Consider the following 57,671-nt stretch of genomic DNA (forward strand, 5'->3'; position numbering starts at 1 on the left):
CCAGCGGGGTGGAGCGGTGGATGAGGGTGCCGCTGTACCAGTCGAGTTTGCACTCGTCGGCGAGGAGGCCGACCACCGCGATACGAGTGTCGGAGGCCAGCGGCAGCACGCCGCCCTCGTTCTTCAGCAGCACGATCGCCTGCTCGGCGGCCTCCTGTGCGAGGGCGCGGTGGACCGGGGTGTCGAAGTCCGAGGCAGCGGCGTACGGGTCGGCCCGGGGGTCGAACTCGCCGAGACGGAAGCGGACCGAGAGCTGGCGGCGGACCGCCGTGTCGATGTCGTCCTCGGTCAGCAGGCCCTGGTCCAGGGCGCCCCGGATTCGTCCGATCATCGTCGCGCTGTCGGTGCCGTGGTCGGTGAAGCTGTCGACGCCGGCCCTGAGCGAGGCGGCGGTCGCCTCCTCGTGGGTGTCGAAGTAGTGCTCGGAGTCGACCAGGTTCGACGGCGCGCCCGCGTCCGAGCAGACGAGGAGGTCTTCGGACGTCCAGGTGCGCAGGTGCTGGGCCAGGTAGGGCGAGACGTGGTTGGGGCGGCCGTTGACCAGGTTGTACGCGGGCATCACCCCGGCCACCGCGCCCGCCTCGACCGTCTCGCGGAAGGCGCGCAGATCGTACTCGTGCAGGACGCGGGGGCGGACGGAGGAGGACGAGATGTCGCGGCCCGTCTCGTTGTTGTGCGCCAGCCAGTGCTTGAGGACGGGGGCCGTGCGCCAGTACGTGGGATGGTCGCCGCGCAGGCCGCGGGTGTACGCGGTCGCGATCGCCGAGGTCAGCCGGGGGTCCTCGGAGTAGCCCTCCTCGTTACGGCCCCACAGGGGGTGGCGCAGCAGGTTGACCGTGGGGGACCAGACGTTGAGGCCGACGCGGTCGTCGCGGGCGCGCATCGCGCGGACCTCGGTGGAGACCGCCTCGCCGACCCGGCGGACCAGGTCCTCGTTCCAGGTCGCACCCAGACCCACGGCCTGCGGGAACACCGTCGCCGGGCCCATCCAGGCCACACCGTGCAGGGCCTCCTGGCCGGTGCGGAAGGCGGCGACGCCGAGCCGTTCGACGGCGGGCGCGAACTGGTGCAGGAAGGCGACCTTCTCATCCGGGGTGAGCCGCTGCAGCAGATCGTCGATGCGCTTCGCGAGCGGCAGCTGCGGATCGCGGAAAGGCGGCGTGGGCGGCGTCTGTGCGGTCACGTGGTGATCCCTTTGCGGTGGAGCGGCGGGGCGCTTTCGAAGCGCTTCGATGCTGATTCGACCCGGGGGTGGGTGTCAAGAGACCAAGGTGCAACGAATCCGTTTCCTCACCGTCATATTGACCGCAACTACAGGGGTCGGAGGCGGTCGTCACGGTCCCCGATACCTCCGAGGAATCTTGGAATCGACCCTTGTGTACCCCCGGTCGTTCACTTAACCTCGCAGCAACATCGAAGCGCTTCGACAGCGGAGGGAACGCTTTGCGTGCTCACATCCCTCCGATGTTCATCAGTTCCTTCGGTTCCATCAGCTCCTCCAGCTCCATCAGTTCCATCGCTTCTGCACAGCCAGTCCCACTCAAGACACCGCAGCCGACGGCCACCGCCGGGTGTCCTGGTGTGCGCCATGAAGGGTTGACGCAATGACGCCGAACTCCCCCGCCTCCGCCGCGCCCAGCCGGAGAAGTTTCCTCGCCTCCACGGCGGTCGCCGCCGCCGTGGTCGCGGGTGGTGTGCCGCTGCTGTCCGCCTGCGGCGGCTCGCAGGAGGGACGTAAGGAGGGCACGACGTCGGGGAAGGACGCGGCGAAGATCCTCCCGACGTTCGTCGCGTCGACGGTCGTGGCGCCCGACCTCCCGGCGAAGAACGGCGCCCCGGCCGGCTTCACCCAGGCGATCCCCACGGCGGACCTGAAGACCTCGGTCCCGAAGAAGCTCGGCAGCGGCGGCAAGCTGACGGTCATGTCCCCCTTCTGGGGGACGCCGCCCAAGGGCGACAACCCGTACTACACGGCCATGAACGAGGCCACGGGTGTCCAGGTGACCTGGCAGAACCAGGACGGCGTCACCTACGACCAGAAGCTCGGCGCGGTCCTCGCCTCCAGCGACATCCCCGACGTGGTGGTCGTACCCGGCTGGAACCTGATGGGCAAGATACCCAGCGCCATCAACGCCAAGTTCGCCGACCTCGGCCCCTACCTCTCCGGCGACAAGGTCAAGGAGTACCCGAACCTCGCGGCCGTCCCCAGCGACGCCTGGCAGCGCGGCATCTTCGGCGGCCAGCTGCGCGCGGTCCCGATGCCCGCCCCGTATGTCACGGACATCGCGCCCATGTACCGCAGGGACACCTTCGAGGAGAAGGGCTACTCCGTCCCGACCAGCCCCGACGAGTTCCTGTCCTGGGCGAAGGAGGCCACCGACGCCAAGTCCAGGGTGTGGGCCTGCGACGACATGAAGTGGTCGGCCTGGAACTTCTTCGGCGTCCTCGGGGCCAGCGACAAGGCGCTCTGGTGGAACCTCGTCGACGGCAAGATGATCAACCGCGTCGAGACCGAGGAGTACCTCGAAGCCCTCGAATGGACGCGCAAGCTGTACGCGGCCGGCGTGGTCCACCCGGACGCGGTCTCCGGCAAGGCCGGCGGCGACGCCAGGAACCGGTTCACCGCCGGACAGTCCCTGGTCTTCAACGGGAACATCTCCGCATGGTGGGGCTCGGTCTCCGAACAGGCCACCCAGAACTCCGACTTCGACATGGCCGCGTTCGACATCTTCGGCCCCGACGGCGGCGACCCCACCCTGTGGGCGGTCCAGCCCGCCAACATCTTCACCTTCATCAGCAAGAAGGCGAACGAGCAGCAGATCAAGGACTTCCTCGCCCTCTGCAACTACTGCGCCGCGCCCTACGGCACCAAGGAGTTCATGCTCACCGCCTACGGCGTCGAGGGCACGGACTACGACATGAAGAAGGGCCTGCCGGTCAAGACCACCCAGGGCGTCAACGAGGTCAACGGCGCCTACGACTACACCGGCAACCCCGCCCCGTACACCGCCTACCCCGACTTCCCCGACGTCACCAAGGGCATGGTCGAGTGGATGCAGCGGATGGGCGCCTTCACCAAGAAGAGCTCCTTCTTCGGGCTGACCGTCACCGAACCGAACCGCTGGGCCAACCTCGCCGACAACTTCGAGCAGTTGGAGGACGACGTCGTGCGCGGCCGCAAGAAGATCAGCGACATGCAGCAGGCGGTGTCCGACTGGAAGAGCAAGGGCGGCGACGGGCTGCGCGACTGGTACAAGAAGCTGCTCGACGACACCGGTTCGGCGAACTGATCCGGGGCCGAGGCAAGGAGAAGGCCGTGTCCCACAGCACGGTGCCCCGGTCCAGGGCCGAGGCGAACACCCCCGGGACCGAGAAGAACCCGGAGGCGTCCGGCGACGCCACCGGGCCGCGGGCTCGGGCGGACAAACGCGCGGGCAAGCTGAGCCTCCGTCTCAGACTCCGGCGCGACCGCACCCTGATCCTGATGACGCTGCCGGCGGTCCTGCTGATCCTGGTCTTCAACTACATACCGATCCTCGGCAATGTGGTCGCCTTCCAGGACTACGACCCCTACCTCAGCGAGAACGGCTTCGTCGCCATCTTCCAGAGCCCCTGGGTCGGCTTCGAACAGTTCGAGAGGATCTTCGCGGACTCGGCCTTCTGGCACGCGGTGCAGAACACATTCGTGCTGTTCTTCCTCCAACTCGTGCTGTTCTTCCCCGTCCCGATCCTGCTCGCGCTGCTCATCAACAGCATCATCAGGCCCCGGGTCCGGGCGGTCGCCCAGGCGATCATGTACCTCCCGCACTTCTTCTCCTGGGTCCTCGTCGTCACCGTCTTCATGCAGATCTTCGGCGGGGCCGGCGTCATCGCGCAGACCCTCCGCCAGCACGGCTACGACGGCATCGACCTGATGACCAACCCGGAGATCTTCAAGTACCTCGTCACGGTCGAGATGATCTGGAAGGACGCCGGCTGGGGCATCATCGTCTTCCTCGCCGCCCTCTCCTCCGTCTCCCACGACCTGTACGAGGCCGCCGCGATGGACGGCGCCGGACGCTGGCGGCGCATGTGGCACATCACCCTGCCCGCCCTGCGCCCGGTGATCGCCCTGCTGCTGGTGCTGCGCGTCGGTGACGCCCTCACCGTCGGCTTCGAACAACTGCTCCTCCAACGGCAGGCGGTGGGCGTCGACGCCTCCGACGTCCTCGACACCTATGTGTGGTGGAACGGCATCCGCAACCAGGACTTCAGCTACGCCGCCGCAGCCGGACTCATCAAGGGCGTGGTCGGCCTCGCACTGGTCCTGACCGCCAACAAGGTCGCCCATCTCATGGGCGAGCAGGGGGTGTACAAGAAATGAGCGCACTCGTCGATGAGGCGGACAAGTCGGCCGAGGCGGCCGAGCCGACCGGCGAACGTCCTACGGCGGCGAAGCCGAGCCGCTGGGCCGCGCCGCCCCGCCCGGTCTGGGAGGAGGAACCCGCCAAGGCCGGACTCGCGGGCAAGGGCATCGCCCTGGGCTTCGCCTGCTTCGCGATCCTCTTCCCCCTGTGGATCGTCATCGTCACCAGCCTCCAGACGAAGAAGACCATCGACGAGGCGGGCGGCCTGGTCGTCGTCCCCAAGGGCATCACCTTCATCGCCTACCAGGAACTCCTCAGCGGCGGCCAGGTGCAGAGGGCGGCCCTGGTCAGCGTCGGAGTCACCCTCGTCGGCACCCTGTTCAGCATGACCGTCTCGGTCCTGTGCGCCTACGGCCTCTCCCGTACCGGCTCACTCGGCCACCGATGGATTCTGATGACCCTGCTCGCCACGATGTTCTTCGGCGCCGGCCTCATCCCGACCTACCTGCTGGTCCAGGCCCTCGGCCTCATGGACACCTACCTGGCGCTGATCCTCCCCAGCGCCGTCAGCGTCTTCAACATCCTGGTCCTGCGCTCGTTCTTCATGGGCATCTCACCGGAACTGATCGACAGCGCCCGTATCGACGGCGCCGGCGACTGGCGCATCCTGTGGAAGATCGTGATGCCCCTGTCGAGGGCGGTCCTCGCGGTCATCGCCCTCTTCTACGCGGTCGGTTACTGGAGCGCCTGGTTCAACGCGTCCATCTATCTGACCGACCAGGACATGATGCCGCTGCAGAACGTCATGATCCAGCTGGTCCAGAAACAGGAACGACCGGTGGGCCTCTCCGCCCAGATCAACACCGGCCAACTCTCCCCGCTGGCCATCCAGATGGCGGTCATGGTCATGGCCCTGCTGCCGGTCGCCGTCCTCTCCCCCTTCGTCCAGAAGCATTTCAAGAAGGGGATGCTGACGGGTGCGATCAAGGGCTGACCGGGGCGCCTAGTGGCTCGGGGGTTCCGGTGCGTTCGCGACTGCGGGTGGTTCGTGGTTGCTCGCGCCCACGCGGCGGAGCCGCAAATCGACACAGCCCCGCGCCCCTGAAAAGCAGGGGCTGCGCCCCGTGCTTTTCGGCCCGCAGGGCCATGTCTTTTAGGGGCGCGGGGAACTGCGCGACCAGCCCCCACTCACCCGCAGTCGCGAACGCACCCCGAATTCCCGAGTTCATAGGCGCCCGACACACACTCCCTCCCGCACGTACGAACGAGGTATGTCATGCTCACCCCCAAGCCGACCCGCCGCACCGTACTCGCAGGCACCGCAGCCGCCGCGGCTCTCACCACTCTCCCCGCACTGGGGACCCAGGCCCACGCCACCGGGGTTGAAAGCGGCACAACCGCCGGAGGCTACCGCTGGCGCAACGCGGTGATCGGCGGCACCGGCTTCGTCACCGGCATCCTCTTCCACCCAGCGGCGCGCGGCCGCGCCTACGCCCGCACCGACATCGGCGGCGCCTACCGCTGGGACGACCGCACCGCCCGCTGGACCCCGCTGACCGACCACCTCGGCTGGGACGACTGGAACCTCCTCGGCGTGGAGGCCATCGCCCTCGACCCCGCCCACCCCGACCGCGTCTACCTCGCCCTCGGCACCTACGCCCAGTCCTGGGCCGGCAACGGCGCGATCCTCCGCTCCGACGACCGCGGCACCACCTGGACCCGTACCGACCTCACCGTGAAACTCGGCGCCAACGAGGACGGCCGCGGCATGGGCGAACGCCTCCTCGTCGACCCGCGCGACAGCGACACGCTCTGGCTGGGCACCCGACACGACGGCCTGCTGAAGTCGACGGACCGGGGCGCCACTTGGGCGAAGGCGACCGAGTTCCCGGCGACCCCGAGCGCGACCGGCCAGGGCGTCACCCTCCTGGTGGCCGTCGGCCGCGCCCTCTACGCCGGCTGGGGCGACGGCGACGGCACCTCCGCCACCGCCAACCTGTACCGCACGACCGACGGCACCACCTGGGAGGCCGTCCCCGGACAGCCCACCGGCACCTCCGCCAAGGTCCCGATCCGCGCCGCGTACGACAAGCACACCCGCGAGCTGTACGTGACGTACGCCAACGCGCCCGGCCCCAACGGCCAGTCCGACGGCAGTGTGCACAAGCTGCGCACCACCACCGGCGAGTGGACCGAGGTGACCCCCGTGAAGCCGGGCGGCACCACGGCCGACGGCTCCGCCGACGACTTCGGCTACGGCGGGGTCGCCGTCGACGCCTGCCGGCCGGGCACGGTGATCGCCTCCACCAACAACCGCTGGGCGGACGTGGACACCGTCTTCCGGTCCACCGACGGCGGCCGTACCTGGACGTCCCTCAAGGACTCCGCCGCGTTCGACGTATCCGAGACTCCTTATCTCAAGTGGGGTGCCGACCAGCCGAAGTTCGGCTGGTGGATTCAGGCCCTCGCGCTCGACCCGTACGACTCGAAGCACATCCTGTACGGCACGGGCGCGACCATCTACGGCACCCGGGACCTGAGGAACTGGGCTCCGCAGATCCGGGGCCTGGAAGAGGCGTCCGTGGTGCAGCTGGTGTCGCCCCCGGCCGGGGAGGCGCACCTGCTCAGCGGCTCACGGGACATCGGCACGATGTACCACGAACGCCTCACGGCGTCTCCGTCGCGCGGCATGGCGTCGAACCCCGTGTTCGGGTCGGCGACGGGACTCGCGCAGGCCTCGACGAAGCCGTCGTACGTGGTCCGCACCGGCTGGGGCGACAACGGCAACGGCGCCTACTCGGGCGATGGGGGCCGGACGTGGGCGCCCTTCACCGCCCAGCCCGACATCGCCAAGAGCGCACCGGGGCCGATCGCCACCAACGCCGACGGCAGCGCGCTGCTGTGGTCCTTCGTGCACTGGGACGGCACGAAGTACGCGGCGCATCGCTCCACCGACAACGGTGCGACCTGGTCCGAGATCTCCTCCTTCCCGAAGGGCGCCACGCCGGTCGCCGACCCGGCCGACCCGACGCTCTTCTACGCATTCGACACCGACACAGGAACGCTATACGCCAGCACTGACAGTGGCCGTTCGTTCACGGCCCGTGCGACCGGACTGCCCAAGGGCGACAGCCAGTTCAAGCTGGTCGCGGCGCCGGGACGCACCGGTGACCTGTGGCTCTCCACCAAGTGGAACGGGCTGTACCGGTCAACCGACGGCGGGGCGGGCTTCACGAAGGTCGACAGCTGCTGGGCCTCGTACACCCTCGGCTTCGGCAAGGCCGCCGACGGCGCCGACTACCCGGCGATCTACCAGGTCGGCTCCACGGAGACCATCACCGCCGTCTACCGCTCCGACGACGGCGCGAAGAGCTGGGTGCGCATCAACGACGACGCCCACCAGTGGGGCTGGACCGGCGAGGTCATCATCGGCGACCCGCGCGTCCACGGCCGCGTCTACCTGGCGACGAACGGGCGGGGCATCCAGTACGGGGAGCCGGTCTGATGCCTGTACCCGAGGAGATGCCCGTACCCGAAGGGGCGCCCGAGCCCGCTGAGGCGCCCCGACCCCACGGGGCCGAGCGGCCGTCCCTCTCCGACGCCACCCGGGGCCGCATCCTCTTCGGCGGCGACTACAACCCCGAACAGTGGCCGGAGGAAGTCTGGCAGGACGACGTACGCCTCATGAAGGAGGCCGGCGTCAACTCCGTGACCCTCGGCGTCTTCTCCTGGGCGAAACTCGAACCCCGCCCCGGAGAGCGGGACTTCGGCTGGCTGGACCGGCTGATGGACCTGATGCACGCGGGCGGCATCGGCGTCGTCCTCGCCACCCCCACCTCCTCACCACCCCCCTGGATGGGCCATCTCCACCCCGACACCCTCCCCGTCGACCAGGACGGGCGCACCGAGTGGTGGGGCGGACGCCAGCACTTCTCGCACTCCAGCGCCACATACCGCCGCCACGCCGCCGCCATCACCGAGGACCTGGCCGCCCGTTACGGCACCCACCCGGCCCTCACCATGTGGCACATCAACAACGAGTACTGCACCTTCGACTGGAGCGACGAGGCCGCCGCCCGCTTCCGGGTCTGGCTGCGGGCCCGCTACGGCACCCTCGACGCCCTCAACGAGGCCTGGGGCACCGCCTTCTGGAGCCAGGGCTACGGCGACTGGGCCGAGATCCACACCCCACGCCACCCCCACTATCTGAAGAACCCCAGCCAGGTGCTGGACTTCCACCGCTTCACCTCCGACATGCTGCTGGAGTGCTACCTCGCCGAGCGCGACATCGTGCGCCGGCACACCCCGCACCTCCCGGTGACCACCAACTTCATGCCGGTGTGGGTGGGCCAGGACGCCTGGCGGTGGGCCGAGGAGGAAGACGTCGTCTCGGTCGACATCTACCCCGACCCGCGCGACCCGCTCGGGGCCCAGAGTGGCGCCCTCGTCCACGACATGACCCGCTCCCAGGCGCGCGGCGGCCCCTGGATGGTCATGGAACAGGCCGCAGGACCGGTCAACTGGCGCGGGGTGAACCACCCCAAACCCCCCGGCCTCAACCGCCTCTGGTCCCTCCAGGCCGTCGCCCGGGGCGCCGACGCCATCTGCTACTTCCAGTGGCGGCAGTCCCGGCAGGGCTCGGAGAAGTTCCACTCCGGGATGGTCAGCCACGCGGGCGAGCACGGCCGTACGTTCCAGGAGGTCAAACGGATCGGCGCCGAACTCGCCCTGCTGAGCGCGAAGGTGACGGACCGTCGGGTCGAAGCCGCCGAGGTCGCCGTACTCCTGGACTGGAACGCCTGGTGGGCGAGCCGCCAGGACGGACGGCTCTCCTCCGAGGTCGACCACCCGCAGATCGTCCGCGCCTGGCACCGCGCCCTGTGGGAGGCGAACACCCTCGCCGACTTCGCCCACCCCGAACACGACCTGTCGGCGTACAAGCTGGTCGTCGTACCGCAGCTCTATCTGATGACGGACACCGCCATCGACAACCTCGTCTCCTATGTCGAGGCCGGCGGCACCCTCGTCGCCGGCTTCCAGACGGGTGTCGCCGACGAGGACGACCGGGTGCGCGCCGGGGGTATGGACGCGCGCCTGCGCGCCCTGTTCGGCATCCGCACGCTGCACGAGTGGTGGCCGCTCGACGCGGGCGAGACCGTCGACGTCGAGGGCTTCCACGGCACCCTGTGGTCCGAGGAGATCGAGGCGACGGACGACGTCGACGCGGTCATCCCGTACAAGGGCGGCGAGCTGGACGGACTCCCGGCAGTCCTGCGCAAGGGCCGCGCCCGTTACGTCTCCACCCTCCCCGAGCCGGACGCCCTGCGCGCGCTCCTCGCCGACATCGCCGCCGAGGCGGACGTACGACCGACCCTCGCCGACCTCCCGGCCGGGGTGGAGGCCGTACGCCGGGGCGGACTCCTGTTCCTCCTCAACCACGGCCGCGACGGCGTCACCGTCCCGGTGCCGGGCCGCCACCACGATCTGCTGACCGGCACGGAGGTCGCCGACGGCGTGGAACTGGGGCGGTACGGGGTGGCCGTGCTGGAGGCCCTCTCATGAGCGGCCCGGTGCACGGCACCTGGGAGCCGGCCCCCGCCGCCCGCTGGGAGGACGCCTTCCTGACCGGGAACGGCCGACACGGCGCCATGGTGTTCGGCGATCCGTACGACGAGCGGATCATCGTCAATCACCACACCCTGGTACGCCCCAATGGCGCCGAACACGCCCGTCCGCCCGCCCTCGCCGCCGAACTGGCCCGACTCCAGGACCGGTTGCTGGCCGGGGACGTCACGGCCGCCGAGTCCTTCACCGACGGCCGGGAACTCCAGTGGGTCCAGCCCTTCCACCCCGCCTTCCAGCTACGACTGCGCCGCCGCGCCGGCGCCGGTGGGCCCCCTGACCCGGGCCGGGTCCCCGTCGAGGGCTACCGTCGCGAGGTCGACTTCACCACCGGGGTGGTGAGCGCCGAGTGCGAGGGGTGGCGGAGCGAGGTCTTCGTCTCGCGCGCCGACGACGTCATCGTCCAGTACGTCACCGGGCCGAACCTGACGACCGAGCTGGCCCTGGACCATCAACTGCCGGGTGCCCCAAGAGACTTGGCGGTCGGTCACAGCACCGTTCTCACCGCCGAGGGCGCCGTCCTCACCCTGCGCGCCCGCTACCCCGGAAGCGACAGGGCGTACACCGGCGTCACGCTGGCGGTGGTCACGGGCGGCCGCACACGGACCTCGCTGCCGGGCCTACGGATCGAGGGCGCCGACTCGCTGCTGCTGCTCACGCGGGTCCGGCGGCACACCGGCGAACTGGACACCCGCGCCGAAGCGCGGGCCCTGCGGGCGCTCGCGCCGGAGGAGGAGCCGTACCGCTGGTTGCTCGACCGGCACGTGGGTCCGCATCGGGCGGCATACGAGCGAGTGTCGTTGGAGCTGGGCGGGGGCGAGGGTGGCGAAAACGAAGGTTCGTTCGCGGAGAGTTCGCAAAACGATGCTTCGTTCTCGCGCGCGTTGCAAAACGAATGTTCGTTCGCGGACGACCCAAGCGACCCGCCCCAAAACGAAGGTTCGTTCCGGGACGCGCCGAGCGGCGAGCCCCCCCAAAACGAACGTTCCTTCCCCGGCTCCCACCTCCTCCAACACCCCACCAGCCCCGCCCTCCTCGAACGTCTCTTCGCCGCCGGTCGCTACCACCTCCTCTCCGCCTCCGGCATGTTGCCGCCCCGTCTCACCGGACTGTGGACCGGTGACTGGAACACGGCCTGGTCGGGGGCGTTCACCACCGACGCCAACCTCAATCTCCAGACCGCGTCGGCCGCGGCGGGCGCGCTTCCCGAGGTGGCCGAGGCCCATGCCGCTCTCGTCCACGGCCAGTTGGACCACTGGCGGGAGAACGCCCGTACGATCTTCGGCGCCCGAGGGGTCGTGGCGCCCGCGCACACCGACGGTGAGTCCGGGCTCATCTACCACTTCAGCCGTGAGTACCCCCTGCACCTGTGGACGGCGGGCGCCGACTGGCTGCTGAAGCCGTTGGTGGACCATGACGAGACACGTGGCGAACGTGATCCGCGCACCGCCGCCGCGCTCGCCGAAGTGGCCCGGTTCTACGAGGACTTCCTCGGCCGGACCGATGCCGAGGGCAACCTCGTCGTCGTGCCCTCCTACTCGCCGGAGAACCGTCCGGCGAACGCGAGCTGGGGCACGGTCAACGCGGCCATGGATCTGTCGGCGGCCCGGCACGCGCTGCTCACGGCCGCCGAGTACCACCCCGGCTCCGCCGACGCCGACCGCTGGCGTGCCCTGGCCGACCGGTTGCCGCCGCACCGGGTGAACGAGGACGGCGCCCTCGCCGAATGGGCCTGGCCCGGCCTCAAGGACACCTACGACCACCGCCACCTCAGCCACCTCTACGGCGTATGGCCGCTGGACGAGATCACCCCCTACGACACCCCCGACCTGGCCGCGGCGGCCCATCGCGCCCTGGAACTCAGGGGCGCCGAGAACGACTCGGCGCACGGGCATCTCCACCACGCCCTGATCGCGGCGCGGCTCAGGGACGCCGACCGGGTGGCGCACGCGTTGAGCCAGGTCCTGGAGGGCGGCTTCTTCCACGCCTCCCTGATGACCTCGCACTACCCCCACCTCGACGTCTACAACGCGGACGCCGCGCACACCCTGCCCGCCGTGCTGATCGAGACGCTCGTGCAGTCTGCCCCCGACAGGCTGGTGCTGCTGCCCGCGCTGCCGGACGCGTACCCCAGGGGAGCCCTCAGGGGCGTACGCACCCGCTTCGGCGCGGAACTCGATCTGACCTGGGCGCCCGAGGGCGTCACGGCGGCCCTGAAGCCTTCCCGCACCCTCCGTATCGAACTCCGGACTTCCTCCGGCGCACGGCCGCTCGATCTCGTCGCCGGAGAAGACCACGTCCTCACCCTGGGGGCGTGGTAATCCCCGCACCTCCCCCCACCCATGGAAGGAACCCCATGGCAACAAGCACCCGCACCCGCGCACTGGGCAGGATCGGCAAGGCGCTGCTGGCCCCCGCGCTCGCGCTCGGCGCCACCGTCGGACTCGCCGCCGCCCCCGCCTCGGCCGCCGTCTGGAACTCCTGCGACCAGTGGGGCAACACCAGCCTGAACGGCTACACCCTCTACAACAACATCTGGGGCTCCGGCGCCGGCAGCCAGTGCATCTGGGCCAACTCCGGTACCAACTGGGGTGTCTGGGCCAACCACCCCAACACCGGCGGCATCAAGTCGTACCCCAACTCCAAGAAGGTGGTCAACAAGACGATCGGCTCGCTCGGTTCGCTCACCAGCAGCTACAACGTCACCGTCCCGTCCTCGGGCGCGTACAACACCTCGTACGACATCTGGGACACGGACTACGACTACGAGATCATGCTCTGGGTCAACTACAACGGCGCCGTCGGGCCGCTCGGCACCTCGCAGGGCAATGTGACCCTCGGCGGCCACACCTGGACCGTCTACAAGGGCAACAACGGCGCCAACGAGGTGTTCTCGTTCCTGCGCACCTCGGACTCCAGCTCCGGCAGCGTGGACATCAAGCCGATCCTCAACTGGATAGCCAACACCAAGGGCTGGATGTCCAGCAGCGAGACCATCGGTGACGTCCAGTTCGGCTTCGAGGTCACCTCGTCCTCCGGCGGCCTGGACTTCGTCACCAACAACCTGACCGTCAGCAGCAGCTGACCTCGCGCCCGGGCCGGCGCCGTTCCCCCATGCGGCGCCGGCCCGGGCCGTCCGTCCCCACCAGTGCCGGGACACTCACCCTCCGCGTTCAGGCCACCCTTCGCGCGGTGACGCCCGCCGCGATGCCCGGCAGGGCCGCCGAGGTCAGCGGCCTCTCGCGTGACTCCCGCATCACGGTCTCTTGACGCACCAAGTGTGACCGGTCACAATCCTGGCATGACTGTGACCGGTCACACACGGCGTCCGGCGAGCATCCGGGACGTGGCGACAGCCGCGGGGGTCTCGTACCAGACCGTCTCCCGCGTGATCAACGACCACCCCAGCGTCAAGCAGTCCACCCGGGAGCGGGTGCTGGCCGCCATCGACGAGCTGGGCTTCCGCCGCAACGCCACGGCGCTGGCGCTGGCCAGCGGGCGCAACCGGGTGGTGACGGTACTGACCGCCAACACCACGCACTACGGCTACGCCTCGATCCTCCAGGGCGTGGAGGAGGCGGCGCGGGCGGCGTCGTACGCGGTCGGGATCGGGGTGCTGGAGTCGGCCGAGGAGGCCGCGGTCGCCACCGAGGTGCGCAGGGCGGCGGACGCGGGCGGCGGGCTCGTCGTGATCGCCTACGACCCGGCCGGAGTCGCGGCCCTCGCGGCCGTCCCCGCCGAACTGCCCGTCGTCGGCGTCGTCGAGACCCCGGCCGGCCCGCCCGACGGCGACCGCCCCTGGGTCTGGACCGACGATCGCGAGGCCGCCTACCGGGCCACCCGGCATCTGCTCTCCCTCGGCCACAGGACCGTGCACTATGTCGCCATCCCCTCCAGCACCCGCCGCACCGGCGCCCGCACCACCGGCTGGCGGCAGGCCCTGAAGGAGGCCGGGGCGCCCGAACCCCGCCCGGTACAGGGGAGTTGGGGCCCGGCGGGCGGCCATGCGGCGGGACGGAAGCTGGCGAGGGACCCGTCCGTCACCGCGATCCTGTGCGGCAACGACGATCTGGCGCTCGGTGTGCTGCGCGCCCTGCACGAGAGCGGGCGTTCAGTGCCGGGAGAGGTCAGCGTGGCCGGCTTCGACGACGCCCCGCACTCCGCCTACCTCACCCCGTCCCTGACGACCGTACGCCTGGACTTCACCGGCCTCGGACGGTCCGCCTTCGCCCTGCTGCACCGGGCGTTGGAGGAGTCCGCGCAGATCGCCCCGCACCCGGTGTCCGTACCGCGGCTGGTCGTACGCGAGAGCGTGGGACCGCCCCCGGACCACGGCTGAGACCGACGCCCTTCGCCGCCCCGAGCCGCCCCCACCCGGCAACCCCCTCGCCCACCACCACGCCCTCCTGCCCACCCGTTCGATTCCTGATCCTGCACTGCCCTGAACCTGAACCACCCGTTCACGAAAGGCACGCGCATGCGCAGAAGGACTCGCCCCACCAGCAGAACCCTCCCCGCCCTGGCTCTCATCTGCGCCATCGGCCTCGCCGCCACCGCGTGCAGTGACCCGACCGCCTCCGACTCGGGGACGTCGGACACCAAGAACGAGGCCGTCGACCCCACCGCCCGGCTCGACGGGGTGAAGCTGACCATGTGGACCGCGCAGAACACGGTCGGCGCGCCCAAGCAGGTCATCGAGGCGTTCGAGAAGGCGACCGGCGCCCAGGTGGAGACCCAGGCGGTCCCGGATCTGTACGAGCAGAACGTGCCCACCAAGCTGGCCTCCGGCGAGCGCCCCGATCTGATGTTCTGGCAGCCGTCGATCTCCACGCTCCCCTTCATCCAGCCGGCGCAGAACCTCCTCACCCTCGACGGCGAGCCCTGGGAGTCCAAGCTCGGCGACACCGAGAAGTCCCTCGGCATCATCGACGGCAAGCGCTACGCGGCGATCGTCACCAGCCCCTCCATGCTCGGCGTCTACTACAACAAGGACGTCTTCGAGGCGGCCGGGATCACCGAGGCGGACTTCCCGAAGTCGTACGACGAACTCCTCGCCCTCGGCCACAAGGTCGTCGACGACACCGACGCCGCCGCCTTCTACGAGGCCGGCGGCGACAAGTGGCCCTTGCAGTGGCAGATGCAGGTGCAGCTCACCGATCTGGACAAGCAGTGGTGGGCCGATCTGAACGCGGGCGAGGAGAAGTGGACCGACCCGGTCGTCGTCGGCGCGATCAAGAAGTACAAGGAGAAGCTGCTCGACGCCGGGCTGGCCCAGAAGAACTACCGGACCGGCACCTTCACCGGGCAGGCCGACGCGCTGTGGAAGGGCGAGGTCGGCATGGCCCTCAATGTCACCTCCTTCCAGAGCCAGTTGCAGGCCAAGTACTCCACCGAGGAGATCGACGAGAAGATCGGCTGGTTCCCGATCGCCAACTCCGCCGCCACCGGCATGTACTCGCCCGACCAGACCAACGGCGTGGTCGCGTTCAGGACGGGCGACGACAAGCGGCAGAACGCGTCCCGGCAGTTCCTCGCCTTCTGGCTCGGCCCGGACTACCCCGACTACATCAAGACCATGAAGATCCCGTCCGTCCAGCCCTCCGTGCCCACCCCGGACGGACTCCCGCAGACCGCGAAGGACCAGGTCGCGGCCCTGCCCACGGCCATCGGCGTCTTCCAGGCCAAGGCGATCGTCGCCCCGGACACCCACCTGTACCTCGCCGACATGCTCTACGACAAGAAGAGCCCCGAGCAGGTCGCCCAGGCCATCCAGGACCAGTTCGCGCAGGTGGCCAAGGCCCAGGGCGCGCCCGGTTTCTGAGCCGGGGGAGAGGCGGGGCTTTCGATGGCGGACACGGCGATACGTACACGCAAGCAAAGCGCGGTGCCTCTGGGCACCGGACCCAGACGAGTCGGGCGGGTGTCGCGTGCCGCCGTGCACCACCCTTGGTGGTTCGCGCTCCCCGCGATCGTCGTCTTCGCGGGCTTCTTCCTCGTGCCCAACCTGCTCAACTTCTACTACCCGTTCACCAATTGGTCCTCGTACCACCCGGACATCGCGTTCACCGGCCTCGACAACTTCAGGACCATCGCCGACGACGGATCGCTGCTACGCGCGATTCGCACGACCCTGCTCTACGCCCTGCTCGCGGCCGTCTTCCAGAACGCGTTCGGGCTGGTGCTGGCCCTGCTGCTGGAGGACGACACCCGCTTCAACCGGTTCTTCCGGGCCGTCTTCTTCCTCCCGGTCCTGATCTCGGCGCTCGCCACGGGTTACGTCTTCCAGGCCCTCCTCGACCAGGACGGCGCCGTCAACTCCGTGCTCGGCACCGACATCCCCTGGCTGGGCTCCACGACCTGGACCCTCGTGATCGTCACCCTCATCCACGGCTGGAAGTGGATGGGCCTGTCGATGCTGATCTATCTGGCGGGGCTCAAGGGCATCCCCGGCGACATGCTGGAGGCCGCGCGGATGGACGGGGCCGGGCCCTGGCGGATGTTCTGGTCGGTGCGCCGGCCGATGCTCGCCCCGGCCGTCACGTTCAACGTCACCACGGCGCTCATCGGCTCCATGAACACCTTCGACATCGTGCAGGCCACCACCGGCGGCGGTCCGGCCGCCTCCACCGAGGTCTTCAACATCTATATGTTCCGCGTCTTCGGTCAGGGCCTGTACGCCCAGGCGTCCGCGATGAGCCTCGTCCTCTTCCTGGTGGTGGTCGCGGTCGCGATCCCGCTGGTGGTGGGGCTGCGGCGAAGGGAGCAACTGCTGTGAGCACGACTCTCGCGCGACCGGTCGGGGCGAGCGCAAAGCCCTCGGGTGCACGGCCGTCGGGTACCGGCCCGCGCCTGTGGCGCTACGGCCGCCCCGCCCTCGTCCTCCTCCTCGCCGGACTGGCCGTGGGCGTCCCCCTCTGGCTGGTCCTCGTCACCTCCGCCAAACCCCAGGCCGAGGCCATCAAACCGAACCTGGACCTGCCCCGGCACTGGCAGCCCGGCGCCAACTACCAGGACGCCGTCAGCCAGGGCGAGATGCTGCGCGGCCTCCTCAACTCCCTGCTCGTCGTGGTTCCTTCCGTCGCCCTCGTGCTCCTCCTCGGCGCGGGCGCCGCCTGGGTCTTCGCACGCCGGAAGTCGAAGCTGGTGTCGACGGCGTACGCGCTCTGCATCAGCGGACTGCTGCTGCCGCCCGCCGTCATCACCATCGTGATGGAGCTACGGCAACTGGGCCTCGCGGGCACCCGCCCCGGAATGATCGCCGTCTACACCGGGATGTACCTGTCCACGTCGATCTTCTTCATGACGGGCTTCATCAGGGCCATTCCCATGGAGTTGGAGGAAGCGGCCCGCATCGACGGGGCGACCCCGCTGCGGATCTTCTCCCGGATCGTCCTCCCGCTCCTCCGTCCGGTCATCGCCACCGCGACGATCATGGTGATGCTCTACGCCTGGAGCGACATCTTCTACGCCTTCTTCGTCCTCGGCGGCGGCGACAAGGCCACCCTCCCGCTCAACCTCTACAAGGTCGCGAGCGCCCAGCTCTACCTCAACAACTGGCATCTCGTCTTCGCGTACGTCGTGGTGATGAGTCTGCCGATGGTCGCCGTCTTCCTCGCCGGCCAGCGAAAGATCGTGTCCGGAATCACCAGTGGAGCCGTCAAATGACTGGAGGTCCAACAGCGTGAGCCCCCACACCGGTACGAAAACCCGTACGAGCACCCGTACGAGATCCCTGATGAGAACCCGTACGAGAACCACCCTGGTCACAGCACTACTTGGAGTCACCGCAATGGCAGGCAGCACCCTCTCCGCCACCCAGGCGACCGCGGAATCGGCAGCCGCGGCCGCCGCCGGGCCCCAGCGCCTCACCGTCGACCTCTCCGCCTCCGAGGGCCCGGTGATGCACGGCTCCAACGGCGCGCTGTACGGGCTCAGCGACGACGGCGTACCCAGCGACGCCGCACTCGCCCCGCTGAAGGTCACGAGCATCTCGCAGAAGCCGGAGGGCGGCGCCCAGCACCCCAACGGCGACGCGCTCACCGTATCCAAGTCGTTCTTCCGCAACGGCGGCGGCGACATCAACGTGATGATGCAGGACATCTACGCCAAGTGGCCGTACGAGGACCTCGGCATCGACGACTACCTCCCCAAGGTCGACAAGATCGCCCGCGACATCGCCGCCGACCCCAACAGCGAGCGCTTCGTCTACATCCCGTTCAACGAGCCCGACCAGATCTGGTACAAACTCGGCGTCGCCGACCAGACCGAGTACGAGGCCAACCGCGACCGTTTCTTCCGCGACTGGAAGACGGTCTACCAGCGCATCCGCGCCATCGACCCCGACGCGAGGATCGCCGGCCCGAACGAGGCCGCCTACCACACCCGTCTGCTCACCGACTTCCTCGCCTTCGCCCAGCGCGAGAACGTCCTCCCGCAGATCATGACCTGGCACGAACTGGGCTCCGGCTCCCTGCGCGACTTCCAGGCCCACTACGACAACTACCGCTCGATAGAACGCGCGTTGGGCATCGCCCCGCTCCCCATCAACATCGACGAGTACGCCAACCGCCGCGACCTCTCCGTCCCCGGCCAACTCGTGCAGTGGGTCTCGATGTTCGAGAGGAACAAGGTGTACGCCAACGCGGCGTACTGGGACGCGGCCGGCAACCTCAGCGGCCATGTCGTCCGCTCCAACATCCCCAACGGCGGCTGGTGGTTCTTCCGCTGGTACGCGGGCCTGACCGGCGACACCGTCAAGGTCACCCCGCCGCAGGCCAACACCATCGACACCCTCCAGGGCCTCGCCTCCCTGGACCGCACCCGCCGCCAGGCCCAGATCCTGCTGGGCGGCTCCGCCGGTGACACGGACGTCGTGGTCGAGAACGTCTCCCGCTCCCTCTTCGGGCGCACGGTCACCGCGACCGTCGCCGAGGCCGCCTGGTCCGGCTACGAGGGCCAGCACGCCACACCCCGCGTCCTCACCCGGACGAAGGTGAGGATCGCCGACGACGGCACGGTGACTGTCCCCCTGCGCGGCCTGCACAAGATGTCCGCCTACCGCGTCGTCCTCACCCCCGCCGGCCACGGCACCCCGACCGTCCCCACCGTCCCCTGGACCGCCTCCTACGAGGCCGAGGACGCCGCCATCACCGACGGCAAGGTCTACACCCAGGGCACCGTCGACAACGCCAACGGCTACGCCGCCTCCGGCACCAAGGACGTGGGCTCCCTCAACCAGCACACCAGCAAGGTCGCCTTCACGGTCTCGGTTCCCGAGGACGGCACCTACGACCTGGCGATCCTCTACGGCAACCAGTCCGGCACCCCGGCAACCCAGCAGCTCTCCCTCGACGACGCCGACCCGACCACGGTCACCTACCCCTCCACCGAGAACTGGACCTACCGCGCGAAGAAGGACATCCGCGTGGAACTGGCGGCCGGCACCCATGTGCTGACCCTCGCCAAGGGCGCCGCCGAGGTCACCCTCGACCGTATCGACCTCACCGCCCGCACCGCCGAGCCGTCCGCCTCCTATGAGGCCACACTCGCCGACATCAGCGGCAAACCGTCGTACGACTACACCTCGTCGACCGGTGTCGGCACGGGCTCCCTGGTCCTCCGCCCCGGAGACAAGGCGATCTTCGACGTGTACGCCCCACGCGACGGCTATTACCGTGTGGTCCCCCGCGCCTCCGCCCCGGTGACCCTCGCCCTCCACGGCCAGACGATCGCGGCGGTCCCCGGCCGCCCGCTGAAGCTGTACCTGGTGGCCGGCAACAACCGCGTCGAAGCCACCGCCCGCCACTCCGCCGTACGCTCCCTCGACGTCACCGGCGACGGCTCGACGGCCGGGGTCCTCTCCTACGAGGCGACCGCCGCCACCCTCACCGGCGGCGCCAAACTGGTCGACTCCCCCTACGCCTCCTCCGGCACCTACATCGGCTCGCTCGGCAACAGCCCCGGCAGCACAGCCGAGTTCACCGTGACCGCCCCCACCACCGGCCGCCACATCCTGGTCCTCCACTACGCCCACAACGACCGCCGCGACAACGGCCACGCCTACAACACGGACATCATGTCCCGCACGGCCGACCTCACGATCGGCGACGCCGCCCCGAAGAAGATCACCTTCAAGAACACCTGGAGCTGGGACGACTACTGGACGCTCGCCGTCCCGGTCGACCTGAAGAAGGGCCCCAACAACCTGAAGCTGTCCAACGCCACGGCCTGGGCCCCGAACATCGACCGAATAGAGGCGGCCAGGGTCCTCGGATAGCAGCTACAGCTGCGGGCAGGCGTGCCGCCGGGCGCCTGCCCACCCAGCAGTCGTCGTAGCTGCGGGCAGTCGCAGCCGTCATAGCTGCGGGCAATCGTGCCGCTGGGGCGGCGCCCATCCAGCAGCCGTCGTAGCTGCGGGCAGGCGTGCCGCTAGGGGCGGCACGGGTGGGCGCAGGCGGCACCCTGTAAGCGCCGGCAAGCGCCCCCAACCCCCGCTCAGCCCCGGCCGACCTCAGCTCCCATCGACCTCGGCCCGCAACGCGTTGTACCCCACGAACCGCGCCTCGACCTCGGCCCGCGTCAGCCCGTAGCGGGCCAGGTCGTACCGGTGCGGCCGACTCCCCTTGGGCCGATCGCTGACCCCGGACAGCCGCGCCGCGTCACGTTCGGTCCACCGAGCCCCGATCGCGTCGTACAACTTCGGCGCACCAGCAACCGCGTCGGTCCCGAGCCACGCATAAGGCACATCCACCAGGGCCTCACGAGGAATGGCCCCCCGCGCAGCGAGCGCCCGCTCCACCGAGAGACTCAGAATCTCCAGCCACTGCCCCCCGATCCCCTCCAGATCCACCGTATTGAGCGCCCCGATCCGCCCCTGCTCGACCAGACTGCAGAACGAAGCCAACGCGGTGACCGGATCACGATGGGTCCACACGATCGTGGCGTCGGGAAAGACGGCCCGCAGGGCGTCCAGATTCCCGGTGTGCATGGGCGACTTCAGCATCCACCGCCGACGCGGCCGACCGTACTGCAGCACCTGGAAGACCTGCTTGAGATACCGGTAGTCGGGGACGAAGTCCCGCTCGAAGTGCCAGGCCTGATACTCCGGCAGCCGCGCCTGCGACATCGGCACCAGCGCGTGCGGCAGGACGAACGTGCACTCCTCGGGGCTCTCGGCGGTCATGGGGTGGATGTGCCGGAACTGCGGGGCGAACCAGTTGATGCCGTTCACCCACCACCGCGCGGCCGTGATGGCCTTCCGCTCCCGCTCGGGCGAGGTGTCGATGTCGGGGGCGAGCAGCTCCCACAGGATCGGGCAGCGGTGCTCGTCCGAGAGGGAGAGCACCCCGTGGGTGAGGGTGGTGGCGGTCCGCGGCAGCCCCACCACGAACACCGGCTTCTCGATGGGCTCCTGCTCGATGGCCGGGTTCTCGGCGATCAGCCGCCGTATACGGGCCCGGTTGGTGAGATGTCTGAGGACATGCCCCTGCGCGGACTGCCAGCCGACCGGCGTCAGATCGTCGTCGGCCGCCCACTGCCGCAGCAGGAACCGGAACCCGTCGACGAACTCCTCGTCCCCGTCCGCCTGCCCGGCCTTGGCGAGAATCCGGTCGAAGACCCGATCCGGGTCGCGCCGGGACCCGGCCGTGGGACGCAGTAACAGATTGGCCAGGGTGAGGGAGAACGGCTTGGCGGACATGGGGCGGCTTCCTTCCCGGTACGGCGGCGATCGCCCCCGGTGACGGGGTGATCGGCCCTGCTGCGGCGGTGAGCGGCGCCCTCATGGGTGGTGCGGGCGCCGATGATCATCCTGCCGTCCGGGCCGGCTCGCCCTCCGTGAGGGGTGCCGCTCGACCGGCGGGCCCCCCGTCCCCGTACCGGGACCGCAGTTCCGACAGCACACCGAACGCCGCCGCCGTCAGCGGCACCGACAGCAGCATGCCGAGGATGCCGGCGATGGAGGCGCCCGCGGTGAGCGCCAGCAGGATCGCGGCCGGATGCATCTGCACGGTCCGGCTGTGGATCATCGGCTGCAGCACGTTCCCCTCGATGATCTGCACCAGGAACACGACGCCGACCGCCCACAGCGCGGTCACCAGCCCCCGGTCCGCGAAGGCCACCAGAATGGCGACCGCGCCCGACAGGAACGCGCCGAGATACGGGATGTACGCGCCGACGAACACCAGCGCGCCCAGGCCGATCGCCCCCGGCACCTGGAGGATCAGCAGACCGACGGCGATGAAGACACCGTCGATGAACGCGATGATCGTGGTGCCCCGCATGAACCCCTCGATCGCCTGGAAGGCACGCCGGGCCATCACCTCCAGGGCGTCACCGCTGCCGCGCGGCGCCAGCGAGTGGAGGGACGCGACCGCCTTGTCGGAGTCGCGCAGGAAGAAGAACATCAGCAGCAGCGCGAGGATCGCCGTCGCCACGAACGAGGTGACGGCGCTGACCCCGCTGAGCACACTGGAGGCCGCCGTACCGCCGAACTTGGACAGCAGATCCTTGGCGTTCTTGGCGAGGTCGTCGACCGAGGTGCCCGCGAGCCCGAACTCGTCGCTCAGCGACTTCGCCGCGTCCCGCAGGGAGTCGATGATCTGGTCACCGGTGTCGATGAGCGCCGCCACGACGATGTACCCGGCCCCGCCCATCACGACGACCACGGCGGCACAAGTCAGCCCGGCGGCAAGGGACTTGTTGAATTTCATCGCCACCAGCCGCCGATGGAACGGCCCGAGCAAGGCTGTCCCCAGCAAGGCCAGCAACACCGGGGTGACGGCGGTCTGGAAGGTGATGCACAGCCACACCGCCACCGACACCACCCCGGTGACGAGCAGCGTGAGCGCGCTCCACACCGCGATGTGCCGGGCGGGCCCGGGCAGAAAACCGGGCGGGACGGCGCCCGGTCCCCGGCCCACCACGACGGGCGGCTGCGCCGGTTCGACGACGACCACGGGAGCCTGCGCGACTCCCGCACCGCGTATGGTCGTCCGCGTCCGATGCACCGGCATACGCGCCGGTCGGCCCCGCCGTCCCCCGCGAGGCTGTCTGCGGGGGTCTCCCGTACGGCTGCTCATGGTGCACTCCTGAAGATCACGCTTGGCCGTGGCGGCCATAGCGTAGACCCGACAGGGGTACGCGATAGGGCCCGGGGGCACGGCGACCCCGCAGGAGGCCCTGGTCCCGGTCGGACAGGGACCGCTTGGTCGGACAGCCGGGCCACCACCGCCTGGTCGGACAGCCGGGCCACGACCGCTCAGCCGGACAGCCGGGCCACGACCGCCTCCATCGCCCGTCGCACCGCCTCCCGCGACTGCTCGCCGTGATCGATCCCGTCGAAGCCGTGCCGCCCGTCCGGTACGTCGATCACCTCCACCTCGGCCCCGCACTCCTTCGCGGCGGTCAGGAACTCCTCGACGGTGGCCGCGATCTCGGCGTTCTCCAGTCCCACCCGCGTCAACACCACCGGCAGCCGCCCCGCACCCGCCACCGCCTCGGCCGGCCGGAACCGGGGATCGACGGCACCCCAGGCGGGCAGCGGTGCCAGCACGGGGTACGTCGCGGCGACGCACCGCAGCCACGGCGGGGGATCGGCGAGGGGGTCGGCCATCAGCAGCCCACCGCCGGAGAAATACCAGACGGCGATGCGCTCCGGGTCGACCCGGGGGTCGGCGCGCAGCAGCGCGACCGCCTCGCCCACATCCTCCGAGGCGAGCCCATAGCCGTCGAGCCCGTGCAGCCGATGGTCCACCACGGCCCCGACCACCCCGAGACCCACGGCGAATCGCGCGTATCCGACGAGCACCGGCCAGTCCCGGGGAGTGGGGCGGTACTCCACGGGCAGCGGCCCTCCGTGCACGAACAACACGGCGGGCCGGGGCCGCCCCGCCGAGCCCTCCGGGACGTAGAGGTCCACCCGCCCCACCCGCTCGCGCGGCACCTCCGGAACCTCCGACACGTCCAGCACGAACGGCCGTCGATACGTCGGCACCTCGGCGGCCGCGGTGATCCGCCGTCCCTCGCCCTGCGCGGCGGCCAGCAGCACCGCCGTCAGCTCCTGAGGGCGGGACAGCATCGGCCAGTGCCCGGTGGCGAGTTCGAAGAAGGTCACCTCGGGGCGGGCCAGCACCTGGAACTGGGGCAGCCCGGTGGCGACCATGTCCTCGACCAGGGCGAGGTTCAGCCCGTTCCCGGTGCACAGGACCCCGGTGGTCGGCAGGCCGGCGACGGCACCGGAGAGCCGTAGCGGCTGGGTGAGCGTGCGTACGGGCTGTGGTGCGGCCAGTGAGGAGAGCCGGTCCAGGTCCTCGCCGGTCAGCCCGTCCGTGCTGCCCCAACGCCGCCACGCGCCGGGGGAGTCGGGCGCGGCCAGCGACCAGTCGCCGTCCCCGCCCCGCTCGCCCACCAGCCGATGCGTCTCCTGATCCGGCACCGACTTGAGCGCCGCGTCCCCGTCCTGCGGCATACCCGCGTCCAGATACACGATCCGACCGATGTGCCGCGGGCGGCGGTCGACGGCGCCGAGCACCGGATGGATGCCGTAGCCATGCCCGACGATCACCACCTCCGACGAGACCACACCGTCCAACGCCCCCAGCACATCCCCGATGTGCGTCTCCAGATCCGTACCGGCACCCGCCACAGGCGGATGCCCTTCCCCCGCCCTCAACCCCGTCAGCTCCACCGTATGTACCTCGGCCCCCGCCTCCCTCAGTCCGGCGGCCACCTCGCTCCAGATCCGCGCATCGGTGAAACACTCCGCCACCAGCACGAACGCAGTCATGAACCCCTCCTCGACCCGTTTCCCGTCCACGGCCGGCGGCCCGAACGGCCGCCGGCGGTCGCGGGTACCGTAGGAACTCCCCCTGAGGGAGGTTCAAGTCGTGTCCGCAGACGGGTTGTGGAGCATCGGGGAACTGGCCGAGCACGCGGGTGTCACCGTGAAGACCGTCCGCTTCTACTCCGACCGGGGCCTGCTGCCGGAGGCCGCGCGCAGTGCCGGGGGCCACCGCCGCTACGGCCCCGAGGCCGCCGACCGGCTCCGCCTGATCCGCTCGCTGCGCACCCTGGACCTGCCGGTCGGCGCCATAGAAGGCGTCCTGGGCGAGGAGGCCCCACTCGACGTCTCCCTGGAGGACGCGGTAGCGGGCCAGTTGACGAAACTGGACGCCGAAGTCGCCGCCCTGCGCTGGCGCCGGGCCGCACTCCAACTGCTCCGCGACTGCACCGCCGAGCAACGCGCCGAACGGCTACGGCTGATCGGCGCGGTCCTCGCCGGGGCGGTGCCGCCGGACACCAGCGCCCTCGCCCGTTTCTGGCGCCGTGTACTGCCGCTGAGGGTTCCGGCCCGCCAGGTGACGTGGATCGTCGACGCCGCCGTACCGCAGCCGCCGCCCGACCCCACCCCGGCCCAGGTCCTGGCCTTCGCCCGGCTGCACGCCCTCGTCACCATGCCGTGCCCGCCGGGCCACGACTGGCGCCCACCGCCGCCGGAACGCGACCCCGACTACCGGGCGACCGTCCTGTACGATGGCCTGGGCGAGGCGTACGCGCTGGCCGCGCCGTCCCTGGCGGATGGCAGGGCGCCCCATGCCGGCGAGGCCCTGGACTGCTTCGTCTCGGCGTACGCCCACGCCCACGGGGTCCGGGACACGCCGGGGTTTCGCCGCGGCTTGAGGCTCCGCCTCGACACCTCGACACACCCGGTGATGAACCGGTACTGGCACCTCGCCGGGGGCCTGGCCGACCCCCGGACCCCGACTTTGGGCGCCGCCCAACAATGGCTTCACGAGGCATTGATCGTCCAGATCGCCCAATAGCACGGGGGTACGCGGAGTACGGCGGCCGCAGCCAGTACGTGGCTGATCGCGCAGTTCCCCGCGCCCCTTACGGGGCGCGGCCCTGCTGGCGTAACTGCGGGCAATCGTGCCGCCGAGCGGCTGCCCACCCCGCCCGCCCCACCTGCGGGCAGCCGTGCCGCCGGGCGCCTGCCCACCCCGCCCGCTCCACCTGCGGGCAATCGTGCCGCTGGGGCGGCACCCATCCCAAAGAGAGCGGCTCCTCGTAAGCGCCGAGTTGCGCAACCCACCCCCGCCCAGCCACAGCCCCCGGGCGCCTACTCAGCGATCGGCAACGACACCCCGTCCCGCAGGAACACCGGGATGCGGTCCAGCGGTGCGTCCACAGTCACCGTCGTACCCCCCTCGTACGTCACCCCCGTCCACGCGTCCGTCCAGCTCGCCCCCACCGGCAGATACGTCGTCCACGACGTCACCCCCGCCTCCAACACCGGCGCCACCAACACATCCCGCCCGAACAGATACGCGTCATCAACACCCCACGCCCGCTCGTCCGAGGGGAACTCCAGGAACAGCGGCCGCATCACCGGCAACCCCTCCTCATGGGCCTCCCGCATCACCTCCAGGACGTACGGCTTCAACCGCTCCCGCAGCCGCAGATACCGCTCCAGAACGGCCCCCGCCTCCTCCCCGTACGACCACACCTCGTTCGGCCCCCCGGTCATCTCGGGCCCGAGCGGCATCCCGGGATCACGGAACCCGTGCAACCGCATCAACGGCGAGAACGCCCCGAACTGGAACCACCGCACCATGACCTCCTGGTACGCGGGATCGCTCGGGTCACCTCCGTGGAAGCCGCCGATGTCGGTGTTCCACCAGGGGATGCCGGACAGGGCCGTGTTGAGCCCGGCCGCGATCTGCCGCCGCAGGGTCGGGAAGTCGGTACCGATGTCCCCGGACCACAGCGCGGCCCCGTACCGCTGACTCCCCGCCCACGCCGAACGGTTGAGCGTGACGATCTCGTCCTCACCGGAGGCGCGCAGCCCCTCGTAGAACGTACGGGCGTTCTCGGCGGGATAGATGTTCCCGACCTCCAGACCGGGCCCGGCCCAGTACCGCAGGTTCTCCTGGAACCCCGGCTTCAGCTCCGGCTCGCAGGCGTCCAGCCAGAACGCCTTGATGCCGTACGGCTCCAGGTAGTTGTCCCGCACCCTCGACCACACGAAGTCCCGCGCCTCGGGGTTCGTGGCGTCGTAGAAGGCGACCTGGACGGTGGAGGCGACCCCCTTGTCGGGCCAGTCGGCGTGGGCCATCGGGCCGTACTGGGTGCCGATGAAGTAGCCGCGCTGGTCCATGACCGGGTGGTTCTCGGAGAGCGGCGACACCGAGGGCCACACGGACACGACCAGCTTGATGCCCAGCTCGTCCAACTCCCGGACCATGGCGGCCGGGTCGGGCCACTCGCTGAGGTCGAACTTCCACTCGCCCAGATGCGTCCAGTGGAAGAAGTCGCAGACGATGACGTCGATCGGCAGCCCTCGCCGCTTGTACTCCCGTGCCACGGCGAGCAGTTCGTCCTGGGTGCGATAGCGCAGCTTGCACTGCCAGAACCCCGCCGCCCACTCCGGCAGCATCGGCGTACGCCCCGTCACCGCGCTGTAGCGGCGCTGGGCGTCGGCCGGGTCGCCCGCGGTGATCCAGTAGTCGATCTGCCGGGCCGAGTCGGCCACCCAGCGCGTACCGTTGCCGGCCAGCTCCACCCGGCCGATCGCCGGGTTGTTCCACAGCAGGGTGTAGCCCCGGCTGGAGGTGAGCACCGGGATACCGACCTCGGCGTTGCGCTGGACCAGGTCGAGGACCAGGCCCTTCTGGTCGAACCGCCCGTGCTGGTGCTGCCCGAGCCCGTACAGCTTCTCGTCGTCGTACGCGGCGAAACGCTGCTCCAGCCGGTGGTGGCCGTTGCCGACGGCGGTGTAGAGCCGTGAACCCGGCCACCAGAAGTGGGCGCGGTCCTCGGAGAGCAGTTCGCCGCCGTCGGCGGTGCGGGTATAGCGGATCAGCCCCTCGGCGCCGACCTCGACGGTGAGCGCGCCGACGGTGAGCCGCCCCACCCCGTCCTCGATCTTGACGCTGCTCTCGGTGCTCTCCGGTTCGTCGAGCAGCGCACCCGGCAGCCCATCGAGCACCGGCCCACCGAGCCGGGCGCGCACGCGTACGGCGTCCGGGCCCCAGGGTTCGATCCGCAGGGTCTCCTGGCGTCCGCTCCACTCCAGGGCACCGTCCCGCTCACGGAACGTACCGACGGTGGGCGAGGACTGGGCGAGGCTGACCGCACCCGTCGGGGTCTGGTTCTCGGCATGCTGATTCACGAGACGGCTCCTGGGAGGAAGGAGTGAGGAAGGAGTGACGAGGAGTGGCGACCTACCCGGCGACCGGGCGGGGGAGGAGGTGGAGCGGGGTTGTTCTGCCGGCTCCGTCGGCACGTGGTCGGGCGGCGGCCTCAGTCGGCCGTGGACATCGGCCCCGTACTCGCGCGGACCGTCAACTCGGGGGCGAGCAACACGACTTCCTCGGTGGGCCGCCCCTCCAGCTTGGCGACCAGCTGCTCCACCGCGCGGCGGCCCATCTCCTGGGCGGGGATGGCGACGGACGTCAGCCGCACCGACGCCTGCACGGCGACCTGGTCGGGGCAGACGGCGATGACCGAGACGTCCTCGGGCACCGCCCGGCTCTGCTGGCGCAGCAGGGCGAGCAGCGGCTCGACGGCGGACTCGTTCTGCACCACGAACCCGGTGCTCCCCGGCCGCTCGTCGAAGATCCGCGCCAGTGTCACGGTCATCGCGTCATAGCCGCCCTCACAGGGCCGGTGCAGCACGCGCAGGCCCAACTCCCGGGCCCGCGACCGCAGTCCGTCGAGAGTGCGCTCGGCGAAACCGGTGTGCCGCTCGTACACCGCGGGCGCCTCGCCGATGACGGCGATGTCACGGTGGCCGAGCTTCGCCAGATGCTCCACGCACAGCGCACCGGTCGCCGCGAAGTCCAGGTCGACGCAGGTCAGCCCGCTGGTCTCGGCCGGCAACCCGATCAGTACGGACGGCTGGTCGGTGCCGCGCAGCAACGGCAGCCGCTCATCGGTGAGTTCGACGTCCATCAGGATCATCGCGTCGGCGAGCCCGCTGCCGGTGACGCGGCGCACCGCGTCCGGGCCCTCCTCGCCGGTGAGCAGCAGCACGTCGTAGCCGTGTGTCCGGGCGGTGGTGGCGACCGCGATGGCGATCTCCATCATCACCGGGACGTACATGTCGGTCCGCAGCGGGACCATCAGCGCGATGATGTTCGACTTGCTGCTCGCCAGGGCGCGGGCGCCCGCGTTCGGGTGGTAGCCGAGCTCGCGGATGCTCCGCTCGACCCGCTGCCGGGTGCCCGCGGAGATGGACCGCTTGCCGCTGAGGACATAGCTCACCGTGCTCGCCGAGACTCCGGCGTGCTGGGCGACCTCGGCGAGGGTGACCATCCAGCTCTCCAAGCGTGTTTAAGCGCTTCGACAGCGCGCGTGTTTCCGACCAGAGCGAGTGAGGGTGGCTCGACAGTAGCTTGGTGGGGGGTGGGTGTCCATAGGTTGTCGAAGCGCTTCGACTCCGTCGGTTTGGCCGGGGCGCCTAATGGGGTGGGGGGTGCGGTTTTTTGGCGTGTGCGGGTGGGTGGGGGCTTGTCGCGCCCCGCGGCGGAGCCGCAAATCAACATAGCCCCGCGCCCCTGAAAGAGGCCTGCGGCCCTTTCAGCTCCCAGGACGTCCTCCCCCCAGTAAAAACCCGGCGGCAACCTTCTGTCTCTCCGGTGGCGACCTGGTCGCGTACGTATCGCAGCCGGAAGGAACCACCGATGTCGCACCGTCGTCCCCGCCTGACCCGTAAGGCGAAGATCGGCGCCGCCGCCGTCACCGCCCTCGCCGTCGGTGCCACCGTGACCGTGGCGACGGCCGGTGAGGAGGCCAAGAAGTGCGTGGACTTCGACACGATCACGCTCGGTAAGTACTACGTGAACAACAACGTCTGGAACCGGGAGAAGGCCACCGGGACGCAGTGCGTCTGGGACAACTCCCGGTCCGGTTCGACCATCTCGTGGGGTACGAGCTACAGCCTGGCCAACAGCGCCACGGGCAAGGACCACGACGTGAAGTCGTACGCGAGCAGCGTGCTCGGCTGGCACTGGGGCTGGAAGGTCGACAAGGCGTCCACCCGGCTGCCCATCCGGGTGGGCGACCGCAAGCCGGTGAAGACCAGCTGGGAGTTCACGGTCAGCTCGAACCCGGGCGTCATGAACGTCGCCTACGACCTGTGGCTGCACACCAAGAACACCGCGGACTGGCAGGACCAGCCCACCGACGAGGTCATGATCTGGCTCAACCGCCAGGGCGGCGCGGGCCCGCTCGGCACCAAGTACGGCAGCGTCAGCCTGGGCGGCGCCATGTGGGACATCTACACCGGTGACATCGGCTGGAAGGTGTTCTCCTTCGTCCGCCGCACCAACACCACCAAGGCCACCCTCGACCTTGACGACTTCACCCAGGCCCTGGTCCGCCGCAAGCTGCTGAGCAACGACAAGTACGTCTCCGGCATCGAGGCCGGCACCGAGGTCTTCAAGGGCACCGGACGGCTGGACACCAATGCGTACTCGGTGGACATCGGCTGACCGGCGCGCCGCCGGGGGTTCGGGCGGCCAGGCGGCCGGCCGTCCGGGCGGCCGGGAGCGGGCGCGGAGCGGCGCAAGGCGTACGCGAGGGGTGGCGGGCTCATCCCGGATCGGGTACCAACGATCGAGTAGCACCCATCGGTAACCGATGTCACCGATGCGGTCCATGATCCCGATTCGCGGCGAGGTGAGCCTCATGTCCGCACCACCCCTCAAGAAAACCGTCGTCACCGAGCGTGAGGCCCGTCAGGTGGCGGAGGCCGCCCGGGAGCAGGACTGGCGCAAGCCCAGCTTCGCCAAGGAACTGTTCCTGGGCCGGTTCCGCCTCGACCTCATCCACCCCCACCCGGTCCCCACCGACGAGGCCGTACGGCGCGGCGAGCAGTTCCTGACCAAGCTCCGCGACTTCTGCGAGAGCAAGGTCGACGCCGCCCTCATCGAGCGTGAGGCCCGTATCCCCGACGAGGTCATCGCCGGCCTCAAGGAACTCGGCGCCCTCGGCATGAAGATCGACCCCAAGTACGGGGGCCTCGGCCTCACCCAGGTGTACTACAACAAGGCCCTCGCCCTGGTCGGATCGGCGAGCCCCGCGATCGGCGTGCTGCTCTCCGCCCATCAGTCGATCGGCGTACCGCAGCCGCTGAAGTTGTTCGGCACCGACGAGCAGAAGCAGAAGTTCCTGCCGCGCTGCGCCCGCACCGACATCAGCGCCTTCCTCCTCACCGAGCCGGACGTGGGCTCCGACCCGGCCCGCCTGGCCACGAGCGCGGTACCCGAGGGCGACCACTACGTCCTCGACGGCGTGAAGCTGTGGACCACCAACGGCGTGGTCGCCGACCTCCTCGTGGTCATGGCGAGGGTGCCCAGGTCCGAGGGCCACAAGGGCGGCATCACGGCCTTCGTCGTCGAGGCCGACTCACCGGGCGTCACCGTCGAGAACCGCAACGCCTTCATGGGCCTGCGCGGCATCGAGAACGGCGTCACCCGCTTCCGTCAGGTACGCGTGCCCGCCGCGAACCGCATCGGCGCGGAGGGCCAGGGCCTGAAGATCGCCCTGACGACGCTGAACACGGGCCGGCTCTCGCTCCCCGCCTCCTGTGTGGCCGCCGGCAAGTGGAGTCTGAAGATCGCCCGCGAGTGGTCGGTCGCCCGTGAGCAGTGGGGCAAGCCGATCGCCCACCACGAGGCCGTCGGCGCGAAGATCAGCTTTATCGCGGCCACGACCTTCGCCCTCGAAGCCGTACTGGACCTCTCCTCCCAGATGGCCGACGAGGACCGCAACGACATCCGCATCGAGGGCGCCCTCGCCAAGCTCTTCGCCTCGGAGATGGGCTGGCGCATCGCCGACGAACTGGTCCAGATCCGCGGCGGCCGGGGCTTCGAGACGGCCGAGTCCCTACGGGCCCGCGGCGAACGGGCCGTCCCCGCCGAGCAGATGCTCCGTGACCTGCGCATCAACCGCATCTTCGAGGGCTCCACGGAGATCATGCACCTCCTGATCGCCCGCGAGGCCGTCGACGCCCACCTCTCGGTGGCAGGCGACCTCATCGACCCGGAGAAGTCCCTCGCCGACAAGGCCAGGGCAGGCGCGGGCGCGGGCGTCTTCTACGCCAAGTGGCTCCCGAAACTGGTCGCCGGACCGGGCCAACTCCCCACCTCCTACGGCGAGTTCAAGCAATCCGGCCCGGACCTGTCCCCCCACCTCCGCTACGTCGAACGCAACGCCCGCAAGCTGGCCCGCTCCACCTTCTACGCGATGTCCCGCTGGCAGGGCCGCATGGAGACGAAGCAGGGCTTCCTTGGCCGCGTCGTCGACATCGGCGCCGAACTCTTCGCGATGAGCGCGGCGGTGGTCCGGGCCGAACACCTCCGCACCACCACGCCCCACGGCCGCGAGGCCTATCAACTGGCCGACACCTTCTGCCGCCAGTCCCGCCTACGGGTGGAGGAACTCTTCACCCGCCTGTGGACCAACACGGACGACCTCGACCGCAAGCTGGTCAAGGCTGTCCTGGCGGGTGCCTACGAGTGGCTGGAGGAGGGAGTGGTAGACCCGTCGGGCGAGGGCCCTTGGATCGCCGACACGACTCCGGGCGAGACCGAGAAGGAGAACGTCCACCGCAAGATCGGCTGAGTCCAGCTCCGCTGACTTCCCGACTTCCCCGCGCCCCGGAGTTTTCAGGGGCGCGGGGAACTGCGCGACCAGCCGCGACGGACCCGCAGCCGAACAACGACCCTCTAGGCGCCCGGAATCAGCAGTACTTGTAACCCTTGCCGAGAGAAGACCACGAACAGGTGTCGGCCTTGGTCTTGTCGGCCCGGTACAGCGTGGCCGTGTCACCCGTGTTGTTCCACACGTACCAGGAGCGTCCCCAGTACTTGTCGTACGCGGTGTTGGTCCCCTTGCCGGTGTGCACCTTCTTGGACTTGCCCGCGCCGACCTTCACACTGCCGAAGGTGTACGTGTAGCCGGTCTTGTCCTTGATCTTCCAGCCCTTCAGCGAGACCGCCGTCGACCTGGTGTTCTTGATGATGACCCACTCGGCGTTGAGGCTCTTGTTGGAGCCGCGGTCCGACCCCGGGCTGTCGTAGTACACCTCGTAGATGTACACACGACCGGCAGCCTCGGCGGAGCCGCTGAGCAGTGTGCCGGTCAGAGCCACGGCTCCGGCGAGCGCGGGCAGGGCGGCGCGTATGGATCGACGCATGAGAAAGATCCCCCCAGGGTCCTCTGTTGATCCTGATCCGCCGTTGATCCGACTATCGGATCAACGGGAGGATAGTCATATCACCCCACCCTTCACTCACGCTTCACAAGCGGAGAATTCCGCTCGTCAACCCCGCACGGCCACACACGGCACGAACTGGGTCAACAGGGGGACGCGCGGTCCGGCCGTACGCCGGATGCGGCAACAATGGGGGGATGAGCGACAGTCCAGCCCCTCTCGCCGATCCGCATCTCGTCTTCGACCCCGTCGACGGCGTACGCGACGTGGTGATCCTCGGATCGACCGGCTCGATCGGCACCCAGGCCATCGATCTCGTCCTGCGCAACCCGGACCGCTTCCGGGTCACCGGGCTCTCCGCCGCCGGAGGGAGGGTGGAACTGCTGGCCGAGCAGGCGCACCGCCTGCGGGTCAGGACCGTCGCCGTCGCCAAGGAGGACGCCGTACCGGCCCTGCGCGAGGCCCTGACCACGGCATACGGACCGGGGGAGACCCTCCCCGAGATCCTCGCGGGGCCGGACGCGGCCACCCACCTCGCCGCCTCCGACTGTCACACCGTGCTCAACGGCATCACCGGCTCCATCGGTCTCGCCCCCACCCTCGCCGCCCTGGAGGCGGGCCGCACCCTCGCGCTCGCCAACAAGGAGTCGCTCATCGTCGGCGGCCCCCTGGTGAAGGCCGTGGCGAAGCCGGGCCAGATCATCCCGGTCGACTCCGAGCACGCCGCCCTCTTCCAGGCCCTCGCCTCCGGCACCCGGGCCGAGGTGCGCAAGCTGGTGGTGACCGCCTCCGGGGGCCCGTTCCGGGGCCGTACGAAGGCGGAGCTGGCCGATGTGACCCCGGCCGACGCGCTCGCGCACCCCACCTGGGCGATGGGCCCGGTGATCACGATCAACTCCGCGACCCTCGTCAACAAGGGCCTGGAAGTCATCGAGGCACACCTCCTCTACGACATTCCCTTCGACCGCATTGAGGTCGTCGTGCACCCCCAGTCGTATGTCCACTCGATGGTTGAGTTCACGGACGGATCGACGATGGCGCAGGCGACGCCCCCGGACATGCGCGGGCCCATCGCCATCGGACTGGGCTGGCCGCAGCGCGTCCCCGACGCCGCGCCCACCTTCGACTGGAGCAAGGCGTCGACCTGGGAGTTCTTCCCCCTCGACGAGGAGGCGTTCCCCTCGGTCGGGCTCGCCCGCCATGTGGGGCAGCTCGGCGGCACCGCCCCGGCGGTGTTCAACGCGGCCAACGAGGAGTGCGTGGACGCGTTCCTGCACGGCGGCCTGCGGTTCGACGCGATCATCGACACCGTGACCCGGGTCGTCGAGGAGCACGGCACACCCGGAACGGGAACTTCCCTCACCGTGGCGGACGTCCTCGAAGCGGAGACCTGGGCGCGCGCCCGCGCCCGCGAGCTGACCACCACACCCGGCGAGTCGACCACCTCACCGGTGACCACCTCATCCGGCAAACCCACCGAGCGGACGACCGCGGAGGCCCGTGCATGACCACCCTGATGTTCATCCTCGGCATAGTGGTCTTCGTGTTGGGCCTGGCGTTCTCGATCGCCTGGCACGAGCTGGGCCACTTCTCGACCGCCAAGCTCTTCGGCGTCCGCGTGCCCCAGTTCATGGTGGGCTTCGGCCCGACGCTCTGGTCGAAGCGGAAGGGCGAGACCGAGTACGGCGTCAAGGCCATCCCGCTCGGCGGCTTCATCCGTATGATCGGCATGATCCCGCCCGGCCCGGACGGCCGGATCGAGGCCCGCTCCACCTCCCCGTTCCGCGGGATGATCGAGGACGCCCGCGCGGCCTCCTTCGAGGAGATCCAACCCGGCGACGAGACCCGGATGTTCTACACGCGCAAGCCCTGGAAGCGCGTGATCGTGATGTTCGCGGGCCCGTTCATGAACCTGATCCTCGCCGTCGTGATCTTCGTCGGCGTGATGATGACCTTCGGCGCCCAGACACAGACCACCACGGTCAGCAAGGTCTCCGACTGCGTCATCGAGGCCAGCGAGAACCGCTCCAAGTGCCAGTCCGGTGACGAGGCCGCCCCCGCCAAGGCAGCCGGCCTCAAGCCCGGCGACAAGATCGTCGCGTTCAACGGCGAGACCATCGACGACTGGTCCGACATCCAGGCCGACATCCGCGCCAACCCCGGCAAGGAGGTCACCGTCACGGTCGAGCGCGACGGCAGGACCCTCGACCTCACCGCCACCCTCGTGAAGAACCAGGTCAGCAAGACCGACGGCGAGGGCGGCTATGTCGAGGGCAAGTACGTCTACGCCGGCTGGTTCGGCTTCACACCCGCCACCGACATCGTCCCGCTCTCCTTCGGCGAGTCCGTGGACCGCATGGGCGACATGATGGAGAACGGCGTCGAGTCCCTGCTCGCCCTCCCCGGCAAGATCCCCGCCCTGTGGGACGCCACCTTCGGCGACGGCGAACGCGAGGCCGACTCACCGATGGGCGTGGTCGGCGCGGCCCGCGTCGGCGGTGAGATCTTCACCCTCGACATCCCCGCCACCCAGCAGCTCGCCAGCTTCCTCATCCTGCTCGCCGGCTTCAACCTCTCCCTGTTCCTGTTCAACATGCTCCCGCTGCTCCCGCTCGACGGCGGCCATATCGCGGGCGCCCTGTGGGAGTCGCTGCGCCGCAACACCGCCAAGGTGCTGCGCCGCCCCGACCCCGGCCCGTTCGACGTGGCCAAGCTGATGCCCGTCGCGTACGTGGTGGCCGGGATCTTCGTCTGCTTCACGCTCCTGGTGCTGATCGCGGACCTGGTGAACCCGGTGCGCATCTCATAGACACCCACCGGTAGGACACCCACCGTTCACGACGGCCGGGCACTCTGATGAGATGCCCGGCCGTCGTCGTACCTCGTATCCCGCTCTTCCTCTTTCCCTTACGGGTGGGTTTACGGCCAGTGATGTGCTGGGGCGATGGGCGGTGCCGTAATCTCGGACCCTGGAGCCCGCCTGTTCCCTTGATCCGGGACCCGATCCTGATCCACAACTTGGGGTTGTACAGCAGATGACTGCGATTTCTCTCGGTATGCCGTCCGTTCCGACCAAGCTCGCCGAGCGCCGGCAGAGCCGGCAGATCCAGGTCGGCTCCGTCGCGGTCGGCGGGGACGCTCCGGTCTCGGTCCAGTCGATGACCACGACCCGTACGTCGGACATCGGCGCCACGCTCCAGCAGATCGCCGAACTGACGGCCTCCGGCTGCCAGATCGTCCGCGTCGCCTGCCCGACCCAGGACGACGCCGACGCCCTGGCGACGATCGCCCGCAAGTCCCAGATCCCGGTCATCGCCGACATCCACTTCCAGCCGAAGTACGTCTTCGCCGCCATCGAGGCGGGCTGCGCGGCCGTCCGCGTCAACCCCGGCAACATCAAGCAGTTCGACGACAAGGTCAAGGAGATCGCCAAGGCGGCCAAGGACCACGGCACCCCGATCCGCATCGGCGTCAACGCGGGCTCCCTGGACCGCCGCCTCCTGCAGAAGTACGGCAAGGCCACCCCCGAGGCGCTGGTCGAGTCCGCCCTCTGGGAGGCCTCCCTCTTCGAGGAGCACGACTTCCGGGACATCAAGATCTCGGTCAAGCACAACGACCCGGTCGTCATGGTCAACGCCTACCGCCAGCTCGCCGCCCAGTGCGACTACCCCCTCCACCTCGGCGTCACGGAGGCGGGCCCCGCCTTCCAGGGCACGATCAAGTCGGCCGTCGCCTTCGGCGCGCTCCTCTCCGAGGGCATCGGCGACACCATCCGGGTCTCCCTCTCGGCGCCCCCCGTCGAGGAGATCAAGGTCGGCACCCAGATCCTCGAATCCCTCAACCTCCGCCAGCGCGGCCTGGAGATCGTCTCCTGCCCCTCCTGCGGCCGCGCCCAGGTCGACGTCTACAAGCTGGCCGAGGAAGTCACCGCCGGCCTCACCGGCATGGAGGTCCCCCTCCGCGTGGCCGTCATGGGCTGCGTGGTCAACGGCCCCGGCGAGGCCCGCGAAGCCGACCTCGGCGTAGCCTCCGGCAACGGCAAGGGCCAGATCTTCGTCAAGGGCGAGGTCATCAAGACGGTCCCGGAATCCAAGATCGTGGAAACCCTGATCGAGGAAGCGATGAAAATCGCCGAGACGATGGAAGCAGAGGGCACGGAGTCGGGAGAGCCGACGGTATCGGTAGCGGGCTGACGAGCGGGCTGGCCATCGGTTTGCCGGGTGCGGGCGCCTGAAGGGGCCGCAGGCCCCCTTCAGGGGCGCGGGGCTCTGCCGATTTGCGGCTCCGCCGCGTGGGCGCGAGCAACCACAACGATCCCGCACCCGCCAACAATCCACAGCTCCCGAGCTATAAGGCGCCCAAGGGGGTCGAAGGGGCACAGCCCCTGGGGACGGGAAGGGTAGGGGCGGCGGGGGCGAGAAAGCCGGGGGCGCCAGTCCCCCGAACTCCCAGACGCCCAGCCACAGCCCTGCAAGGTATGGTGCGGGAACCAGCACAGAACCCCAGGGTGAGGCCCCCGCACGTGTTGACGCAAACCACCACCAGGGTCCTCGAACCGAGCGACCTGGACGCCGCCCTCGCCGTCCTGAACCGCGAGCCCGTCGCGAACGCCTTCGTGACCTCCCGCGTCCACGTCGCCGGCCTCGACCCCTGGCGCCTGGGCGGCGAAATGTGGGGCTGGTACGAAGACGGCGCCCTCACCTCCCTCTGCTACGCCGGCGCCAACCTCGTCCCCATCTGCGCCACCCCCAGAGCCGTCCGGGCCTTCGCCGACCGCGCCCGCAGGGCGGGCCGCCGCTGCTCCTCGGTCGTGGGCCCCGCCGAAGCGACGGCCCAGCTGTGGCGCCTCCTCGAACCCAGCTGGGGCCCGGCCCGGGAGATCCGGGCCCACCAGCCCCTGATGGTCACCGACCGCCTCCCCGACCCCGCCGTGGTCACCCCGGACCCGTACGTCCGTCGCATCCGCAAGGACGAGATGGAGACGATCATGCCGGCGTGCGTGGCGATGTTCACCGAGGAGGTCGGCGTCTCCCCGCTGGCCGGCGACGGCGGCCTCCTCTACCAGGCCAGGGTCGCCGAACTGGTCGGCTCCGGCCGCTCCTTCGCCCGCCTCGACGACAACGGCCGGGTCGTCTTCAAGGCGGAGATCGGCGCCGCCACCCCCCAGGCCTGCCAGATCCAGGGCGTCTGGGTGGCCCCCGAATACCGGGGCCAGGGCCTCGCCGCCCCCGGCATGGCAGCGGTACTCCGCTACGCCCTGGCCGACGTCGCCCCGGTGGTCAGCCTCTACGTGAACGACTTCAACACCCCGGCGCGAAGGACGTACCACCGGGTGGGCTTCCAAGAGGTGGGCGCCTTCATGAGCGTCCTGTTCTGACCGAGTGGGTGAACAACCGGCACCCCCCTGTACAGTCCCCGCATGGACCTCGTCATCGGCCCCTTGGACCTCTCCCTCCATGTGGACGAGGCCCTCGCCGTCCAAGCCGTCGCCTTCGGTCTCGGCCCCGACGAGGTCGCCGTCCGCCGCCAGATCGTCCTGCGCCATATGACCCAGCGCGGCGCCCGCGCACTCGGCGCCACGGCCGAAGGCCGCCTCGTCGGCTTCGTGTACGGCATGCCCAACGACCGCACCCACTGGTGGTCCACGGTCGTGGAGCCCTACCTCCGGGCCCAGGGCCTCGACGCCTGGCTGGACGACTCCTTCGTGATCACCGAACTGCATGTCCACCCGGCCCACCAGAACAAGGGCATCGGCCGCACCCTGATCACCACGATCACCGACAGCGCCACCGAACCCCGCTCGATCCTCTCGGCCATCGACACCGAGAGCCCGGCCCGAGCCCTCTACCGCTCCCTCGGCTACCAGGACCTGGCCCGCCGCGTCGTGTTCCCCAGCGCCCCCAAGCCGTACGCGGTGATGGGCGCCCACCTGCCCCTCCGCCGCAAGCACCACCCGTAGCACCGCCGCTCCCCCTTCCCCGGCGTTCCACGGATTTCCCGGCTCCCGCACCCCCCGGCTAACCTCCTGCCATCAGTCGATCCCGGCAGGAGTACGAGAACCATGGCGAACGCACCGGTCCAGCGCATGTCCCAGTTGATGGCGAAGACGCTGCGCGACGACCCGGCGGACGCCGAGGTCCTCAGCCACAAGCTGCTCGTCCGCGCCGGCTACGTCCGCCGCACGGCGGCCGGCATCTGGTCGTGGCTGCCTCTCGGCAAGCGGGTCCTCGCCAACGTCGAGCGCATCGTCCGCGAGGAGATGGACGCCATCGGCGCCCAGGAGGTGCTGCTCCCCGCCCTGCTGCCGAAGGAGCCGTACGAGGCGACCGGCCGCTGGGACGAGTACGGCCCGGATCTGTTCCGCCTGAAGGACCGCAAGGGCGGCGACTACCTCCTCGGCCCCACCCACGAGGAGATCTTCACCCTGTTGGTGAAGGACCAGGCGTCCTCCTACAAGGACCTGCCGGTCATCCTCTACCAGATCCAGCACAAGTACCGCGACGAGGCCCGCCCCCGGGCCGGCGTCCTGCGCGGCCGCGAGTTCCTGATGAAGGACTCGTACTCCTTCGACACCGAGGACGAGGGCCTGGCACAGTCGTACGCGCTGCACCGCCAGGCCTACCAGAAGGTGTTCGCGCGCCTGGGCCTGGACTACCGCATCTGCGCGGCCACGGCCGGTGCGATGGGCGGCTCGAAGTCGGAGGAGTTCCTGGCCCCGGCCGAGGCCGGCGAGGACACCTTCGCGGACTGCCCCGCCTGCGACTTCGCTGCCAACACCGAGGCGATCACGTACGAGTTGAAGCCGGTGGACGCCGAGGGCATCCCCGCCCTCGAAGAGATCCCGACCCCCGACACCCCCACCATCGAGACCCTCGCCGCCCACCTCGGCGTCCAGGCCTCCGACACCCTGAAAAACCTCCTCGTGAAGGTGGACGGCGAGATCGTCGCCATCGGTGTCCCCGGTCACCGCGAGGTCGACATGGGCAAGGTCGAGGCGCACTTCGCCCCGGCCACCGTCGAGTTGGTCACCGAGGCCGACTTCGCGGGCCGCCCCGACCTGGTCCGCGGCTATGTCGGCCCGCAGGGACTCGGCGAGAAGGTCACGTACATCGCCGACCCGCGCGTAGCCCCCGGCACCTCGTGGATCACCGGCGCCAACAAGGAGGGCACGCACGCCAAGAACGTGGTCGCGGGCCGTGACTTCGAGGTCGGCGCGTACGTCGACGTCGTGGTCGTCCAGGAGGGCGACCCCTGCCCGGACTGCGGCACGGGCCTCAAGCTGGACCGCGCCATCGAGATCGGCCACATCTTCCAGCTCGGCCGCAAGTACGCCGACGCCCTCAAGCTCGACGTCCTCGGCCAGAACGGCAAGCCCGTCCGCGTCACCATGGGCTCGTACGGCATCGGCGTCTCCCGCGCGGTCGCGGCCCTCGCCGAGCAGACCGCCGACGACAAGGGCCTGTGCTGGTCCGCCGAGGTCGCCCCCGCCGATGTCCATGTCGTCGCCGCCGGCAAGGCCCTCCAGACCGAACTCGCCCTCGATGTCTCCGAGAAGCTGCGCTCCGCAGGCCTCCGCGTCCTCGTCGACGACCGGGCCGGTGTCTCCCCGGGCGTGAAGTTCACCGACTCCGAGCTGATCGGCGTACCCAAGATCCTGGTCGCGGGCCGCCGCAGCGCCGAGGGCGTCGTGGAGCTGAAGGACCGCCGCACCGGCGAGCGCGAGGAACTGACGGTCGACGAGGCCATCGCCCGCCTGACGAGCGCGTGAACCACCGAGCCCGTCCCACCCGCCTAAAGGGAACCCTCAGAATGTTCTCCGCGGGCCTATAGGCGCCTCACAGGTTTCTCTCAGACCGTTCCCCGACCGTAGGACGTGACAGAACGTCACACGGAGGGGAACGGTCATGGTGACCAGGGAACGGGGCGCCGTCGCGGCGGTCCGCAGAGGGGCCCGGCGCACAGCGGCCACGGCGGCGGCGGTGACGCTCGCGGCGGCGGCCGGCATGTTCGCGCTGATCGGCACGATGCAGACAGCCTCCGACGCGGGCGCCGCCACCGCGAGCGCCACCAACTCGGGCTCCACGTCGTCGAGTTCGAGCACGGAAACGAGTGCCGGCACCAGCGGCAGCGACACGAACAATTCCTCGGACTCGGACTCGACCTCGTCCTCGACCGACACGACGGACTCCTCGTCCACCGACACGTCGTCCTCGTCGGACTCCTCCGCAGACTCTTCCTCGGACTCCTCTTCGGACTCCTCTTCGGACTCCTCCTCGGACCTCCAGGCGTCCTCCTCCGGCATGACCTCGTCCATGGACGACTCGGCGGCGGACTCGACCTCGGGGGCGTCGTGATGACCGTGACCACGACATCCCGCCCCACGGCCGCCGCCGACTGGCGTGCCCTCGGTACGAGCGTCCGCCTGGTCACCACGGACCCGGCCCTGCTGGACTCCTGCAATCTGCTGCTCGCCCGGCACCTGGCCGAGGTCGACGCCGCGTGCAGCCGCTTCCGTACGGACTCGGAGCTGTCGGCGCTGAACGAGGCCGGGGGCCGCCCGGTCAAGGTCAGCCCGCTGCTGGCCGAGGCCCTGGCGGTGGCCCTGCGTGCCGCCGCCGCGACGGGCGGCGCGGTGGACCCGACGGTCGGCTCGGCGATGGAAGCGCTCGGCTACGACCGCGACTTCACCCTCGTCCAGGAGGACGACCGCCCGGTACGGCTCGCGGTGAAGCGGGTGCCCGGCTGGAGCCTGGTCGCACTGGACCGCGCCACGAACACCGTGACCCTCCCGCCCGGCGTCAGCCTGGACCTGGGCGCCACGGCGAAGGCATGGGCGGCCGACAAGGCGGCGACGATGCTGGCCCGGGCGGCCGGCTGCGGCATCCTCGTCAGCCTCGGCGGCGACACGGCCGTCGCGGGTGAACCCCCGTACGGCGGCTGGCGCATCCGGGTCCAGGACGAGACGGCCCCGGTCGATGAACTCCCGCGCCACGGCTCGTACGCCACGGTCGGCATCCACAGCGGCGGCCTCGCCACCTCCGGCACCACGGCCCGCCACTGGCGCCGGGGCGACCACCACCTCCACCACATCATCGACCCCCGCACCGGCCAACCGGCCACCACCCCTTGGCGCACCGTCTCGGTAGCCGCGGCCACCTGCGCCGACGCCAACGCGGCCAGCACAGCGGCCCTGGTGAAGGGCGAGACGGCCCCCCGCTGGCTCTCCCGCCTGAACCTCCCGGCCCGCCTGGTCACCCACGACGGCACGGTGGTGACGACCCCCGGCTGGCCGTCGTCGAACCCCGTCCCACCTCAACGGGCCCGGGGAGAGGACCACACTTCAGCCCGTCCGGCGTTTGAGGACGAGGCCGAAGGCCGACAGCGGGGGTCTGGGGGCGCAGCCCCCAGGGTCGGGAAGGGAAGGGGCGGCGGGGGCGAATCCCTCGGACCCGCACCGAAAACCGACCCCGCACCGACTACCAGCCCCGCCCCGAAAGCCGACGGCACCTCATGAGCGACGAGATCCTCTGGTACGCCAACAGAGCCACCGGCGCCGTCTCCCTGGCCCTCTTCACCATCGTCGTACTCCTCGGCATAGCCGTCCGCCTCAGCACCCGCCTCCCCGGCCTCCCCCGCTTCGGCACGGTCACCCTCCACCGCACCCTCTCCCTCTCCGCCACGGCCTTCCTGACCCTCCACATCGCCACAGCGGTCATCGACGACTACGTCACCATCACACCCCTCGACGCCGTGGTCCCCTTCGTCTCCGACTACCAGCCCCTCTGGCTGGGCCTCGGCACGGTCGCCCTGGACCTGATGCTGGCCGTCCTGATCACCAGCCTCCTCCGAGCCCGCCTCGGCCACCGCACCTGGCGGACGATCCACTGGCTGGCCTACGCCTCCTGGCCCGTCGCCCTGGCCCACGGCACAGGCATCGGCACCGACAGCACCACCCCCTGGATGCTCTGGCTCACGATCGGCTGTATCGCCACGGTGCTCGCCGCCCTCGCCCTGCGCACCGCCCACGCCGTACGAGCCGCCCGCCGCACCCCCGCCACCCTGCTCCACACGGCCGAAGGAGCCCGCCCATGACCACCCAGACCCTCCAGCCCACCTCCACTCCCACCCTCACCACGAACCCCGCCGCACCCCCCACCCTCCCCGACCTCTACATGCCGCCCCGCCTCCTGGCCCCCGGCGCCGCCCCCGCCGACCACCGGACCCACGAACACCGCTACGGCCCCTTCACCTCCGCGCACCCCACCGATCTGCTCCGGGCGCTCGCGGAATCGGGCCTCACCGGCAGAGGAGGCGCCGCCTTCCCGACGTACCGCAAGTTCCACTCGGTCACCGAAGCCGCCCGCCGCACCGGCCGCCCCCCGGTGGTCGTGGCGAACGGCTCCGAGGGCGAACCGGCCAGCGCCAAGGACAAGACCCTCCTGCACCTCTCACCCCACCTGGTCCTGGACGGCCTGCGCCTGGCAGCCGAGGCGACGGGCGCGGGGGAGGCGTACCTCGCGGTCGAGGAGAACGCCGCCCACCTCGAAGCGGCGGTCGCAGAGCGCCAGGACCCCATCCCGGTCAAGGTCGTCCAGGTCCCACAACGCTTCCTGTCCGGCGAGTCCTCGGCCCTCACCCAGCACCTCAACGGCAAGCCCGCCCTGCCCCGCCACCAGACCCCACCGGTCCGCGAGCAGGGCGTCAACGGCGCCCCCACCCTCGTCCAGAACGTGGAAACCCTCGCCCACCTGGCCCTGATAGCCCGCTACGGCCCCGACTGGTACCGCTCGGCGGGCACCCCCCGGGCCCCCGGCAGCACCCTGTGCACCCTCCACATCCCGGGCCACCCCCCACGCGTGGTGGAAGCCCCCTACGGCCTGCCCCTCCACCGCCTGCTGCCGCTCCAAGGCACCGGCGCGGTCCTGCTCGGCGGCTACCACGGCACCTGGCTCCCCACCCACCAGGCAGCCCGACTGACCCTCGACCCGGCCCACGTGGGAGCCGGAGTCCTGGCCACCCTCCCCACCACCCACTGCGGCCTCACCGAAACCGCCCGAATCCTCCGCTATCTGGCCCTCCAGTCAGCGGGCCAGTGCGGCCCCTGCCTCAACGGCCTCCCCCGTATGGCGGCCGCCTTCCAGACCCTGGCCGCCCCCGGCCCCCAGGGCACCACGCGGCACGACCTCGCCCGCTGGGCCGGCCTGGTCGAGGGCAGAGGCGTCTGCCACCACCCCGACGGCACGGTCCGCCTGGTCCGCAGCGCGCTGCCGACCTTCGCCCCCGAACTGGACGCCCACGCCCAGGGCCACTGCACGGCCACCGACCACACCCCCCTCCTCCCCGTCCCCCGGAGCTGACCCATGGCCACCACGACAGCCCCCGCCCTCGACGTCGACTGGACGTCCTGCCAGGGCCACGGCCTCTGCGCGGAACTCCTCCCGGACCACATCACCCTGGACGAGTGGGGTTACCCGGTGTTCGAGAAGACCCCGATACCGAGGGCGGCCCTGAAAAGAGCGAGACGAGCGGCGGCGGACTGCCCGGTGCTGGCCTTGAAACTCGGGTCCGACTAGAGCCAACCAGCGAACTCCAACAACAACTCCGCATCCCCCACCCGCCCCACCCGCCGAGCCCGAACCCCCGACTCCACGGCCCGGAACAGGGTCCACCCCCGCAACCGCTCCTGATCCACGTCCAACGACTCGGCCAGCCTCTTCACGCGCCGCCGAGTGGTCGCGGCCCCGGACGGCGAGCCGATCAGATCCTCCACCCGATCCCGCACCAGCCGAGCCAGATCGAACGCGCACTCCCCGACCACCGGATCGGGCCCCACGGCCAACCACGGAAGCCGCTCTCCCGCCAGCACCTTGCTCTGCCGGAACGTCCCGTGCAGCAACCGCTCCTCGGGCGCGGCCCGCACCAACTCCTCCCGCACCCCGAGCGCCGCGTCGACCAGCCCCCGCACCTCGGAGTCCCCCTCGGCGCCGACCCGCATCGCCTCGGCCTGGCGCTCGGTCCGCTCCGCCACGGTCTCGAACACATGCGCCTCGGGCGGCTCGACCCACAACCGCCGCAGGGTGGCGGCAGCCTCCAGCAGCGCCTTCGCCTCGGGCAGCGACCGCACCGACAGATCCGGCCGCAACCGCTCCAGCAGCAGCACACCATGAGTGCTGTCACCGGGATTCAGCAGTCGCACGGCCCCGCGCCCGTCCCAGTGCGCCAGCGCGGCCCGCTCACTCTCCGGCCGAGCCCGCTCGGGCGCCAGCTTCAGCACGGCGGGAGTGCCGTCGTACTGCCGCACCAGGACCACAAGACTGCTGCGCCCCCCGGGCGCCTGCACCCGCTCCACGGTCAACTCGCGTAGAGCAACGGCCTGTCGGGCGATCTCAGGAAGCCGCTCCAACCACTCGCCGACCCCACGCGACCGGCTCTCCTCCAGCGCGCGCACCAGCCGCCGAGGAGGCTCGAACGATGCGAACGCCTCGGACGCCTCGAAATCCCTGCGAGTCATGCGCGAGTCGTTCCTTCCCAGCGGTGATCAGGTGCGCGGTGCCGCCGAAGGGGTGGCACCGGCAGCAGCCGCCCGCTCGGCGAGACCAGGGAAGGCTACGCTTTCTCCCCGCCAGCGCACCGCCCGCACCGCCGCTTCCCGAAGCGCCTCGGCAGCCGCGGCACGCCGCTCGCCCTCGGCGGCCCGTACGAGATCGGAGTACACCCCCGCCACGCGCTCCTCCAACTCGACGGCGAGCCGTACGGCGGAGTCGGTGTCCGTCACCTGGAAGGGCAGCGCATACCCGGCCGCCGCGGCCTGCGGCTCGCCGCCCAGGTCCCGAACGGTCCGGACGAGCGCGTCCCGCCGGGCCCGATGAGCCTCGTACGCCTCACGCGCCTCGCCCGCCCGGGCCTCACCGATCCACCCGCCGACGACCCCGTACCCGTACACGGCGGCATGCTCGGCCCCGAGTGCCGCCTGCGCCGCCTCCAACTCCGCCCCGCTCACTTCGCACCCTCCGTCAGCACATACGCATGCCCGGCCCCGGCGGCAGCCACCGAGGCCATCACCCGAGCCAGCTCCCCGGGTACGTCCAGCAACGCCTTGGCCCGCTTGTCGGCCAGCTTCCGCTCGGCGGTGGCCAATTCGGCGAGCGCGGCCCCGGGGTCCGTGGCGGCGGGAGAAGGGGAAGCCGAAGAGGAGGGGGAGGGGGACTCTGTCCCCGTGTCGCCCCCGAACGCCTTCACATGCCGTACGACCTCGGCCCGCAGCGGAGCCAGCAGCCCTTCGAGATCCGGATGCGCGTCGATCACGGCGTCATACCGCTCAACGAGCCCCACACTGTCCCGAGCCACCCGCTCCCGAGCCTTCTCCTCGGCGGATGGCCCATCAGCGCCATCGGCCCCTTCATCCCCACCGGAACACCCCACGAGCAGACCACCAGCAGCGGCCCCGAACAGCAGACTCCTCCTACGCAGCCCGGACAGGGCCCGCGACGGCACGGCGAACGACACAGCAGACGTCCCAGGGGTGAGTACGAACACGAGAGCGGTGTGATCACGGTACCCGCGAACATGCCTCAGCCCTGAAAGGGGCGCGGGGCTGTATCGATGGGCGGCGGCACCCCAGTGGAACGGCTACCCTTTGACCTGACACGCGCCAGACCCACAACAGCACACGCGGCCGAGGAGTCACCCGGATGAGCACCACCCAGAGCGAGAGGCTGCGAGAACTGCTGGAACCGCTCGTACGCTCCCAGGGACTGGATCTCGAAGAGATCGCCGTGGACTCCGTGGGACGCAAGCGGGTGCTGAGGGTGGTCGTCGACTCGGACGACGGCGCGGATCTCGACGCGGTCGCCGACGTCAGCCGCGCGCTCTCCACCAAGCTGGACGAGACGGACGCGATGGGCCAGGCGGAGTACACCCTGGAAGTCGGCACCCCGGGCGCCGAGCGCGCCCTCACCGAGCACCGCCACTACCGCAGAGCCGTGGACCGGCTGGTGAAGTTCCAGCTGCGCGACGGCGGCGGCGAGTTGGTGGCCCGCATCCTGACCGTGGACGACGGGGGTCTCGACCTTGAGGTGCCCGGCGTCAAGGGGCGCAAGGCCACCACCCGCAGACTCGCCTTCGACGAGATCGACAGGGCGCGTGTCCAGGTCGAGTTCAATCGCAAGGACAAGAAGGACATGACGGAAGAGGAGGAGGCGTAGCCGTGGACATCGACATGAGTGCTCTCAGGGGCTTGGTACGGGAGAAGGAGATCTCCTTCGACCTGCTCGTCGAGGCGATCGAGGCGGCCCTCCTCATCGCCTACCACCGCACCGAGGGAAGCCGCCGCCACGCGCGCGTGGAGCTCAACCGGGAGACCGGCCATGTGACCGTGTGGGCGAAGGAGGACCCCGAGGACCTGGAGGAGGGGCAGGAGCCGCGCGCGTTCGACGACACCCCGTCGGACTTCGGCCGGATCGCCGCCACCACCGCCAAGCAGGTGATCCTGCAGCGGCTGAGGGACGCCGAGGACGACGCCACGCTCGGCGAGTACGCCGGCCGCGAGGGCGACATCGTCACCGGTGTGGTCCAGCAGGGCCGCGACCCGAAGAACGTCCTCGTGGACATCGGCAAGCTGGAGGCCATCCTGCCCGTGCAGGAACAGGTCCCCGGCGAGACGTATCCGCACGGCATGCGGCTGCGCTCGTACGTCGTCCGGGTGGCCAAGGGTGTCCGCGGACCGTCCGTGACGCTGTCGCGTACGCACCCGAACCTGGTGAAGAAGCTGTTCGCGCTGGAGGTGCCGGAGATCGCCGACGGGTCCGTCGAGATCGCCGCCATCGCGCGCGAGGCCGGACACCGGACGAAGATCGCGGTGCGGTCCACCCGTTCGGGTCTGAACGCCAAGGGCGCCTGCATCGGCCCCATGGGCGGCCGTGTGCGCAATGTCATGGGCGAGCTGAACGGCGAGAAGATCGACATCGTCGACTGGTCGGACGACCCGGCCGAGATGGTGGCGAACGCGCTCTCCCCGGCCCGGGTCTCGAAGGTCGATGTGGTGGACCTCGCCGCCCGCTCCGCGCGGGTGACGGTCCCCGACTACCAGCTGTCCCTGGCGATCGGCAAGGAGGGCCAGAACGCCCGCCTCGCCGCCCGCCTCACCGGCTGGCGCATCGACATCCGCCCGGACACCGAGCAGCCGTCGGAGTAATCACTCGATCGGGCGTTCCTGGGCGGCGGGGAATAGATCCAAGCCGCAGGTCGCTTAGATCACGACAACAACCGTTCGATCGCTGCCCCAAAGGGGTGAGGTCGGTACGGGGAGGTAGACTTAGCAGTGTCTGGCCGGACGCGTGCCCGCGCATGCCCTGAGCGCACCTGTGTGGGGTGCAGGCAGCGAGCGGTCAAGACCGAGCTGCTGCGCGTCGTGGCGATCGAGGACGAATGCGTCCCCGATCATCGCGGTACGCTGCCCGGCCGGGGTGCGTACGTACACCCCGTTCTGGTCTGTCTCGACCTGGCGGTGCGCCGCCGGGCGTTCACGCGGGCGCTGCGCGCCCCGGGAGCGCTCGACACAAAGGCGTTGCGCCGATACGTGGAGCAGACAACAGTTGCTGAGCAGGCAACACAGTAAGACGCGCCGTACGGAACCTCCGTGCGGCCCTAGGTACCCCGCGAGTTGGAAGTAGGTCGAGATTGCGATGAGCACTCGATGAGCACGCGATGAGTACGCCCATGAAGTAGCGACGGTCCGGACGCAACCGGACCTAAAAGGAGCGAAGTGGCTAAGGTCCGGGTATACGAACTCGCCAAGGAGTTCGGGGTTGAGAGCAAGGTCGTCATGGCCAAGCTCCAAGAGCTCGGTGAATTCGTCCGTTCGGCGTCCTCGACGATCGAGGCCCCCGTTGTACGCAAACTGACTGACGCCCTCCAGCAGGGCAGTGGAGGCGGCAAGCCCGCCGCCCCCCGCAAGGCCGCCCCGGCACGTCCGGCGGCCCCCTCTCCCGCGCAGGTCGCCCGTCCGGCCGCCCCGCGCCCGGGTCCGGCAGCGCCCAAGCCGCCGGCCGCCGAGGCGCCCGCGCGTCCGGCCCCGGCCCCGGGTCCCCGTCCGACGCCCGGCCCGAAGCCGCCGACACCGAAGCCCGCTCCGGTGTCCCCGGCCCCGAGCGTCCCCGAGTTCCAGGCACCCCCGTCGGCCCCGGCCGCCCCGTCCCCGCGTCCGGGCGCACGCCCCGGCCCGGGTGCGCCGCGTCCCGGTGGCCGTCCCTCCGGCCCCGGCCAGGACCGCGGGGACCGCGGCCAGGCGCCGCGTCCCGGTGGTCAGCGTCCGGGTGGTCCGGGTGCGCCCAAGCCCGGCGGTGCCCGTCCCGCGGGTCCGCGTCCGGGTAACAACCCCTTCACCTCCGGTGGCTCCACCGGCATGGGCCGCCCGCAGGGCGGTCCCCGTCCCGGCGGTGCGCCCCGTCCTGGTGGCCACGGCGGTCCTGGTGCCCCCGGCCCGCGTCCGCAGGCTCCCGGCCAGGCACCCCGTCCGCAGGGCGCGGCCGGTGGCGGTCCCCGTCCGCAGGCTCCGGGCGGCGCCCGTCCGACCCCGGGCGGTATGCCCCGTCCGCAGGGCGGCCCCCGTCCCGGCGGCGGCCCCGGCGGCCCGCGTCCCAACCCCGGCATGATGCCGCAGCGTCCCGCTGCCGGCCCGCGTCCCGGCCCCGGCGGCCGTGGTCCGGGCGGCGGTCCGGGCCGTCCCGGCGGTGCCGGTCGCCCCGGAGGCGGCGGCTTCGCCGGTCGCCCGGGTGGCGGCGGCGGTGCCGGTCGTCCCGGTGGTGGCGGCGGCTTCGCCGGTCGTCCCGGTGGCGGTGGCCCCGGCGGCGGTGGCGGCGGCTTCGGCGGCGGCGGTGGCCGTCCCGGCTTCGGTGGCCGTCCCGGCGGTCCCGGTGCCCGTGGTGGCACGCAGGGCGCCTTCGGGCGTCCCGGCGGTCCGGCCCGTCGTGGCCGCAAGTCGAAGCGGCAGAGGCGCCAGGAGTACGAGGCCATGCAGGCCCCGTCGGTCGGCGGCGTGATGCTGCCTCGCGGCAACGGCGAGTCCATTCGCCTGTCGCGCGGTGCGTCGCTCACCGACTTCGCGGAGAAGATCAACGCCAACCCGGCGTCGCTCGTCGCGGTCATGATGAACCTCGGCGAGATGGTCACCGCGACCCAGTCCGTCTCCGACGAGACCCTCCAGCTCCTCGCCGACGAGATGAACTACACGGTTCAGATCGTCAGCCCGGAGGAGGAGGACCGCGAGCTCCTGGAGTCCTTCGACCTGGAGTTCGGCGAGGACGAGGGCGGCGAGGACGACCTGGTGGTCCGTCCGCCGGTCGTCACCGTCATGGGTCACGTCGACCACGGTAAGACCCGCCTCCTCGACGCCATCCGCAAGACGAACGTCATCGCGGGCGAGGCCGGCGGCATCACCCAGCACATCGGTGCCTACCAGGTCACGACCGAGGTCAACGAAGAGGATCGCGCGATCACCTTCATCGACACCCCGGGTCACGAGGCGTTCACCGCCATGCGTGCCCGTGGTGCCAAGTCGACCGACATCGCGATCCTGGTCGTCGCGGCCAACGACGGCGTCATGCCGCAGACGGTCGAGGCGCTCAACCACGCCAAGGCGGCCGACGTCCCGATCGTCGTCGCGGTCAACAAGATCGATGTCGAGGGCGCCGACCCGACCAAGGTGCGCGGTCAGCTCACCGAGTACGGGCTGGTGGCCGAGGAGTACGGCGGCGACACGATGTTCGTCGACATCTCCGCCAAGCAGGGTCTGCACATCGACTCGCTGCTGGAGGCCGTGATCCTCACGGCCGACGCCTCGCTCGACCTGCGTGCCAACCCCAAGCAGGACGCGCAGGGTATTTCGATCGAGTCCCGCCTCGACCGCGGTCGTGGTGCGGTCGCGACCGTGCTGGTCCAGCGAGGCACGCTCCGCGTGGGCGACACGATGGTGGTGGGCGACGCCTACGGCCGCGTCCGCGCCATGCTCGACGACAACGGCAACAACGTCGCCGAGGCCGGTCCGTCCACCCCGGTCCAGGTCCTGGGTCTCACCAACGTCCCGGGCGCCGGCGACAACTTCATCGTCGTCGACGAGGACCGTACGGCCCGCCAGATCGCCGAGAAGCGTGCCGCGCGTGAGCGCAACGCCGCGTTCGCCAAGCGCACGCGCCGCGTGTCGCTGGAGGACCTGGACAAGGTGCTGAAGGCCGGCGAGGTCCAGCAGCTGAACCTGATCATCAAGGGCGATGCTTCTGGATCGGTCGAGGCTCTGGAGTCCTCTCTCCTCCAGCTGGACGTCGGCGAAGAGGTCGACATCCGCGTCCTGCACCGCGGCGTCGGTGCGGTCACGGAGTCCGACATCGACCTCGCGATGGGCTCCGACGCCATCGTCATCGGCTTCAACGTCCGGGCAGCCGGCCGTGCGCAGCAGATGGCGGAGCGCGAGGGCGTGGACGTCCGCTACTACTCGGTCATCTACCAGGCGATCGAGGAGATCGAGGCGGCCCTCAAGGGCATGCTCAAGCCGGAGTACGAAGAGGTCGAGCTCGGTACGGCGGAGATCCGCGAGGTCTTCAAGTCGTCCAAGCTGGGCAACATCGCGGGTGTTCTCATCCGCTCCGGCGAGGTCAAGCGGAACACCAAGGCCCGCCTGCTGCGCGACGGCAAGGTCGTCGCGGAGAACCTCAACATCGAGGGCCTGCGTCGCTTCAAGGACGACGTCACCGAGATCCGCGAAGGGTTCGAGGGCGGTATCAACCTCGGCAACTTCAACGACATCAAGGTCGACGACGTCATCGCGACGTACGAGATGCGGGAGAAGCCGCGGGTGTGATGGCCGCCGGGTTCTGATGCCGGCCGGGGGTGACATCGGGTCACCCCCGGCCGGTGCGGTCGTCGTGGGGGCTGCCGCCCCCAGGCCCCCGCTCGTTTCATCCGGGGTGCCTCGCGAGGCCGTCCTGAAACCGCGGACCGTCAGTGGCTGATCGCGCAGTTCCCCGCGCCCCTGAAAAGCAGGGGCTGCGCCCCATGCTTTTCGGCCCGCAAGGGCCGTGTCTTTCAGGGGCGCGGGGAACTGCGCGAGCAACCACACCACCCGCACCCGCAACACAACCCCCAACTCCCGAGCTACAAGGCGCTCAAGGGGTCGAGGGGCCCAGCCCCTCGAATATCCGTCGAGCGGCACCACCCCTTCGATGTACGGTTCTGATGTCCCTGCCCGCACACACGGCGCAGGCCATCTACCCCGTACCGGCGGGTGAACCGGATACACACATGTACGTGGGGACTCTGTCCTTCGACCTCCTCCTCGGCGACGTACGGTCACTCAAGGAGAAGCGCTCAGTCGTCCGCCCGATCGTGGCCGAACTCCAACGCAAGTTCGCGGTGAGCGCGGCGGAGGTCGACCACATGGATCTGCACCGCCGGGCCGGAATCGGCCTGGCGGTCGTCTCCGGCGACGTAGGACACGTCACGGACGTACTGGACCGCTGCGAACGCCTGGTCGCCGGCCGGCCGGAGGTGGAGTTGCTGTCGGCCAGACGACGCCTCCACGGCGACGACGACTGAGCAGCGACAATGCAAGCAGTAGCAGTAGCAGTAGCAGTAACGCGGAACGAGCTGAACAGCTAAACGAGCTAGGAGACGGACCAGTGGCCGACAACGCGCGTGCCAAGAGGCTGGCGGACCTCATCCGAGAGGTGGTGGCCCAGAAGCTGCAGCGCGGGATCAAGGACCCGCGGCTCGGCTCCCACGTCACCATCACGGACACCCGGGTCACCGGGGACCTGCGGGAGGCGACCGTCTTCTACACGGTGTACGGCGACGACGAGGAGCGGAAGGCCGCCGCGGCGGGGCTGGAGAGCGCCAAGGGCATTCTCCGTTCCGAGGTGGGCCGGGCCGCGGGCGTGAAGTTCACCCCGACCCTCGCCTTCGTCGCCGACGCCCTCCCGGACAACGCCCGGACCATCGAGGACCTCCTCGACAAGGCACGGGCCTCGGACGCCAAGGTGCGCGAGAGCGCCTCGGGAGCGCAGTACGCCGGTGACGCCGACCCGTACAAGAAGCCGGGTGACGACGAGGACGACATCTCCGAATGACCCAGCAGCGCCAGAAGAGCACCACGCCCGACGGACTTGTCATCGTCGACAAGCCGTCGGGCTTCACTTCGCACGACGTCGTCGCCAAGATGCGCGGTATCGCCCGCACCCGGCGGGTCGGCCACGCGGGCACCCTCGACCCCATGGCCACCGGCGTCCTCGTCCTCGGCGTGGAGAGGGCGACCAAGCTCCTCGGTCACCTAGCCCTCACGGAGAAGGAGTACCTGGGGACCGTCCGGCTCGGGCAGACGACCGTCACGGACGACGCCGAGGGCGAGATCACCTCGTCCGTCGACGCCTCGAAGGTCACCCGTGACGCCATCGACACGGGCATCGCCAAGCTGACCGGCGACATCATGCAGGTGCCGTCCAAGGTCAGCGCCATCAAGATCGACGGCGTACGGTCCTACAAACGGGCCCGTGACGGCGAGGACTTCGACATCCCCGCCCGGCCCGTCACCATCTCCTCCTTCGCCGTGTACGACGTCCGCGACGCCGTCGCCGAGGACGGCACCCCCGTCCTCGACCTGGTGGTGTCCGTGGTCTGCTCCTCCGGGACCTACATCCGTGCCCTCGCCCGCGACCTGGGCGCCGACCTCGGCGTGGGCGGCCACCTCACCGCCCTGCGCCGCACCCGAGTGGGCCCCTACAAACTCGACTCGGCCCGCACCCTCGACCAACTCCAGCAGAAGCTGACGGTCATGCCCATCGCCGAGGCGGCCGAGGCCGCGTTCCGTCGCTGGGACGTGGACAGCAAGAGGGCGCGGCTCCTCCTGAACGGCGTGAGGCTGGAGATCCCGGAGGAGTACGCGGGCGCGGGCCCGGTGGCCGTCTTCGACCCCGAGGGCCGCTTCCTGGCGTTGGTGGAAAACCTGAAGGGCAAGGCGAAAAGCCTGGCAATCTTCGGCTGAGGGCTGAGGGCTGAGGGCTGAGGGCTGAGGGTCGGGGGTCGGGGGCTGAGAGCCGGGGGCTGGGGGTTGGGCGCTGGGGGTTGGGCGCTGGGGCTGGGGGCTGAGGGGCGAGGGCTGGGGGCTGGGGCTGAAAAGCATGGGGCGCAGCCCCTGCTTTTCAGGGGCGCGGGGAACTGCGCGAACAACCACAACGCACCCGCACTCGCCAAACCACACGCACCCCCAACCCCATAGGCGCCCAACGCCCAGCCACAGCGGCAGCGTGGAGCGGCGGTCACGGGGCCAACTGTTCCCGCCGCTCCACGGTCCCCCCTCGGTTCCCCCACCCAGAGGTGTATCCATCCGCCCACGCCTATTCACCCCTTTGTGCAGGCGCTCGGAGTGAACCGAGGGAGCGGAAGGGGGCGCGTTCGCCGAGCACCCTGTCCTGCTGATCTTCACGTGCCTACCGTCGGAACAGAGGTACGACGGGGAGGTCAGAACATGGCGGTACGGGGCCGTCGGGCAACCGACGACGGCCGCCGGGCGGCGCGGGACGAGGTCCTGGTGCGGGTCGGCGATCTGGCGGGACGACCGCGCGGTACGGGCTTCGTGGCCGATCACCACGGCACCGTCGTCACCAGCCACGAGGCGGTGGACGGGCTGGCCAGGATCGTGCTGCACGCCACCGGCGACCGCACCTGCGTGGTGACCTCCGACGCGGTCACCCCGCTGCCCGCCCTCGATCTCGCGCTCATCCGCACCGAGGGCCTGTGCGTCGACCCGCTGCCGTTCGCCCTGCGGGACGAGGTCGAGACCGGGGCATACGTCCGTATCGCGGCCGGCGGCTGGCGCGAGGCACGGGTGCTGGGCACTTCCGATGTCATCTACACCGCCACGGACGGTTTCCATCTGCTGCGCGGTGCCCTGGAGTTGGCGATCGGCACCGCCGGGAGCGAGGCGTTGCGGCCGGGTGGAGGCACGGCCGGGGGACCCGTGATCGACACCGTCACCGGGGTCGTGGTCGGCGTCGTCGGGACGGCGTTGGAGGCCCAGCACCGGTCCACCGGCTTCGCCGTGTCCCTGAAACAGTGGCGGGCCGAGCGGTCGCTGGCGGAGCTGATGGCGCGTAACGCGGCGACCGTTCCGGCGTACGGCCGCGATCTGAATCTGGCGGGGGTGCTGGAGCTGACGGCCACGACGGTCGGGTCGGACGGGCCGAGGACGGGGATGGGAGTGGGGGTGGGGGTGGGGACAGGGCTCGGGCCGGGGGCCGGGTCCGCCGCTGCCGAGCCCGTCGAACGAGCCGATGTGGTCCGGGAGTTCGCCGACTTCGCCGATGGCCCGGCCACCGTTCTCGCCCTGGTCGGGCCGCCCGGTTCCGGTCGTACGACGGAGCTGGCCGCCCTCGCCGCGCGCCGCGCCCATGGGACCGAGCCGATGCCCACGCTGTGGCTGCGCGGCGCCGATCTGCTGGCCGACGACACCTCCGTGGGCGACGCCGCCCGGCGGGCGCTGGAACGGGCGGGAAGGATCGTGGCCGCGTCGGCACTCTCGCCGGCGTCCGGGGCCGCGTCCGGGGCTGGGGCCACTTCCGGGTCGGGTGCCGCGTCCGCGTCGGGGTCCGCATCGGCGTTCAGGTCCGCATCGGGGTCTGCGTCGGGGTCTGCGTCGGGAATGGGCTCCGCCTCGGGAATGGGCTCGGCTTCAGGGTCGGCTTCGGCCTCGGGGACGGCCTGGGCTTCGGGGCCGGGCTCGGGGCCGGGCTCGGGTGGGTCTTTCGCCGGTGACGGCTCGTCCGTCTCCGGGGTCTGGTCGGCCGCCGGTGCCTCGCCCAGCTCGGTCGGTTCGTTCGCCTCGGGTGCCTCGGAGGGTGGGGCGGGACGGACCTGGGAGCGGTGCGGTGGGGTGGAGCAGGCGGTGCGTTCGGGGCGGTACGACGGGGAGTTGGGGGACATCCGGCCGGAGCGGCTGGCCCGGCTGGCGTCGCAGGAGGGGCGGCCGTTGCTGCTGCTGCTCGACGGGCCCGAGGAGATGCCGCCCACGCTGGCCCACCGGCTGGCCGAGTGGACCACCGGGACGGCCGACTGGCTCCGGGAGAACCGGGCGCGGCTCGTGGTGGCCTGCCGCGCCGAGTACTGGGAGTGGGCCGGGGCCCAGTTCCCGGCGGAGCTGCTGCACGGGGGTGCGACGGCCGAAGAGGGACACCCCGTAGGGGACGGTCGGGCGGCGGGGGAGCCGCAGCAGGTGGGGGAAGGGTGCCCCGTAGGGGACGACGGCCGGTCGGGCGGGGGTGGTCGGTCGCCAGAGGGGCATACCCTGCCCGCCTGTGTGCGGCTCGGGGAGCTGAGCGACGCGGAGGCCCGTCGGGCCCGGCTCCGCTACGGCATCCCCGAAGGGGCGCTCTCCGGGGCGGACGCCCGGCATCCGCTGACCCTGCGGCTGCTGTCGGAGGTACGGGCGGCGCTGCCGGAGGAACCCCCCGGGCGGCCCGGCGAGGATGGCGCCTTCGCCGGACCACTCGGCGGGGCCCCAACGGCACCACCGGGCGCCGAAACCACCTCGGCGCCCTTCGGCGACGGGCGCTCGGCCGCGTCCGGCGGCGGCACGTCCGCACCCTTCGGCGGTGACTCCGGGCCCTCCGCCGGCGGCCGTACCTCGGCCCCCTTCGGCAGTGGCCCTGCGGCGTCTGCGGGCGGCGGTGCCTCGGCGTCGTTCGCCGGTGGTTGTGCGGCGTCCTCTTCTGGCGGGGCCTCCGATCCCTTCGGCAGCGGCACTTCGGCGTCCGATTCCGGCGGCCGTACCTCGGCCCCCTTCGGCAGTGGCCCTGCGGCGTCTGCCGGCGGCGGGGCCTCGGCGCCGTTCGCCGGTGGTAGTAAGGCGTCCTCCGCAGATGGCGGCACGACCATGCCCCCACCCACCCCCCGGCGCCGCCCCGATCGGGACGACGTGCTCGGTGCCTATCTCGATCTCATGTGTCTGCGGGTCGCCGTACGGCTCGCCGCTGCCAACGGGATGCGGGGGACGGCCGTGCGGCGGCTCGCCGCGCAGGTCGCCGGGCAGGTGCACGAGGCGGCGCGGCGGTGTCTGGGGCCGGGGCAGGGGGAGTTGGACCGGGCGGCGTTCGAGGCGGTGTTCCCCTGGGGGCCGGTGTCAGGGCCGCGCCTCGGCGGGACCAGCGGCTGGGCCTCGGCCGTACTCACCGAGGGGCTGCTCGTCCCGGCCGGTGACGGTTACCGCTTCGCCCACGAGGAGCTGGCCGACTGGGTCCAGGGCGCGCACCTGGACCTCGACGCGGCCCTCCACGCCCTGGTGCACCGGGGCTGGCTCGCGCAGGCGGAGGCCGGGCGGGGCTGGGGCACGATGCCGTCCGAGGCACGCGTCCGGCGTCAGGCCCGCAAGGCCACCCGTAACCTCCCGGTGCCCCGCCACCGCATCGGCCCCGTCGTCCACGCCCTGCTCCTCCTCGGCCGCCAGC

The 57,671-nt window shown here is 70.6% G+C and carries 44 protein-coding genes (2 of these 44 cut by a window edge); 33 read left to right on the plus strand and 11 right to left on the minus strand.

What is annotated here, in order from left to right; translation table 11 throughout:
- Nucleotides 1-1,183, minus strand: the beginning of a protein-coding gene (locus ACWD4G_RS13675) for a glycoside hydrolase family 3 C-terminal domain-containing protein (RefSeq protein ID WP_451292860.1). Its footprint begins 1,736 nt before the window's first position; 1,183 of the gene's 2,919 nt are visible here — the first part of the coding sequence; the start codon lies at nt 1,181-1,183; its stop codon lies beyond the left edge, outside the window.
- Between the two features lie 421 nt (nt 1,184-1,604).
- Between ACWD4G_RS13675 and ACWD4G_RS13680 the strand changes: the two genes are divergently transcribed.
- From ACWD4G_RS13680 to ACWD4G_RS13735, 12 genes are all read left to right on the plus strand, one after another.
- Nucleotides 1,605-3,290 carry an extracellular solute-binding protein gene (locus tag ACWD4G_RS13680; RefSeq protein WP_451292861.1) on the plus strand — a complete coding sequence of 562 codons (1,686 nt, stop codon included), beginning with the start codon at nt 1,605-1,607 and terminating at the stop codon, nt 3,288-3,290.
- Nucleotides 3,291-3,316: 26 nt separating this feature from the next.
- Nucleotides 3,317-4,363: an ABC transporter permease gene (locus tag ACWD4G_RS13685; protein ID WP_451292862.1), complete on the plus strand. Its 1,047-nt coding sequence runs from the start codon at nt 3,317-3,319 to the stop codon at nt 4,361-4,363.
- A complete protein-coding gene (locus ACWD4G_RS13690) occupies nt 4,360-5,340 on the plus strand; it encodes a carbohydrate ABC transporter permease (RefSeq protein ID WP_451292863.1) in 981 nt (326 codons plus the stop codon). Before ACWD4G_RS13685 ends, ACWD4G_RS13690 begins: the two co-directional genes overlap by 4 nt.
- A 282-nt stretch (nt 5,341-5,622) precedes the next feature.
- Nucleotides 5,623-7,851, plus strand: coding sequence for a 1,4-beta-glucanase (locus tag ACWD4G_RS13695; protein ID WP_451292864.1), 2,229 nt, complete (start codon nt 5,623-5,625; stop codon nt 7,849-7,851).
- Nucleotides 7,852-7,868: 17 nt separating this feature from the next.
- Nucleotides 7,869-9,908, plus strand: coding sequence for a beta-galactosidase (locus ACWD4G_RS13700; RefSeq protein WP_451292936.1), 2,040 nt, complete (start codon nt 7,869-7,871; stop codon nt 9,906-9,908).
- Entirely contained in the window at nt 9,905-12,289 is a 2,385-nt protein-coding gene (locus tag ACWD4G_RS13705) for a glycosyl hydrolase family 95 catalytic domain-containing protein (RefSeq protein ID WP_451292865.1), read from the plus strand. Before ACWD4G_RS13700 ends, ACWD4G_RS13705 begins: the two co-directional genes overlap by 4 nt.
- 35 nt (nt 12,290-12,324) lie before the next feature.
- Nucleotides 12,325-13,053 carry a glycoside hydrolase family 12 protein gene (locus ACWD4G_RS13710; protein WP_451292866.1) on the plus strand — a complete coding sequence of 243 codons (729 nt, stop codon included), beginning with the start codon at nt 12,325-12,327 and terminating at the stop codon, nt 13,051-13,053.
- A gap of 216 nt (nt 13,054-13,269) precedes the next feature.
- Nucleotides 13,270-14,307, plus strand: coding sequence for a LacI family DNA-binding transcriptional regulator (locus tag ACWD4G_RS13715; RefSeq protein ID WP_451292867.1), 1,038 nt, complete (start codon nt 13,270-13,272; stop codon nt 14,305-14,307).
- Nucleotides 14,308-14,445: 138 nt separating this feature from the next.
- On the plus strand, nt 14,446-15,789 hold the full coding sequence (locus ACWD4G_RS13720) for an ABC transporter substrate-binding protein (protein WP_451292868.1): 1,344 nt from the start codon (nt 14,446-14,448) through the stop codon (nt 15,787-15,789).
- Nucleotides 15,790-15,813: 24 nt separating this feature from the next.
- Nucleotides 15,814-16,743: a carbohydrate ABC transporter permease gene (locus tag ACWD4G_RS13725; protein ID WP_451292869.1), complete on the plus strand. Its 930-nt coding sequence runs from the start codon at nt 15,814-15,816 to the stop codon at nt 16,741-16,743.
- 74 nt (nt 16,744-16,817) lie between these two features.
- Entirely contained in the window at nt 16,818-17,633 is an 816-nt protein-coding gene (locus ACWD4G_RS13730) for a carbohydrate ABC transporter permease (RefSeq protein WP_451292937.1), read from the plus strand.
- Nucleotides 17,634-17,757: 124 nt separating this feature from the next.
- Complete coding sequence (locus tag ACWD4G_RS13735) at nt 17,758-20,244, plus strand: CBM35 domain-containing protein (protein ID WP_451292870.1); 2,487 nt, start codon at nt 17,758-17,760, stop codon at nt 20,242-20,244.
- 234 nt (nt 20,245-20,478) lie between these two features.
- Here the strand turns inward: ACWD4G_RS13735 and ACWD4G_RS13740 are convergent, their stop codons facing one another.
- The 3 genes from ACWD4G_RS13740 to ACWD4G_RS13750 all read right to left on the minus strand — a co-directional run bounded on the left by ACWD4G_RS13740 (nt 20,479) and on the right by ACWD4G_RS13750 (nt 24,753).
- Complete coding sequence (locus ACWD4G_RS13740) at nt 20,479-21,666, minus strand: sulfotransferase family protein (protein WP_451292871.1); 1,188 nt, start codon at nt 21,664-21,666, stop codon at nt 20,479-20,481.
- A gap of 106 nt (nt 21,667-21,772) precedes the next feature.
- Nucleotides 21,773-22,825 carry an AI-2E family transporter gene (locus tag ACWD4G_RS13745; protein WP_451292938.1) on the minus strand — a complete coding sequence of 351 codons (1,053 nt, stop codon included), beginning with the start codon at nt 22,823-22,825 and terminating at the stop codon, nt 21,773-21,775.
- A 401-nt stretch (nt 22,826-23,226) separates the two neighbouring features.
- Nucleotides 23,227-24,753, minus strand: coding sequence for an alpha/beta hydrolase (locus ACWD4G_RS13750; RefSeq protein WP_451292872.1), 1,527 nt, complete (start codon nt 24,751-24,753; stop codon nt 23,227-23,229).
- 100 nt (nt 24,754-24,853) lie between these two features.
- Here ACWD4G_RS13750 and ACWD4G_RS13755 point away from each other — a divergent pair, with 100 nt between their 5' ends.
- Nucleotides 24,854-25,789, plus strand: a complete 936-nt coding sequence (locus ACWD4G_RS13755; protein WP_451292873.1) for a helix-turn-helix domain-containing protein — start codon at nt 24,854-24,856, stop codon at nt 25,787-25,789.
- Between the two features lie 296 nt (nt 25,790-26,085).
- Here the strand turns inward: ACWD4G_RS13755 and ACWD4G_RS13760 are convergent, their stop codons facing one another.
- Together ACWD4G_RS13760 and ACWD4G_RS13765 are read right to left on the minus strand one after the other, a co-directional pair.
- Complete coding sequence (locus ACWD4G_RS13760; RefSeq protein ID WP_451292874.1) at nt 26,086-28,137, minus strand: glycoside hydrolase family 31 protein; 2,052 nt, start codon at nt 28,135-28,137, stop codon at nt 26,086-26,088.
- 131 nt (nt 28,138-28,268) lie between these two features.
- On the minus strand, nt 28,269-29,282 hold the full coding sequence (locus ACWD4G_RS13765; RefSeq protein ID WP_451292875.1) for a LacI family DNA-binding transcriptional regulator: 1,014 nt from the start codon (nt 29,280-29,282) through the stop codon (nt 28,269-28,271).
- Nucleotides 29,283-29,650: 368 nt separating this feature from the next.
- Here ACWD4G_RS13765 and ACWD4G_RS13770 point away from each other — a divergent pair, with 368 nt between their 5' ends.
- The gene (locus ACWD4G_RS13770) at nt 29,651-30,460 is read left to right on the plus strand and encodes a GH12 family glycosyl hydrolase domain-containing protein (RefSeq protein ID WP_451292876.1); all 810 of its coding nucleotides are present in this window, start codon (nt 29,651-29,653) and stop codon (nt 30,458-30,460) included.
- 196 nt (nt 30,461-30,656) lie between these two features.
- Nucleotides 30,657-32,594, plus strand: a complete 1,938-nt coding sequence (locus tag ACWD4G_RS13775; RefSeq protein ID WP_451292877.1) for an acyl-CoA dehydrogenase family protein — start codon at nt 30,657-30,659, stop codon at nt 32,592-32,594.
- Nucleotides 32,595-32,712: 118 nt separating this feature from the next.
- Here ACWD4G_RS13775 and ACWD4G_RS13780 read toward each other — a convergent pair whose 3' ends face one another.
- On the minus strand, nt 32,713-33,168 hold the full coding sequence (locus ACWD4G_RS13780; protein WP_451292878.1) for a lamin tail domain-containing protein: 456 nt from the start codon (nt 33,166-33,168) through the stop codon (nt 32,713-32,715).
- 215 nt (nt 33,169-33,383) lie between these two features.
- Between ACWD4G_RS13780 and dxr the strand changes: the two genes are divergently transcribed.
- The 6 genes from dxr to ACWD4G_RS13810 all read left to right on the plus strand — a co-directional run bounded on the left by dxr (nt 33,384) and on the right by ACWD4G_RS13810 (nt 40,954).
- Entirely contained in the window at nt 33,384-34,694 is a 1,311-nt protein-coding gene (gene dxr / locus ACWD4G_RS13785) for a 1-deoxy-D-xylulose-5-phosphate reductoisomerase (RefSeq protein ID WP_451292879.1), read from the plus strand.
- The gene (locus ACWD4G_RS13790) at nt 34,691-35,995 is read left to right on the plus strand and encodes a M50 family metallopeptidase (protein ID WP_451292880.1); all 1,305 of its coding nucleotides are present in this window, start codon (nt 34,691-34,693) and stop codon (nt 35,993-35,995) included. The genes dxr and ACWD4G_RS13790 overlap by 4 nt, the downstream gene beginning before the upstream one ends.
- 226 nt (nt 35,996-36,221) lie before the next feature.
- Nucleotides 36,222-37,379, plus strand: coding sequence for a flavodoxin-dependent (E)-4-hydroxy-3-methylbut-2-enyl-diphosphate synthase (gene ispG / locus ACWD4G_RS13795; protein ID WP_451292881.1), 1,158 nt, complete (start codon nt 36,222-36,224; stop codon nt 37,377-37,379).
- 329 nt (nt 37,380-37,708) lie between these two features.
- Complete coding sequence (locus ACWD4G_RS13800; RefSeq protein ID WP_451292882.1) at nt 37,709-38,563, plus strand: GNAT family N-acetyltransferase; 855 nt, start codon at nt 37,709-37,711, stop codon at nt 38,561-38,563.
- 42 nt (nt 38,564-38,605) lie between these two features.
- Nucleotides 38,606-39,145 carry a GNAT family N-acetyltransferase gene (locus ACWD4G_RS13805; protein WP_451292883.1) on the plus strand — a complete coding sequence of 180 codons (540 nt, stop codon included), beginning with the start codon at nt 38,606-38,608 and terminating at the stop codon, nt 39,143-39,145.
- A gap of 102 nt (nt 39,146-39,247) precedes the next feature.
- Complete coding sequence (locus ACWD4G_RS13810) at nt 39,248-40,954, plus strand: proline--tRNA ligase (protein ID WP_451292884.1); 1,707 nt, start codon at nt 39,248-39,250, stop codon at nt 40,952-40,954.
- A gap of 36 nt (nt 40,955-40,990) precedes the next feature.
- Here ACWD4G_RS13810 and ACWD4G_RS13815 read toward each other — a convergent pair whose 3' ends face one another.
- Entirely contained in the window at nt 40,991-41,500 is a 510-nt protein-coding gene (locus ACWD4G_RS13815) for a hypothetical protein (RefSeq protein ID WP_451292885.1), read from the minus strand.
- A gap of 45 nt (nt 41,501-41,545) precedes the next feature.
- On the opposite strand from ACWD4G_RS13815, the gene ACWD4G_RS13820 reads away from it, so the two are divergent.
- The 4 genes from ACWD4G_RS13820 to ACWD4G_RS13835 are packed head-to-tail and all read left to right on the plus strand — an operon-like array spanning nt 41,546 to nt 44,759.
- Nucleotides 41,546-42,700: an FAD:protein FMN transferase gene (locus ACWD4G_RS13820; protein WP_451292886.1), complete on the plus strand. Its 1,155-nt coding sequence runs from the start codon at nt 41,546-41,548 to the stop codon at nt 42,698-42,700.
- On the plus strand, nt 42,697-43,278 hold the full coding sequence (locus tag ACWD4G_RS13825) for a ferric reductase-like transmembrane domain-containing protein (RefSeq protein ID WP_451292887.1): 582 nt from the start codon (nt 42,697-42,699) through the stop codon (nt 43,276-43,278). The genes ACWD4G_RS13820 and ACWD4G_RS13825 overlap by 4 nt, the downstream gene beginning before the upstream one ends.
- Nucleotides 43,275-44,543: an NADH-ubiquinone oxidoreductase-F iron-sulfur binding region domain-containing protein gene (locus ACWD4G_RS13830; protein WP_451292888.1), complete on the plus strand. Its 1,269-nt coding sequence runs from the start codon at nt 43,275-43,277 to the stop codon at nt 44,541-44,543. Before ACWD4G_RS13825 ends, ACWD4G_RS13830 begins: the two co-directional genes overlap by 4 nt.
- Nucleotides 44,544-44,546: 3 nt before the next feature.
- The gene (locus ACWD4G_RS13835) at nt 44,547-44,759 is read left to right on the plus strand and encodes a ferredoxin (RefSeq protein WP_451292889.1); all 213 of its coding nucleotides are present in this window, start codon (nt 44,547-44,549) and stop codon (nt 44,757-44,759) included.
- Here the strand turns inward: ACWD4G_RS13835 and ACWD4G_RS13840 are convergent.
- From ACWD4G_RS13840 to ACWD4G_RS13850, 3 genes are read right to left on the minus strand one after another with little or no spacing between them, the layout of a single operon-like run.
- A complete protein-coding gene (locus ACWD4G_RS13840) occupies nt 44,756-45,697 on the minus strand; it encodes an aminoglycoside phosphotransferase family protein (RefSeq protein ID WP_451292890.1) in 942 nt (313 codons plus the stop codon). The two genes, ACWD4G_RS13835 and ACWD4G_RS13840, sit on opposite strands and share 4 nt — an antisense overlap.
- A gap of 27 nt (nt 45,698-45,724) precedes the next feature.
- On the minus strand, nt 45,725-46,186 hold the full coding sequence (locus ACWD4G_RS13845) for a ferritin-like domain-containing protein (RefSeq protein WP_451292891.1): 462 nt from the start codon (nt 46,184-46,186) through the stop codon (nt 45,725-45,727).
- Nucleotides 46,183-46,533, minus strand: a complete 351-nt coding sequence (locus ACWD4G_RS13850; RefSeq protein WP_451292892.1) for a hypothetical protein — start codon at nt 46,531-46,533, stop codon at nt 46,183-46,185. The genes ACWD4G_RS13845 and ACWD4G_RS13850 overlap by 4 nt, the downstream gene beginning before the upstream one ends.
- A gap of 344 nt (nt 46,534-46,877) precedes the next feature.
- Between ACWD4G_RS13850 and rimP the strand changes: the two genes are divergently transcribed.
- From rimP to ACWD4G_RS13890, 8 genes are all read left to right on the plus strand, one after another.
- Entirely contained in the window at nt 46,878-47,390 is a 513-nt protein-coding gene (gene rimP / locus ACWD4G_RS13855) for a ribosome maturation factor RimP (protein ID WP_451292893.1), read from the plus strand.
- A gap of 2 nt (nt 47,391-47,392) precedes the next feature.
- Nucleotides 47,393-48,379 (plus strand): transcription termination factor NusA, encoded by a 987-nt coding sequence (nusA, locus tag ACWD4G_RS13860; RefSeq protein WP_451292894.1) that lies wholly within the window; start codon nt 47,393-47,395, stop codon nt 48,377-48,379.
- A gap of 126 nt (nt 48,380-48,505) precedes the next feature.
- Nucleotides 48,506-48,802 carry a YlxR family protein gene (locus ACWD4G_RS13865; RefSeq protein WP_451292895.1) on the plus strand — a complete coding sequence of 99 codons (297 nt, stop codon included), beginning with the start codon at nt 48,506-48,508 and terminating at the stop codon, nt 48,800-48,802.
- Nucleotides 48,803-48,949: 147 nt separating this feature from the next.
- Complete coding sequence (gene infB, locus ACWD4G_RS13870; protein WP_451292896.1) at nt 48,950-52,039, plus strand: translation initiation factor IF-2; 3,090 nt, start codon at nt 48,950-48,952, stop codon at nt 52,037-52,039.
- Between the two features lie 440 nt (nt 52,040-52,479).
- Nucleotides 52,480-52,773, plus strand: coding sequence for a DUF503 domain-containing protein (locus tag ACWD4G_RS13875; RefSeq protein WP_451292939.1), 294 nt, complete (start codon nt 52,480-52,482; stop codon nt 52,771-52,773).
- Nucleotides 52,774-52,856: 83 nt separating this feature from the next.
- Nucleotides 52,857-53,303 carry a 30S ribosome-binding factor RbfA gene (gene rbfA / locus ACWD4G_RS13880; RefSeq protein ID WP_451292897.1) on the plus strand — a complete coding sequence of 149 codons (447 nt, stop codon included), beginning with the start codon at nt 52,857-52,859 and terminating at the stop codon, nt 53,301-53,303.
- Entirely contained in the window at nt 53,300-54,214 is a 915-nt protein-coding gene (truB, locus tag ACWD4G_RS13885) for a tRNA pseudouridine(55) synthase TruB (RefSeq protein WP_451292898.1), read from the plus strand. The genes rbfA and truB overlap by 4 nt, the downstream gene beginning before the upstream one ends.
- 483 nt (nt 54,215-54,697) lie before the next feature.
- On the plus strand, nt 54,698-57,671 hold the 5' portion of the coding sequence (locus ACWD4G_RS13890; protein ID WP_451292899.1) for a serine protease. The gene runs 1,586 nt beyond the window's last position; 2,974 of the gene's 4,560 nt are visible here — the first part of the coding sequence; the start codon lies at nt 54,698-54,700; its stop codon lies off the right edge, out of view.

This window comes from Streptomyces sp. NPDC002643, assembly GCF_053592555.1.

Coding starts and splice junctions, on each gene's coding strand:
- ACWD4G_RS13680 (WP_451292861.1), top strand. CDS start 1,605: ATGACGCCGAACTCCCCCGCCTCCGCCGCGCCCAGCCGGAGAAGTTTC.
- ACWD4G_RS13690 (WP_451292863.1), top strand. CDS start 4,360: ATGAGCGCACTCGTCGATGAGGCGGACAAGTCGGCCGAGGCGGCCGAG.
- ACWD4G_RS13695 (WP_451292864.1), top strand. CDS start 5,623: ATGCTCACCCCCAAGCCGACCCGCCGCACCGTACTCGCAGGCACCGCA.
- ACWD4G_RS13700 (WP_451292936.1), top strand. CDS start 7,869: ATGCCCGTACCCGAAGGGGCGCCCGAGCCCGCTGAGGCGCCCCGACCC.
- ACWD4G_RS13705 (WP_451292865.1), top strand. CDS start 9,905: ATGAGCGGCCCGGTGCACGGCACCTGGGAGCCGGCCCCCGCCGCCCGC.
- ACWD4G_RS13710 (WP_451292866.1), top strand. CDS start 12,325: ATGGCAACAAGCACCCGCACCCGCGCACTGGGCAGGATCGGCAAGGCG.
- ACWD4G_RS13715 (WP_451292867.1), top strand. CDS start 13,270: ATGACTGTGACCGGTCACACACGGCGTCCGGCGAGCATCCGGGACGTG.
- ACWD4G_RS13720 (WP_451292868.1), top strand. CDS start 14,446: ATGCGCAGAAGGACTCGCCCCACCAGCAGAACCCTCCCCGCCCTGGCT.
- ACWD4G_RS13725 (WP_451292869.1), top strand. CDS start 15,814: ATGGCGGACACGGCGATACGTACACGCAAGCAAAGCGCGGTGCCTCTG.
- ACWD4G_RS13735 (WP_451292870.1), top strand. CDS start 17,758: ATGGCAGGCAGCACCCTCTCCGCCACCCAGGCGACCGCGGAATCGGCA.
- ACWD4G_RS13740 (WP_451292871.1), bottom strand. CDS start 21,666: ATGTCCGCCAAGCCGTTCTCCCTCACCCTGGCCAATCTGTTACTGCGT.
- ACWD4G_RS13750 (WP_451292872.1), bottom strand. CDS start 24,753: ATGACTGCGTTCGTGCTGGTGGCGGAGTGTTTCACCGATGCGCGGATC.
- ACWD4G_RS13765 (WP_451292875.1), bottom strand. CDS start 29,282: ATGGTCACCCTCGCCGAGGTCGCCCAGCACGCCGGAGTCTCGGCGAGC.
- ACWD4G_RS13770 (WP_451292876.1), top strand. CDS start 29,651: ATGTCGCACCGTCGTCCCCGCCTGACCCGTAAGGCGAAGATCGGCGCC.
- ACWD4G_RS13775 (WP_451292877.1), top strand. CDS start 30,657: ATGTCCGCACCACCCCTCAAGAAAACCGTCGTCACCGAGCGTGAGGCC.
- ACWD4G_RS13780 (WP_451292878.1), bottom strand. CDS start 33,168: ATGCGTCGATCCATACGCGCCGCCCTGCCCGCGCTCGCCGGAGCCGTG.
- dxr (WP_451292879.1), top strand. CDS start 33,384: ATGAGCGACAGTCCAGCCCCTCTCGCCGATCCGCATCTCGTCTTCGAC.
- ACWD4G_RS13790 (WP_451292880.1), top strand. CDS start 34,691: ATGACCACCCTGATGTTCATCCTCGGCATAGTGGTCTTCGTGTTGGGC.
- ispG (WP_451292881.1), top strand. CDS start 36,222: ATGACTGCGATTTCTCTCGGTATGCCGTCCGTTCCGACCAAGCTCGCC.
- ACWD4G_RS13805 (WP_451292883.1), top strand. CDS start 38,606: ATGGACCTCGTCATCGGCCCCTTGGACCTCTCCCTCCATGTGGACGAG.
- ACWD4G_RS13810 (WP_451292884.1), top strand. CDS start 39,248: ATGGCGAACGCACCGGTCCAGCGCATGTCCCAGTTGATGGCGAAGACG.
- ACWD4G_RS13815 (WP_451292885.1), bottom strand. CDS start 41,500: ATGGACGAGGTCATGCCGGAGGAGGACGCCTGGAGGTCCGAGGAGGAG.
- ACWD4G_RS13825 (WP_451292887.1), top strand. CDS start 42,697: ATGAGCGACGAGATCCTCTGGTACGCCAACAGAGCCACCGGCGCCGTC.
- ACWD4G_RS13830 (WP_451292888.1), top strand. CDS start 43,275: ATGACCACCCAGACCCTCCAGCCCACCTCCACTCCCACCCTCACCACG.
- ACWD4G_RS13835 (WP_451292889.1), top strand. CDS start 44,547: ATGGCCACCACGACAGCCCCCGCCCTCGACGTCGACTGGACGTCCTGC.
- ACWD4G_RS13840 (WP_451292890.1), bottom strand. CDS start 45,697: ATGACTCGCAGGGATTTCGAGGCGTCCGAGGCGTTCGCATCGTTCGAG.
- rimP (WP_451292893.1), top strand. CDS start 46,878: ATGAGCACCACCCAGAGCGAGAGGCTGCGAGAACTGCTGGAACCGCTC.
- ACWD4G_RS13875 (WP_451292939.1), top strand. CDS start 52,480: ATGTACGTGGGGACTCTGTCCTTCGACCTCCTCCTCGGCGACGTACGG.
- truB (WP_451292898.1), top strand. CDS start 53,300: ATGACCCAGCAGCGCCAGAAGAGCACCACGCCCGACGGACTTGTCATC.